This is a genomic window from Streptomyces sp. 1114.5 (genome assembly GCF_003635085.1).
Taxonomy (GTDB): Bacteria; Actinomycetota; Actinomycetes; order Streptomycetales; family Streptomycetaceae; genus Kitasatospora.
Window position 1 is genome coordinate 288,358 of the sequence record NZ_RBXE01000002.1, and the last position, 56,535, is coordinate 344,892.

Consider the following 56,535-nt stretch of genomic DNA (forward strand, 5'->3'; position numbering starts at 1 on the left):
GTCTCGCCGACCTCGGGGTTGGTGTTGCGGATCGAGATCGGCACCAGGTCGGGCTGGATGTCGCCGTTGGCGTACGCCTTGGCGGCCTTCTCCTGGGAGCGCACGGCGTAGGCGTCGCAGCGCTCCTTGGTGATGTGCGGGAACCGGTCGTGCAGGTTCTCCGCGGTCATGCCCATGAACAGGGCGGACTCGTCGACCAGCTTCTCGGAGACGAAGCGCGGGTTCGGGTCGACGCCCTCGCCCATGGGGTGACGGCCCATGTGCTCGACGCCACCGGCCACGACGATGTCGTAGGCGCCGAAGGCGATGCCGCCGGCGGTGGTGGTCACGGCGGTCAGCGCGCCGGCGCACATGCGGTCGATCGCGTAGCCGGGCACGGACTTCGGCAGGCCGGCCAGCAGAGCGGCGGTGCGCCCGATGGTCAGACCCTGGTCGCCGATCTGCGTGGTGGCCGCGACGGCGACCTCGTCGATGCGCTCGACGGGCAGGTTCGGGTTACGGCGCACGAGCTCCCGGATGCACTTGACGACGAGGTCGTCGGCGCGCGTCTCGTGGTAGATGCCCTTCGGGCCGGCCTTGCCGAACGGGGTGCGGACGCCATCGACGAAGACGACGTCCCTCGCGGTACGAGGCACGGGGGCTCTCCTCCCAGGGACCAACATTTCGAGGTGGGCAGGCTGCCGCCGTCGAAGACCCGAGCGGCGCCGCTTCACCGTCATGCTACCGGTCGGTAACCAACCTGCCCAGGCCCCTCGGAGGGTTCCCCCCGTGTGTCCCGCGCCACGTCCGACCAGGAACGCTCCTCCGGGACGACGAAGGGGATGCCGTCCGCACGGACGGCATCCCCTTCGGAGGCCCTGCCGGGTTCGGTCCCGGTCAGCCTGGCATCAGTCCTGGTTCGCGGCCGCGGTCGCGGCCGCAGCGAACGCGGCGGCCAGCACCGGCGCCACCAGGTCCACCTGCCACTGCCGGGCGCCGAGCCGGCGCAGCGCGGCGGCCACGCCTTCGGCGCTCCGGTCCGCCGGCGGCTCCCAGGACACCCGCCGGACCAGGTCCGGGGTGATCAGGTTCTCGGCCGGCAGGTGGTGCCGCTCCGCCAGCTCGCTGACCGCGCTGCGCGCACCGGAGAGCCGGGCGGCGGCCACCGGGTCCTTCTCGGCCCAGGCCCGGGGCGGGGGCGGCCCGTCGTGCGGCGCGGCGGCCGGCGGCAGCTGGTTCTCCGGGATCTCCCGGCCGCGCTGCACGGCCGCCAGCCACTGCTCCAACTGGCGCCGGTGCACCCGCGGGCCGAAGCCCTGGACGGCCTGCAGGGCGGCGGTGTTCAGCGGCATGGCCAGGGCGGCGTTGACGATCGCGGCGTCCGAGAGCACCCGGCCGGGGGAGACGTCGCGCTCCTGCGCCATCCGGTCCCGGGCCAGCCACAGCTCGCGCACCACGGCCAGCTGACGGCGCCGACGGACCTTGTGCAGCTGCGAGGTACGCCGCCACGGGTCGGTGCGCGGGGCCGGCCGGGGCGCGGCCGCGATCGCGGCGAACTCCTCCAGGGCCCAGTCGAGCTTGCCCTGGGCGTCCAGCTCCTGTTCGAGTGCGTCGCGCAGCTCGACCAGCACCTCGACGTCCAGAGCGGCGTAGCGCAGCCAGGGCTCGGGCAGCGGGCGGGTGGACCAGTCGACCGCCGAGTGCTCCTTCGCCAGACTCAGCCCGAGCACGTTCTCGGTCATCGGCCCGAGGCCGACCCGGGCGAAGCCGGCGATCCGCCCGGCCAGCTCGGTGTCGAACAGCCGTCGGGGTCTCATGCCGACCTCGGCCAGGCAGGGCAGGTCCTGGGTGGCTGCGTGCACCACCCATTCGGCGTCCTGGAGGGCGGCGCCGAGAGCGCTCAGGTCGGGGCAGGCGATCGGGTCGATCAGAGCGGAGCCGGAGCCGGCGCGGCGCAGCTGGATCAGGTAGGCGCGCTGCCCGTAGCGGTAGCCGGAGGCCCGCTCGGCGTCGACGGCGACCGGTCCGGTGCCCGCGGCGAAGGCGGCGATCGTCGCGGCCAGCGCCTGCTCGTCCGCCACGACGGGCGGGATCCCCTCCTTCGGCTCAAGGAGCGGGACCGGGGCTGCTTCTTCTGGGATGGCTGCTACGGCGTCGGTCACCCACCAAGGGTACGACGGTCCTCGCGGCCGGGAGTGTTGTCGGACTGGTCAGACAGTCAATCGCCCGCTCGCCTCCGGGGCGCTCTGACCCGGCGCCGACGGTCGTCGCTCCCTCGCTCCGCTCCCTCCCTCCTTCCTTTCGGCACCGGCGCGCCCCTTCGGCTCGGGGCGGGATCGCCCGCTTGCTGCCGGGGCCCGGACGGCGGGCGGCGGCCGAGGAGGAAACGTTCCTCCTCGGCCGCCGCGGCGGTCCGGAGCGCTCGGCTCAGTGGATGATTCCGGTGCGCAGTGCGACGGCGACCATCCCGGCACGGTCGCCGGTGCCCAGCTTGCGGGCGATCCGGGCGAGGTGGCTCTTCACGGTGAGCGCCGACAGTCCCATCGCCACGCCGATCGCCTTGTTCGACTGCCCTTCGGCGACCAGCCGCAGCACCTCGACCTCGCGGCCGGACAGCTCGCGGTAGGCGGTCGGCTGCGGGCCCTGCGCACCGGGGGCACCGGGGGCGCCCGGTGCGCCGGCGGCGCCCGGCATGCCCGGCATCCCGGGGCGGCGCATCCGCCCGGCCAGTCCGCCGGCGCCGATCGGCAGGCCCGGGCGGCCCGGCATCGCCACGTTCGTGCGGGTGCCGGTGACCACGTAGCCCTTGACGCCGCCGGCCAGCGCGCTGCGGACCGCGCCGATGTCGTCGGCGGCGGACAGGGCCAGGCCGTTGGGCCAGCCCGCGGCGCGGGTCTCGGCGAGGATGGTGAGCCCGGAGCCGTCCGGCAGGTGCACGTCGGCGACGCAGATGTCGCGCGGGGTGGAGACCCGGGGACGGGCCTCGGCGATCGAGGACACCTCGATCACGTCCCGGACGCCGAGCGCCCACAGGTGACGGGTGACGGTGTTTCGGACGCGGGGATCGGCGATGACCACCATGGCGGTGGGCTTGGTCGGGCGGTAGGCGACCACGTTTGCGGGGTGCTCAAGAAGGACCGACACCAGGCCTCCTGCGGGGAGTGGCGGACGGAACCCCGATGGGGGCGGTCGGAGTGTTCCGCGTTCGGAAAGGGTCACAGTCTGCTTCGGCAGCAACCGTGCCCGGCTTTAGCGAAAGATCACGATCTAGTGAGTAACAATACGGACAAATCGCGCAAATGATTGATGCGACATGCCTGGTATTCGCACAAAATCGATCAGATCCGACACCAATCGGTCGGTATCGACCGGTTAATTGACGCGGAGCTGGTCCGAAGTCACACTCCGTCAGCCCTGGGGGTGGCGTCCGGCCGTCCGGTGCCGTCGGGCCCGGACGCCACTCGTCAGTGCGACCGGGGGCGTCGCCGTGCGGGCATCGGGACCACTCCACCGAGTGACGGCACCTCGGCGGGCCCCTGCGGGGCCGGAGTGGCCGGCGGCAGGCCGGCGCCGATGCAGAGCAGGTCCGCCCAGGCTGCCAGGTGCCGCTCGAAGCGGCCGTCGGCCGGCGTCCAGGAGGCCCGGATCTCGATCTCGTTCGAGGTCGGGCGGTCCGCCAGGCCGCCGAAGTACTGGGAGGCGCACCGGGTCACCGTGCCGGAGGGCTCCGCGTACCCGGCGCCGTGCGTCTGCAGCGCGTCCAGCAGCCAGGCCCAGCCGACCTCGCAGAGCATCGGGTCGCCGGCCATCTCCGGCTCCAGCTCGGCCCGGGTCATCGTGACCACCCGGAACTCCCCGTTCCAGGCCTCCTGGCCGGCCGGGTCGTACAGCAGCACCAGCCGGCCGTCCGCCAGCTCCTCGCCGTCCACCTCCACCGCGGCGGTCACCGCGAACGCGTACGGAGCGAGCCGGCGCGGCGCCGGTGCGGGGGAGAGCTGCACCTCGGGCCGCAGCCGGGCCCCGTCCAGGGCCGCCACGGCGGCCCGGAACTCGTTCGGCGCCCCCTCGTGACCCGTTCCGCCACCTGCTCCGCCACCCTGCGCGGGGTGCCCTCCGACCGCTGCCATGACCCGAAGACTAGGTCGAAAACCCGGGTTATCGCCGCAACTTCTCTCCCAGCGGCGTGCCGGAACGGCAAACCCGGGCAGATCTTGGAGGAACCCACGAGACCGGCCGGAAAAGCGGCCCGGGGGCACATGCGAAGATTTGAGGCGTGAGCGAGACAACGGCAGACACGACGGCGGCCACCCACGACGGCCCGACCACCCCCGCGCGCCGCGGCGCCGCGTACGACTCCGCGTTCCTGCGCGCCTGCCGGCAGGAGCCGGTACCGCACACCCCCGTGTGGTTCATGCGCCAGGCGGGCCGCTCGCTGCCCGAGTACCTGAAGATCCGCGAGGGCATCCCCATGCTGGATTCCTGCATGCGGCCCGAGCTGGTCAAGGAGATCACGCTCCAGCCGGTGCGCCGGCACAAGGTGGACGCCGCGATCTTCTTCAGCGACATCGTCGTCCCGCTCAAGGCGGTCGGCATCGACGTCGACATCAAGGCCGGCATCGGCCCGGTCATCGCCGACCCGATCCGCACCTTCGAGGACCTCAAGCGGCTGCGTCCGCTGGAGCCGGACGACGTCCCCTACATCACCGAGGCCGTCGGCCTGCTGGTGGACGAGCTCGGCGAGACCCCGCTGATCGGCTTCGCCGGCGCGCCCTACACGCTGGCCAGCTACCTGGTCGAGGGCGGTCCGTCCAAGAACCACGAGAACACCAAGGCCATGATGTACGGGCAGCCCGAGCTGTGGGCCGCCCTGGTGGACCGGCTCGCGGACATCACCTCGGCCTTCCTCAAGGTCCAGATCGAGGCCGGCGCCTCGGCGGTCCAGCTGTTCGACTCCTGGGTCGGTTCGCTCGCGCCGGCGGACTACCGCCGCTCCGTGATGCCGGCCAGCACCAAGGTCTTCGACGCCGTCGCCGGCTACGGCGTGCCGCGGATCCACTTCGGCGTCGGCACCGGCGAACTGCTCGGCCTGATGGGCCAGGCCGGCGCGGACATCGTCGGCGTCGACTGGCGGGTGCCGCTGGACGTGGCCGCCGAGCGGGTCGGCCCGGGCAAGGGCCTGCAGGGCAACCTCGACCCCGCGGTGCTGTTCGCCCCCACCGAGGTCGTCGAGGCCAAGGCCCTCGAGGTGCTGGACGCCGCCCGGGTGCTCGGCGGCAGCGGGCACATCTTCAACCTCGGCCACGGCGTGATGCCGTCCATGGACCCGGACGCGCTCAGCCGCCTCGTCGCCTTCGTCCACGAGGCCAGCGCGCGCTGACGCCCCCCGCGGCGGCGGGCCCTCCGGTCAACGGCGGGCCCGCCACCGTCGCGGTCAGTCCTCGGCGTCGCCGGCCTGCTCGGGCTCGGCCCGGACCGCGGCCGGGCGGCGACGCCTCCGGTAGCGGTACGCCAGGGCCGCCGGCACGCCCAGCAGCAGGAGGAAGGGCGCCGCCGCGGCGAGGGCCACGGCCAGCGCGCGGACGATCGTCACCAGGACGTGCCAGCCGCCGCCGAGCGCCGAGCCGACCGAGTCGCCGAAGCCCTGGTTCCTTTCCCCGGGCGCCGGGGTCGCCGACGGCGTCGCGGCCTCGTGCTGGACCTCCAGGGTGACGGTGGAGTAGGAGGTCCTGGCGGACAGCTCCTTCTGCTGTTTCTGCAGCGACTCCAGGTCGGCCTCGCGGCGGCTCAACTCCGCCTCCAGCGAGGTGATCTCGCTCAACGACGCGGCCTGCGCCATCAGCGCCCGCACCCGGTCCACGCTCGCCTGCTGGGTCTGCACCCGGCTCGCCACGTCAGCGACCTGCTGGGTCAGGTCGTCCGCCTGGCTCTTGCGGGACAGCACCTCGCCCAGGGCGGCGAGCCGGTCCAGGGTCTGCTGGTACCCGGCGGACGGGACTTTGAGCGTCAGCTGCCCGGACTCGCTCCCGGGGCCGCCGTAGACCGACTCGGCACCGACGTAGCCACCCGATGCCGTCGCCAACTCCCGGGCCTTGGCGAACACTTGGGGGACGTCCCGGGAGCGCAGGGTGAGCTGTGCGGTGTACGCGATCAGCCGGCTGTCGGCGACCGGGGTGACCCCGGCCGCCGCCGGGCCGCCGGAGGGCTGGGCCGCCGCGCCGCCCGGTTCGGCCGGGGCCGCCACCGCGTCGTTCTTGGCCGCGCCCGCGCTACTGCCCCCGCCGCCGGCCGCGCTGCAGCCCCCCACCAGCAGCACGGCCGCGGCCACCACCGCCCCCAGTGCGCCGGCTCTCGTTCGTCCACCCCTCATCGGGCCCCTCCCCAAGTCCGTTGACAGTTCTCCCCATTGGACGAGAGGGCCGGCCGAACGGACCCATCCCGGAGATTCCGGGTCGATCACGAGTCGGCGGCGGGCCGGACACGCGTGCCCTACCCGGCGGTGACCTCGATCCCGGCCCGGCGCAGCAGCGCGGCCGTCACGCCGTCGCCCGGGCGCAGCTCACCCGTGAACGTTCCGTCGTACACCTGCCCGCAGCCGCAGGACGGGCTGCGGGCCATCAGCACCGCCCGGCGCGCGCCCGCGGTCTCGGCGGCGGCGAGGGCCGCCCGGGCGCCGGCCAGGAACTCCGCGGTGCAGTCCGCCCCGGTCGCGTCCACCACCCGCGCCCGGCCGTCCAGCACGTCCGCGCCGTCCCCGCCCACGATCTCGGCCGGCGGCCGCGGCGTCGGCAACCCGCCCGCCCCCTCCGGGCACACCACCACGGCCCGCCCCTCCTCGACCAGCCGCACGGCGTCGTCGGAGGTCTTCGCCCGCCCGTCGTACCGACAGGGAATCCCGGCCAGACACGCACTCACCATGATCGGTTCCATGGCACACAGGCTAAGCAGAGGCTCATGGTGCCCCGAAACTCGCTACCTTGGGACTCATGAGCGAGCTGCCGGACTGGATGTACTCGCCCAGAGACGAAGGCTGGTTTGCCGACGACCTCGACCATCTGCCGCAGGCACCGCGTCGTCACGGACCTCGTCTACGCGCTGCGCCGCCAGGCGCCGAAGGGGCACCGGGTCGGCAGGGAGATGTCGATCAAGCTCGACAAGCGGAACCGCCCCGAGCCGGACGTGCTCGTCGTCAGGGCCGAGTTCGAGCCGGATCGCACCCAGTTCACCCCCGAAGAGGTGGCCCTCGTCGTCGAGGTGGTCTCCCCTGAGTCCGCGCACCGCGACCGCACGGTCAAGTTTCGCAAGTACGCCGAGGCAGGTATTTCGCACTACTGGATCGTCGAGGAGGAGGGCGGTCTTCCGGTCGTGCACGTCTTCGAGCTGGAGCCGGCGACTTCCTCCTACGTCTCCGCCGGGATTTTCCGGGGACAGCTCGTACGCCCGGTGCCTTTCCCGATCGAGATCGACCTGGTCGGGCTGGGGCCCGACAGCGGGCGTGCAGCGGATTGAGGCCTTCGGATAAAGACCTGCGAGACTGCGAGGCATGTCGGATGCACAGGTCGTCGTCGTCGGTGGTGGGATCGCGGGGCTGGCTGCGGCCGCCTTCCTGAGTGGGGCGGCCGGGGGGGCGGCGCGGGCCCGGGTGACGTTGCTGGAGGCGTCCGGGCGGGTCGGCGGGAAGCTGTGGGGCGGCGAGGTCGGCGGGGTCCGGGTGGACCTCGGGGCCGAGTCGGTGCTGGCCCGGCGGCCGGAGGCGGTGGAGCTGGCGCGGGCGGTCGGGCTGGGCGGGGAGCTGGAGCCGCCGACCACCGCGAAGGCCGCGATCTGGACCCGCGGGGCGCTGCGGCCGCTGCCGGGCGGGCAGGTGATGGGCGTGCCGGGGGACCTGGCGGCGCTGGAGGCCTCCGGGGTGCTCACCGCCGAGGGGCTGGAGCGGGCCCGGCACGAGGAGCCCACCGAGGTGGGGGAGGACGTCGCGATCGGCCGTTACGTCGCCGACCGGCTGGGCCGGGAGGTGGTGGACCGGCTGGTCGAGCCGCTGCTGGGCGGCGTCTACGCCGGGCGCGCCGACGAGATCTCGCTGCGGGCCGCCGTTCCGCAGCTGCTGGCGGTCGCCCGGGGCGGCGGTTCGCTGGTCGAGGGCGTGCACGAGCTGGCCTCGCGCCCGCAGGTGGTCGGCACCCCGGTGTTCAACGGCCTGCGGGGCGGCCTCGGCACCCTGCCGGAGGCGGTCGCGGCGGCCTGCGTCAAGGCGGGCGTGGACCTGCGCACGGACGCTCCGGTGGACGAGCTGCGCCGAACCCCCGGCGGCTGGCGGGTGGTGACCGGCGGCGAGGTGCTGCACGCGGACGCCGTGGTGCTGGCCGTGCCGGCCCCGGCCGCGGCCCGGCTGCTGCGCGAGGACGCCCCGGCGGCCGCCACCGAGCTGGACGCCGTCGAGTACGCGGGCATGGCGCTGGTGACGCTCGCGTTCCGACGCTCCGACCTGGCCGAACTCCCCACCGGCAGCGGGTTCCTGGTGCCGCCGGTGGACGGGAGGCGGATCAAGGCGTCGACCTTCTCCTCCAACAAGTGGGGCTGGCTGGAGCGCTCCGCGCCGGACGCGTTCCTGCTGCGCACCTCGCTGGGCCGGCACCGCGAGGACGAGGCGCTGGGCCTGCCGGACGAGGAGCTGGTGGCCCGCTCGCTGGCGGACCTGGAGGAGGCGATCGGGCTGACCGCCCGGCCGTACGACACCTTCGTGTCGCGGTTCGCGGCCGGCCTCCCGCAGTACCCGGTGGGCCACCCGGGCCGGGTGGCCCGGGTGCGGGCGGCGGCCGAGCGGGTGGGCGCGCTGGCGCTGTGCGGCGCCGCGTACGACGGGGTGGGCATCCCGGCGTGCATCGCTTCGGCGGCCGCAGCGGTGGCCGCCGTCGACAGACTGTTGACCCCGGCGACCGGGGACGGTTCCACGGAGAGGACAATGGGCGCATGACTGAGACCGTTGAGCGGCAGCCGGAGCAGCAGCCCGAGAAGAAGAAGGCACGCGACCTGAACCAGGTCATCCGCTACACCATGTGGTCGGTGTTCAAGCTCAAGGGCGCCCTGCCCGAGGACCGTGCCGGCCTGGCCGCCGAGGTGGACGCGCTGTTCGAGCAGCTGGCCGAGAAGGACGTGACCGTTCGCGGCACGTACGACGTCTCCGGTCTGCGCGCGGACGCCGACATCCTGGTCTGGTGGCACGCCGGTGACTCGGACGACCTGCAGGAGGCGTACAACCGCTTCCGCCGCACCGGCCTGGGCCGCCAGCTGGAGCCGGTCTGGTCGAACATGGCGCTGCACCGCCCGGCCGAGTTCAACAAGTCGCACATCCCGGCCTTCCTCGCCGACGAGCGCGCGCGCGACTACGTCTGCGTCTACCCGTTCGTGCGCTCCTACGAGTGGTACCTGCTGCCGGACGAGGAGCGGCGCGCGATGCTCGCCGAGCACGGCATGATGGCGCGCGGCTACCCGGACGTGCGGGCCAACACGGTGGCCTCGTTCGCGCTCGGCGACTACGAGTGGCTGCTCGCCTTCGAGGCGGACGAGCTGCACCGGATCGTCGACCTGATGCGCGACCTGCGCCCGTCCCGGGCCCGGCTGCACGTCCGCGAGGAGGTGCCGTTCTTCACCGGCCGCCGCAAGCCGGTCGGCGAGCTGCTGAACGGCCTGGTCTGAACGGCCTGGTCCGAACGACCGCGCGAGCTTCGGAGGCCGGTTCCCCGGGTACGGGGGGCCGGCCTCCGGCGTTGCTGCGACCGCTCCTCCCGGCTCGGCCGCGGTGCGGTCAGCCGCGGTGCGGGCGCAGGGCGGCGCGCAGGCGGGCGTCGGGGAGGACGGCGGGGCCGTTCATGGCGACGGCGGTGAGCAGTTCGCGCTCCTCGTCGTCGGCGAGGCCGCGCTGGCGGGCCGGGCGCACCCCGCGCAGTACCTCCTGGCCGATCGGGGAGGCCCAGCGGGTGTAGGGGTAGACGTCGACCCGGGCCATCAGCAGGGTGCCGGAGGTGAGCACCAGCGGCAGCGAGAACCAGGCGAGCGGGGAGAGGGTGTCACCCCCGGTGAAGCCGCTGACGGCCAGTGAGGCGGCCAGCAGGAGCAGCGACAGCAGCAGCGCGTGCCGGACCTGCCGGACCACCACGACGGTGTTGCGCTGCACCAGGGCCGGGGTGGCCAGGCCGGCCAGGGCGAGCCGGGCGCCGATCTCCAGCACGGTGGGGTGCTCGGCCATCGCCCGGCGCAACTCGTCGGTGCGGCACTGGCCCTCGGGGCCGACGGTGGTGATGACCGCCCGTTCCAGGCGGCTGCGGCCCTTGGGGTCGACCACGGTGGTCCAGCCGGTGTGTGCCAGGTGCAGCCGGCCCCGGCCGGCCATCAGGACCAGGGCCAGCTCGACCACCCGGTCCGGGCCGCCGGCCAGGTAGGCCGTCTCGTACAGCCCGATGCCGACCGCCTCGGGCGGGCGCAGCCCGTCCTGGTCGGCCAGGGCGTCGGCGGTGGCGGTCATCCGGACCAGCCGGAGGCAGGAGAGCACCGCCACGACACAGGCCGGTATCAGGAAGAGCAACCACATGACCTTGTTGTATGCCTGGCCCGATGGCGCGGGGAACGCCTTCCCGGTCCGCGATACCGAACTGTGACGTCAGCCGTGGGGGTGAACCCTTCGCGGGGTGGGCGTCAGGAGCCGCAGCTCGACCCGCAGCTGGAGCCGCAGCTGGAGGACGAGGAGCTGCAGCTGGAAGAGGACGAACCGCAGCTGCTGGAGGACGAGCCGCAGCTGGAGGACGAGGAGCCGCAGCTGCTGGAGGACGAGCCGCAGCCGCTGCTCCCGCCGCAGCCGGAGGACCCGGAGTCGGAGGAGCCGCACCAGGAGGCGGGCGAGGAGGAGCAGGTCGAGGTCGCGCAGCTGGAGGTCGAGGACGAGCCGGAGGACGACGACGAGGACGAGGAGAGGAACGAGGAGGCGCCGGCGGCCTGCCGCACCGCCTCCTCCTCGGCCTCCGCGGCCAGCATCGTGGCCTCCAGCTCCGGGTTGTCCAGTCCGGCGGCGGCCAGCCCGCCGAGGGCGAGCGCGCCCAGCAGTGCGCCGCCGGCCAGCTGGGGCGACACGCCGGAGTGCGGCGTCCACGGCGAGCCGTCCATCAGGGCCAGCTGACGCCGGCCGGCCGGGGTGATCCGGCCCTTGACGGGCCGGGTGGCGAGCAGTGCGAAGACGCCGCCGACCAGCAGGAAGAGCGGGATCCCGAGGTTGGGCCGGTCGTGGCCGTAGGCGCCGTCGTCGAGCAGTACGGCGGCGACGGTGAAGGCCACGACCACGAGCAGTGCGAGCCAGAGCAGTCGGCGGGCATTCCGGGCCCGGTGCAGCCGCTCGGGGCGGCGCAGCAGGCCGCGGTCGGCGAGCCGGTCGCCGATCTCCTGGACGGCGGCGGAGCGCATCACCATGCGGCGCAGCGGGGCGAGTTCGCGGCTCCCGCCGGGGCCGACGGCCTCGTGGATCGCCTGCTCGACCGCGTCGTACGGCTTGCCGCCGGTGAGTGTGACCAGGCCGGAGCGGCTGATCACGGCCTTCTCGCCCAGGTGCATCCGGACCAGGGCGGTGTCGACCACCCGGCTCGGCCCGCCGGCCAGGAAGGCGGCGTCGAGCAGCGGCAGGCCGCGGCCGGGCAGGCCCTTGGCGTACCGGACGTGGCCGATCCGCTGGCGGCTCTGCGCGGCGTAGAGGGCGGCGGCCGCCAGCAGGACGGCCGGGATGAAGAAGAAGCTGTTGTGCCACATGGGCGGTTCCCCCGAGGTGATGACGATGGGTCGCCGGCCGGGCGGGGCCCGGCGGGCGGTGAGGCGGTACGGCCGTCGAGCCGTCGAGCCGTCGCTAGCCGCGCAGGGCCCGGCGCAGGCGGGCGAGCGGGCCGGGCGGCCGTACGGGTGCCGGGTGGAGCCACTGGTCCAGGGCCCGGCGGTGGTCGGCGGCCGGCGGGCCGCCGTCGGTGAGCGCCCACGCGGCGAAGGACCGGGCGTCGGCGCGGTAGCCGCCGGTCTGCGGGTGGGTGCGGGCGTAGTCGAGGAAGAGCGGCCCGTACTGCGCGCCGAGCAGGCGGGGCAGGTCCGGGGCCACCTTCGCGGTGGTGTCGCGCCGTTTGGCGGCGAGGCCGGTGGACTGGGCACGGACCCGGGCCGGGTCGAAGCCGGGCGGGACGGGCCCGCCGGCCACCAGGGCGGCCAGCAGCTCCTCCTGCCGCCGGGCCAGGCGGGCCCGGGCGGCTTCGGTCGCGGACGTGCTTTCCGGGTCCGTCATCACCGGGTGCTCCCCTCCAGCACCCGGCGGATGGCGTCCAGTTCACCGGCCAGCTCGCTGGGCGGCGGGAAGTTCGCGTCCCGCTCCAGCAGGACGCCGGGCGGTGCGACCCGTGCGCACAGCTCGGCCAGCACTTCCAGCACCGGTGCGGTGACGGGGTGGGCGTGCGTGTCGTGCCAGACGCCGTCGACCAGGGTGCCGCCGGCGACGTGCACGTAGGCGAGCGCTTCCAGTGGCAGGCGGTCGAGTTCGGCGGCCGGGTCGACGCCGAGGTTGACCCGGTTGGTGTGCAGGTTGGCGACGTCGATCAGCAGCCGGACGCCGGTCCGGTCGACCAGCTCGGCGAGGAACTGGCCCTCGGTGAACTCGTCGTCCGGCCAGGCGAGTTGGGCGGCGATGTTCTCCAGGGCGAGCGGCACCGGGAGCTGGTCCTGGGCGATCCGGACGTTCTCGGCGATCACCCGCAGCGAGTCGCGGGTGCGGGGGACGGGCAGCAGGTGCCCGGCCTCCAGGCCGCCGGCCCGGACGAAGGCCAGGTGCTCGGTGACCAGCGGGGAGCCGAGCGCCAGCGCGGTGTCGGCGAGCCGGCCGAGGCGGCCGGGGTCGGGCAGGTCGGCGCCGCCGAGGCCGAGGCCGACGCCGTGCGGGACGACGGTGACGCCGCGTCCGCGCAGTGCGGTCAGGGAGTCGGGCAGGTGGTCGGCGCAGATGTTCTCGGCGACCACCTCGACCCAGTCCAGGCCGGGTTGGCGTTCGACCACGGTGTCGATCTCGCTGCGCCAGCCGAGGCCGACGCCCAGGCGGGCGGGGCCGCCGGCGGCCCGGACGGACAGGTCCAGAGCAGGGGAAGTCATCGGTGCGCCCCCTTCGGAGGGCCAGGTGGGAAGGGCCGTCGGGCGGTGCGGGCGTCGTCGCCAGGACCGCGCGGCCGTGTTGCTGAGGATGTCCCCGGCTGGGGTGGCTGCCAAGCCCCGCCCGGTCTTCTCAGAGCATTATTTGAGCTTGCCGCGGTGGGGGTGAGGGACTTTGGTCCCGATCTGCGGGCATTCCCGCAGGTGAAGCACCCTGTCGGCGGGAAATTCGAAGGCGCCGACGGGCGGACACGGCTAGCGTGGGAATCCATGACTTCTTCTGATTCTTCTTTGACGATCCGTGACTTCCGCCCCGAGGACGCCGAGGCCGTCGTTGCGGCCCACCGGGCCGGGCGCGAACACCTGGTGACGACCGTCGAGGCCCAGCTCTGGCTGAACGGCCGGCCGAGCCCCGAGGAGCACTACCGTACCTTCGTGGCCGAACTGGACGGCCGGGTGGTCGGCTCGGTGCGCTGCGGGGTGCGCTGCGGGACGACGACCACCGGGCTCGGCCACGCCAACGGCAGCGTGCTGCCCGAGTTCCGCCGGCGCGGCGCGGCCACCGCGCTGCTGGCCGCGGCCGAACGCCACCTCGCCGAGCACGGGGTGACGGAGCTGCACTCCTGGCTGGACGACGAGCCCGCCGCGCTGGCCTTCGGCGCCGCCCGGGGCTACCGGATCGGGCGCGCCGCGCAGTTCGGCGGACGGGACCTCGCGCTGCCGCTGCCGCAGGCTCCCGTACGGCCGGCCGGCGTCGAGCTGCGCCCGGCCGCCGACTGGGCGGACGACCCGCGCCCGCTGTTCCTGGTCGAGGCGGACGCCATCCGGGACGAGCCCGGCGAGGTGGCGATGGACGCCCTGGACTACGAGGAGTGGCTGCGGTCCGACTGGGCCCGGCCGGACCTCGACAAGGCGCTGACCGTCGTCGCCGTGGTGGACGGCGTGCCGGCCGCGTTCAGCATGGCGACGACGGACGGGGTGGACGGCTACTGGTCCGCCTTCACCGCCTGCCGTCGGGAGTTCCGCGGACGCGGCCTGAGCAAGCTGGCCAAGCTGGAGTCGCTGCGCCTGGCGGCCGCGGCGGGCTACCGGCGCGCGTACACCTCGAACGACGAGACCAATGCGCCCATGCTGGCGATCAACGCCTGGCTGGGGTACGAGCGCTGCGCCGGGGAGCGCAAGGGCATCAAGCGTCTGGCGTAGCGAGGTAGCGGAGTAACCGAGTAGCGCCGGGTGCCGCCGTCCTGACGGCCGGGTGGGGATCGTCACGATCCGACGTGCCGTCAGGATGCCGGGGCGAAGTGTCCACGAGCTGTCCCGAGCAGTGAGATGATTGGTCTCGACCATGCGGAGCGAATCCGGACAGCCCGGGAGGGACCGGGGCACGAACTCCGGTCGGCCGTGCAGGTTTTGCCCCACTCTTGGCCCAACATGGGCATAATCGCGCCCATGACGATCAGCCGCGCGAACGTGAGCGCGATTGCCGAGGACCTGTACGTATGGCTCCCCCCGAAGCGGGGCTGGGGCCTGGCCAACTGCGGGCTGCTGGCCTCCGAGGCGACCGCGCTCTGGATCGACACCCCGTACGACCCCTCGATGGCCGAGGAGTTCCTCGCCGCGAGCCGCCGGCTGCTGCCGACCGGGGTCGAGATCGACCGGGTGGTCGTCACCCACGCCAACGGCGACCACCTGTGGGGCGCCGGGGTGCTGCCGGACGCCGAGGTGATCGCCACCCGGGAGGCGCTGGAGCACATCCACTGGGAGCCCACCCCGCAGCAGCAGCACGCGCTGGTCGCCAACAGCGACCCGGACTCCCCTCTCGGCGGTTACCTCAAGGAGCACTTCGGGCAGTTCGACTGGTCGGCCACCGAGCCGGTGCACCCGGACACCGTCTTCACCGGCGAGCTGGAACTGCGGGTCGGGCGCTACCCCGTGCAGATCACCAGCCTGCCCGCCGCCCACACCGGCGGTGACCTGATCGTCCACCTCCCGCACCAGCGCGCGGTGTTCACCGGCGACGTGATCTTCTCCTCGACGCCCGAACAGCCCGGTGACCACCCCTCGCACTGGGCCGGCCCGCTGGAGAACATCATCGGCGCCTGCGAGCAGGCCCTGGCCACCGGCGCCGAGATCTTCGTCCCCGGCCACGGCCCGGTGCTCGACCGCGACGGCGTCCGCGAGCACATCGGCTACCTCGCCTACGTCCGCGAGCGCGCCCACGCCCTGCACACCGCCGGGATACCCGCGCTGGACGCCGCCCGGCGGGTGATCGCGGAGCAGCGCCACCCCGAACTCGGCCTGCCCGAGCGGCTGGTGCTCACCGTCGCGGCCGAGTACCGGCACCTGGACGGCACGGCGGCGCCCGGCGCCCTGGACGCGATGGGGCAGGTCGCCCTGGTCGCCCGGGAGCTGGCCGGCGACGGCGCACGGATCCCGCGCCCGCGCACCGACCGGGGCTGACCCCGCCCGCCCGGGGCCGGTACTCGTACGGGACCGACCCCCGCCCGGGGGCCGACCCCGTACGGGGCTGACCCCCGACCGGGACCCGCCCGGCCGCCCGCGACCCCACCCGCAAGCACTCCCGAGGACTTCGATGACGCAGATCGCGCTGATCGTCCTGGCGCTGGTCGCCGCGGTGGCCACGGCCGTGCTCGCCCGCGCCCGGGCCGTGGCCCTCGCCCGGGCGACGGCCGCCGAGCGGGCCGCCGGCGAGGCCGAGCACCGCACCGTGGTGGCCGAGCACCGGCTGACCTCCCTGGAGGGGCTGCTGCGCGAATCCGCCGCCGAGGCCGAGGCCCGCCGCCTGGGCACCGAGGAGCGGGCGGAGGCGGCCGAGCAGCGCGCCCGCGCCGCCGAGGACACGGCCCGGCAGGCCGAGGACGCCGTCCGCACCGCCCAGGACGCCACCCGGGAGGCCACCCGGCAGGGCGCCGCCGCGACCGCCCGCGCCGAGGAGGCCGACCGCCGCCTCGCCGCCGCCGAGGAGCACGCCGCCGCGCTGCTCGCCGAGGTCGACCACCTCGCCCGCGAGCGGGTCGCCGCCACCGCCGTCCGGCTCACCCACGCCAACGCGCCGCTGGTCGGCCCGCTGGACCCGCAGGCCGTCGGCCCGGAGGCCGTCCGGGCGCTGCAGTCCGTCCTGGACGCCACCACCGCCGCCCTCGCCGACGAGCGCGAGCGGGTGGACGCCGCCGCCCGCGCCGCCATGCGCGGCGCCACCTCCCGGATCCAGACCCTGCTCTACCAGATCCAGAGCCTGGTCCAGCAGCTCCAGCACGACAACGACGATCCCCGGCTGCTGGAGGTCGACTTCCGCAACGAGGTCGCGCTGCGCCGGATCCAGACCGTCGCCGTGCTCTGCGAGGCCTGGCCGGGCCTGGCCCGCACCGACTCCCCGCTCGCCGAGGTGGTCGTCGGCGCGCTCTCCCGGGTGCCCGGCTACGCCCGGATCAAGGTCGCCAACCACCTGCGCGAGCACCGGCTCGCGGTGGTCGCCCGGGCCGCCGAGCCGATCGCCGTCACCATCGCCGAACTCCTCGCCAACGCCACCGCCTACTCGCACCCGGAGACGGACGTCCCGGTCACCGTCCAGCAGGGCGGACGCGGAGCACTGGTGATCATCGACGACAGCGGCATCGGCATGGAGGAGGACCAGCTGCGCCGCGCCCGCCGGCTGCTGGCCGGGCCACCGGACGTCCTGCTCACCGAACTCGGCAACCCGCCGAAGACCGGCTTCGCGGTGGTCGGCAAGCTCGCCCGCCAGTACGGCTTCTCCTGCCACATCGAGCCCTCGCCGTACGGCGGGATGCGGACCATCCTGCGCATCCCGGCCGCCCTGGTGACCGTCGTGGACGACGAGCAGCCGCTGTCGGTGCTCACCCCGCTGCCGCTGCGGGCCGGCTCCGGCCCCGCCCCTGCGCCCACCGTCGCCGCCGTCCCGCCGATGCGCGACGCCGACCAGCAGGACGGCCCGCGGCTCGCCGACCGGCACAACCAGCCCGGCCCGCACCCGGCACCGGCCATCCACGTCGTGCCCGCGCCGGGCACGGACGGTTCCGACGTCCCGGCGGCTCCGGTTGCCCCGGCTGTCCCGGAAGCCCCGGTTGCCGCGGCTGCCTCGGAAGCCCCGGATTCGCCGGCGGACGACGGCACCGGCCTGCCCACCCGCCGCCGGCGCCGCCCGCTCGCCGCCGGGCAGACGGAGTCTCCCGCCAACGCCGCCGCCAACGCCGCCACCGCCACCGTCACCGCCGCCCCCGACCGGACCCCCGAGCGGGCCGCCGCCCACTGGCAGGCGCTGCAGCAGGGCACCGACTCCGGCCGGGCCGCCGCGGCACGGGCCGCACGGGCCGCACGGGCCGTAAGCGAGGCCGCCGTACCCGAGAACGACACGAGCACCACCACCGCCGACCGCACCACCGGTCCGACGACCCTTCCGACCTCCTTAGAAGGAGCAGAGCAGTGAGCAGCACGCCCAGCCCCGCCACCACCGACGAGATCTCGTGGGTGCTGACCCCGCTGCTGGAGCTGCCGGGGGTGCTGCACGCGGTCATCGCCACCGGGGACGGCCTGGTCGAGGGCGCCTCGGACGGCCTGGGGCGCGCCTCCGCCGAGCGGGTCGCCGCGATGACCGCCACCGTGCACGCCGCCGCCCGCGCCTTCACCGCCGCGTTCACCGACGCGGAGCGGCCCGCGCTGGCCCAGACCGTGGTGGAGTCCGACCTCGGCTACGCCATCGTCGTCCCCGCCGGGGAGAACACCTCACTCGCCGTGTTCACCTCCCCGGACGCCCAACTCGGCAACGTGTCCTACCAGATGCAGCTGCAGGTCGCCGCCCTGGGCCGCGCGCTCGCGAGCCCGTCCCGGCAGCAGGACACCACCACCCGGTCATGACCGCCGTCCCCCGCAGGCGGATGGTGCCCGCCTACCTGGCCACCGGCGGCCGCACCCGCCCCGGCAGCGAGGGCTTCGAGCGGCTGACCGTCCTGTTCGCCGACCGCGCCGAACCGCCGACCGGGCTCGAACCCGAACACCGCCGGCTCTGGGAACTGCTGCGCCCCGGCGCGCTGACCGTGGTGGAGGCCGCCGCGCACCTGCGCCTGCCGGTCAGCGCCACCGTCTTCCTCGCGGCGGACCTGGTCGAGGCGGGCTGCCTGCACGCCCGCGCGCCGATCCCGCGCGCCCACCAGACCGACCGCTCCATCGTCGAGAGGCTCCTCGTTGGACTCCGTGCGCTCCGGTAGCCCGGCCGATCCGCCTGGCCGCGTGGGCTACCTGCCCGACCGGGACCAGACGCTGATGAAACTGGTGGTCGCCGGCCCGTTCGGGGTCGGCAAGACCACGCTCATCCGCACCCTCTCCGAGATCGCCACCCTGCACACCGAGGAGGCGATGACCGAGACCGGCCGGCCGGTGGACGACCTGGCCGGCCTGCCCGAGAAGGCCACCACGACCGTCGCCGTCGACTTCGGGCGGCTCACCCTGCCCGGCAACGTCGTGCTCTACATGTTCGGCACCCCCGGCCAGCGCCGCTTCTTCCCGCTCTGGCAGGACATCGCGCGCGGCGCGCTGGGCGCCCTGGTGCTCGCCGACACCCGTCGGCTGGCCGACTCCTTCGAGATCATGGACATGGTCGAGGAGCAGGGCCTGCCGTACGCCGTCGCCGTCAACCGCTTCCCGGACGCCCCGGACCACCCCGTCGAGGTACTGCGGACCCACCTGGATCTGCACGCCGCCACCCCGCTGCTGCTCTGCGACGCCCGCGAGCGGGAGAGCAGCCTGGACGCGCTGATCGCGCTGGCCGAGCACGTCCTGGACGCCCTGCCCGCCGCCACCGCCCCCCAGGCCGCCACCGCCGCCGAGGCCGCCACCGCCCCCCAGGAGCGCCCGTGACCGTCGAGACCCGCCCGACCCCGATCCACGGCCCGGTCTTCGCCGCCGACCCCCAGCTGGTCTACGAGCGGCTGCGCCGGCACGGCCCGATCGCCCCGGTGGAGATCGCACCCGGCGTCGAGGCACTGCTGGTCACCGACTACCAGGCCGCGCTGGACCTGCTGCGCGACAGCGACACCTTCTCCAAGGACTCCCGCGCCTGGCAGCAGAGCCTCCCGCCGGACTCCCCGCTGCTGCCGGTGCTCGGCTACCGCCCGACCGCGCTGTTCACCGACGGCGAGACGCACGCGCGCTACCGCGCCGTGATCACCGACGCCCTCGCGCTCTTCGAACCGCACCGGCTGCAGCGTCAGGTCACCGAGACCGCCCACCGGCTGATCGACGGCTTCGCGGCGGTCGGCCACGCCGACCTGATCTCCCAGTACGCCCGCCGGCTGACCGCCTTCGTGCTCACCACCTGGTTCGGCGTGCCCGAGGAGCACCGCGACCGGGTGGTCGCCGGGATCACCGGGACGATCGAGTCCACGCCGCAGGCCGTCGCCGCGTACGGGGACCTCGTCGCGGTGGTGAACGCGATGGTCGCCGAACGCCGCGAGCGCCCCCGGCACGACCTCGCCTCCTGGTTCGTCACCCACCCGGTCGGGCTGGACGACGACGAGGCGCTGCGGCAGATCACCCTGACCATGATCGCCGGGCACGAGCCGACCACCAACCTGATCGGCAACGCCCTGCTGCGCCTGCTCACCGACGCCCGCTATGCAGGATCGCTGTTCGGCGGCGCGATGACCGCCCACCAGGCGATCGACGAAGTGCTCTGGCACGAGCCCCCGTTGGCCAACCTCTCCGCCCACTACCCGCGCTACGACATCACCTTCCACGGCCGGGAGATCAAAGCCGGCACCCTCGTCCTGGTCTCCTACGCGGCCGCCAACTCCCAGGCCGCGCCGCCCACCGACGACCGCGAGCTGCGCAGCGGCGAGAGCGCCCACCTGGCCTGGGCGGCCGGCCCGCACGCCTGCCCCGCCCGCGACCCAGCCCTGCTGATCGCGATCACCGCCATCGAGCAGCTGGGCAGCCGCCTCAGCGACCTCGAACTGGCCACCCCCGCCGAGGACTTGCTCTGGCGCCCGGGCCCGTTCCACCGCGCCCTGGTGCACCTCCCGGTCCGCTTCGCCCCGGTCACCCCCTGAGGGGACGTCCGCCACCGCGGAAACGATCAGCAGAACTGAGCGGGCCCGGGCGCACCCACCCGGGCCCGCCCAATTTCCGGGTGCCCAGCCCACTTGCCCGCCGGAGCCAGAACGTGCCTCCTCGCCCTGCGCTTCCTCAGCGTAGGAAGTCGGCGGGGTCGACTTCCTGTGCTTTACGGGTGGGCGGCCTGGGCTTCTTGGGCGGCGTGGCTGCGGCAGCGGTGGAGGGCGTACTTGAGACGGGTGTCGGGGTTGGGGGTAGTGGTGAGGAGTTCGCCGGCCTGGATGAGGGTGGTCCAGTACAGGGTGGGGTTGCCGGTGCGGGGCATGGGGTGGGCGGCAGTGAGGGAGAGGTAGGCGGTGGTGAGGTTGCCGGTGGTGAACCAGCGGTGGAGGCCGTGCTGGTGGCCGGGGCGGATGCCGCCCATGGCGTCGACGGCGACCAGGAAGAGGTCGATGACGGCGAGTTCGGTGGGGGTGAGGGGTTTGGGGACGTCGATGACGCCGAGGGCTTCGAGGAGTTCGCCGGTGTCGGCCTCGCTGTTGGGGCGGGGGTTGGCGAGCAGGGCGTCGTAGCAGTCGTCGAGGCGGCGGGCGGTTTCGGCGGCGGGGATGCCGAGGGCGGTGCAGACGGCGCGGGCGCAGCGCAGGGGTGCGCGGGTGCGGCGGGCGAGGGCGGCGTAGGCCTGGGCGGCGGTGGCGGCGGTGTCGAGGAGGTGTTTGGCGGCGAGGGCGATGCGCATCGGGGTGGGTGCTTTCAGGCGGCGTGGGCGGTTGCGGGGTGGCTGGGCGGGACGAGGGCCCAGATGAACTTGCCGATGCCGCCGGCGCGGGGGCAGCAGCCCCAGCGTTCGGCGAGCTCGTTGACGAGGAACAGGCCGCGCCCGTGCTCGTCCTCCGGCTGGGCGGACCGGACGCAGGGCCGTCCGCTGCCGGCGTCGTGCACCTCGATGCGCAGGCGGGAGTTGGCCATGGCGAAGCGGACCTCGATGAGCCGGTCGTCGGGGGCGTCGCTGTGCTGGACGGCGTTGGCGAACAGCTCGCCGAGGAGGAGTTCGGCGATATCGGCGTAGCGGTCGCCGGCGGGGAGGGCGGCGAGGTAGGCCCGGAGCAAGTGCCGCGCGAGGGGCGTCGATTCCGGGCAGGAGTCGAGGCGCGCGGCGAACATGCGGGGACGGTGGGAAGTGAGCATGAGGTCCTCGAACGGGAGAGGAGGCGGCTGGAACGCCGTCGCGTCTGTCACGCTCGAATCGTGGAGGAATCTGACGAGACGTCATACCGCGTTTTCGGGACGTTAGGGACGTTTGGCTGCTAGACCTTGAAACGTCCCTAACGTGGAAGGCCTGTAGATGAACAGCCCACTCCGTGACGCAATGGCCCGTGCCAACATGACCTCGTCCAGGCTCGCTCGGGTGTGCGGGGTCGATCCCAAGACCGTCGACCGGTGGCTCGCGAACCCCTCGCGCGAGCCCCATGCGAGACACCGCTCAGCGGCCAGCCAGGCCCTCGGTGAGGAGGAAACCGTGCTCTGGCCATCTGCGCAGCAACTGGTGAAGTCGGGGCCGGATCGGGAGCTGGTGCAGATGTATCCGTACCGGTCGGCGGCGCCGGCTTCGCTGTGGCGTCAGCTGATAAGGGGGACAGCCCGGGAGCTGACGTTCGCCGGATACACCAACTACTTCCTGTGGTTGGAGCATGCGAACTTCGGCAGCCTACTGCGCCAGAAAGCGGCGTCGGGCGTACAGGTCCGCTTCATCCTCGGTGAGCCCGGACATCCGGTCACCCGTCAGCGTGAGTTGGAGGAGGGTGTGCCGCTGAGTCTTTCGACCCGGATCGAGGTAACCCTGTCCGAGCTGGCCAAGCTGCGGGACACGTCGATCGAGGCACGGTTCGAGACCGCACACGTCTCACTCAGCGTCTTTCGCTTCGACGACGACATGATCGTTACGCCACTACTGCCAGGTAGGATCGGCCATGACGCTCCGATGATGCATCTCAGGCGGGCCCAGGACGACGGTGTGTTCGATCGCTTCGCGGGCCATGTCGAGGATCTGTGGGCGAAGGGGCGGGACGTATGGGCGATCCCGGCAGCAGAGGTGGTGGATCATGCCCAGACGTGACTATGAGGACGACCCCGACGCTCCGGAGGCGAACTCGCTCGTCCCGGCCGCGTCCGTCGTCGTGGTCGACGATGCGGGCCGTGTTCTCCTCCAGAGGCGCACCGACAACGGGATGTGGGCCTTGCCCGGCGGCAAGATGGAAATCGGTGAGTCGCTTGCCGGTTGCGGTGTCCGCGAGACGCGCGAGGAGACCGGCATCGACATCGAGATCACCGGGATCGTCGGCACCTATACCGACCCCCACCACGTGTTCGCCTACGACGACGGCGAGGTCCGCCAGGAGTTCTCCATCTGCCTCCTCGGACGCCCGCTCGGTGGGAAGTTGCGGGTGTCCGACGAGTCCCACGAGGTGGCGTGGTTCTCCCCGGTCGAGACGGACGGCCTGCCGATGGTGTCGAACATCCGCAAGCGGCTGGCTGACTGGCGTTCCGGGAAGATCCCTGTGGTGCGCTAGCCACCTTTTGAGCGCGCGGATGGAAAGCCCGTCTCCGAGCCTGTGTCCGGACGCCGTGAGGGCGGGGCCGTGGTGGTGTCCACGGCCCCGCCCTCGAAAGATGCGGGGGTTACTCGGCGGGCTTCAGGGTCAGGGAGATGCTGTTGATGCAGTAGCGCTGGTCGGTCGGCGTGCCGTAGCCCTCGCCCTCGAAGACGTGCCCCAGATGCCCGCCGCAGCGCGCGCAGCGCACCTCGACCCGCCGCATGCCGAGGGAGGTGTCCTCGATGTACTGGACGCGGTCCTCCGCCAGCGGCGCGTAGTAGGACGGCCAGCCGCAGTGGCTGTCGAACTTGGTCTCGGAGCTGAACAGTTCGGCCCCGCAGGCCCGGCAGCTGTAGACGCCGACGGTCTTGGTGTCGGTGTACTCGCCGACGAAGGGGCGCTCGGTGCCCGCCTCGCGGAGCACGTGGTACTCCTCGGGGCTGAGCTCTGCGCGCCACTCGGCCTCGGTCTTCTCGATCTCGTAGCTCATCACGGCTCCTGAAAGCGAAGGTCAGACGTTGGAGGCAACGTTCGCGAGGTGCTTGAGAATTTCGGGGCCGAGGTTGGTGACGTCCCCCGCGCCCATGGTGAGCAGCAGGTCGCCGGGGCGGGCGAGGCCGGCCAGCAGGGCAGGGGCGGCGGCGAAGGAGTGCTCGGCGGTGACCTCGGCGCCGGCGCTGCGGGCGGCGTCGATGATGAGTTCGCTGGTGACGCCCGGGATCGGGTCCTCGCGGGCCGGGTAGATGTCCAGGACCACGGAGGCGTCGGCGAGGGCGAGGGCGGCGCCCATCTCCTCGGCGAGCTGCTGGGTGCGGCTGAACAGGTGCGGCTGGAAGACGACGAGGACGCGGCCCTCGGTGGCCTCGCGGATGGCCTCCAGGTCGGCGGTCATCTCGGTGGGGTGGTGGGCGTAGGAGTCGATCACCTGGACGCCGGCGGCCTCGCCCTTGAGCTGCAGGCGGCGGCGCACGCCGGTGTAGGCGCCGAGCGCCTTGGCGAGGTCGGCGGCCGGGACGCCCAGGGCGACGCCGGCGGCGAGCGCGGCGACGGCGTTGTGGGCGTAGTGCCGGCCGGGCACCGAGACGGTGAAGGTCAGCTCGGTGCCGTCCAGGACGACGGTGACCTCGCTGGTCATGCCGCGGGGGGCCACCGAGAGCACCCGGACGTCGGCGTCCTCGGCGGCGCCGACCGTCACCACGTTCAGGCCGTCGCGGCCCGCGACCCGGGAGGTCAGCTCGCGGGCGCCGTCGTGGTCGGCGGAGACCACCAGGGTGCCGCCGGGGACGACCCGGCCGACGAAGGTCTCGAAGGACTCGTAGATCTCGTCGATCGAGGCGTAGTTGGCGTGGTGGTCCAGCTCCACGTTGAGCACGATCGCGACCTCGGGCGCGTACTTGTGGAAGCTGCGGTCGCTCTCGTCGGCCTCGGCGACGAAGATCTCGCCGGTGCCGTGGTGGGCGTTGGAGCCGGGGGCGTCGAGGTCGCCGCCGATCGCGTAGGACGGGTCCAGGCCCAGCTCGCCGAGGGCGACGGCCAGCATGCTGGTGGTGGTGGTCTTGCCGTGCGTGCCGGCGACGGCCAGCGCCCGGCGCCCGCCCATCAGCGCGGCCAGCGCGTCGGAGCGGTGCACCACCGGGATGCCGCGCTCACGGGCCGTGGCCAGCTCCGGGTTGTCGGCGCGGATCGCGCTGGAGACGACCACGCTGCTGGTGCCGTCCGGGACGTGCTCGGCGGCGTGGCCGACGTGCACGGTCGCGCCGAGGGCGCGCAGCGCGAGGACGGTCTCGGACTCCTTGGAGTCGCTGCCGGAGACGCTGGCGCCGCGCACCGCGAGGATCTTCGCCAGGCCGGACATCCCGGCGCCGCCGATGCCGATGAAGTGCGGGGCGTGCAGGTCGTGCGCGGCGTCGTTCAAGGCGTGGCTCCGTACGGGCGGGGGCAGACAGGTCGGGCGGACGGTTCCGTGGCGCGTCGACGCCGGGGTCGTGCGTCGACGCGGGAATCGTCCTCGCGGGCGGACCGCAAGGACGATTCTGCACCACCGGCGCGCGGAGCCCGGGGTCTAGGAGTCGCTGGCGAACAGCCGCAGCACCGGCACCCCCACCTTGTGCCGGGCCTGGGAGGCCCAGTCGCGGTGGAAGAACTCCTCGACGAAGTGCGGTGAGGTGAGCACCACCACCTCGTCCGCCCGGTGCTGCTCCACCACCGCGCGCAGGCGTTCCAGCGGCTTCTCCTCGACCAGCTCGCCCACCGCCTCGGCCCCGGCCGCGCGCAGGTGGCGCAGGCTGTGTTCGAGCGACTCGGTGGCCACGGTGGGTCCGCTCTCGGACTCGTCGTGCTCGCGCACCACCTTGTCGAGGTGGCCGAGGGCGACGTCGTCCAGCGCCCGCAGCAGCTCGTCCTGCTTGCCGCGCGGTTGCATCAGGACGACGAAGGAGACCTTCTCCTCGCTGTGGAGCGTGGTGACGAGTTCCACGTCCGCGTCGGAGAGAGCCTTTTCGATCATCAGTACCGTCTTGAACACGTGAGTCCCTTCCAGTGGCCGGCCCCCGGGCCCCGGCATCGCATAACGGGATCACGATCGGGGGGTCACGGGGTCATTCCGAACCCAGGTGACGCAGGTAACGGGTGAAGAGGAATCCTTTCTGCTCGATCAATGAGACCAGTCGCATCCGCTGCACGTCCGGCATTTCCGCATCGTGGAGGATGCGCGGCGCGTCGCCTCCGGTGAGCAGCGGGGCCAGGGAAAGGCACAGCTCGTCCACCAGGTCGGCCGCCGCGAGCTGGCCCAGCAGGCGCGGGCCGCCCTCGGACAGCAACCGGGTCCAGCCCCGCTCGGCCAGCGCGGCCACGGCCACCCGCAGGTCCACCGTGCCGGTGCCGGCGAGCACCACGTCCGCCACCTCGGCGACGGCCCGGCGGCGCTCCTCGGACGCGTCCTCGGTGGTGATCACCACCGTCCTGACCAGCGGTTCCGTGAACAGCGGCGCGGTCAGGTCCAGCTGCAATGACCGGGTCACGACGGCGATCGCCGGAGCCGGTGCCTGGCCGGCCACCGTCCGGGCCGCGGCGAACTCCTTGCGGGCCCGGGCCGGCCGGTAGCCCTCCGCGCGGACGGTCTCCGCGCCCACCAGCACCACGTCCGCCAGCGCGCGCAGCACCCCGAAGATCCGCTTGTCGGCGTCGCTGGAGAGTCCTTCGGACAGACCGTCCAGCCTCGCCCCGCCGTCCAGGCCCGTCACCATGTTGGCGCGCAGCCAGGGACGGCCCCGATTCACCTGTTCGGGGTACGCGTACAGGGTGGCGAGTGAGTCGAGTGCGGCCGGATCGGCGACCGGCTCACCCAGCGGGCTGATCAACAGTTGCATGCCCTCAGTGTTCCACCGCGGGCCGCCGGGAGACGGCCGGAGGCGGTTCGGTAGGCGGTTCGGGAGGCCGCCGGGAGACGGTTCGGAGAGGGGCCGGGAGGCGGTTCGGCGCAGGCCGGGACCAGGCGTACCCTCTACTACCGTGCCCGCAGCCTCCCGCCCCGACACCGCGACCGAGTCCATAGCCGACGCGAGCGCGGCCGGCTCCCCGATCGCGCTCACCGACCGCCGCCCCGTCGTGCCCGCCGAGCGGCTGGTCGCCGAGATGGTCCCGCCGCCCCGGTTCGCCGGCGTGAGCTTCGGGTCGTACATCCCGGACCAGAGCCAGCCCAGCCAGTACGAGGCCGTCCAGGTCCTGGAGCAGTTCGCGGCCACCCTCGCCGGAGGAAACGGTTCGGCGCCCAAGCGCAGCTGGTTCCGCCGCTCCGCCCCCGCGCCCACCGGCCCGGCCGGGGTCTACCTCGACGGCGGCTACGGCGTCGGCAAGACCCACCTGCTCGCCTCGCTCTGGCACGCCGCCCCCGGCCCCAAGGCCTTCGGCACCTTCGTCGAGCTGACCAACCTGGTCGGCGCGCTCGGCTTCCAGCAGGCCGTGCAGACCCTCTCCGGGCACACGTTGCTCTGCATCGACGAGTTCGAGCTGGACGACCCGGGCGACACCGTACTGGTCTCCACCCTGCTCGGCCGCCTGGTCGAGGCCGGCGTCAAGCTCTGCGCCACCTCGAACACCCTCCCCGAGAAGCTCGGCGAGGGCCGCTTCGCCGCCGCCGACTTCCTGCGCGAGATCCAGGGCCTGTCCGCGCACTTCCGCCCGCTGCGGATCGACGGCCAGGACTACCGCCACCGCGGCCTGCCCGACGCCCCGCCGCCGTACGCCGACGAGGCCGTCGAAGCCGCCGCCGCCCGCACCCCCGGCGCCTCCCTGGACGACTTCGACGCCCTGCTCGCCCACCTCGCCGCCGTCCACCCCAGCCGCTACGGCGCCATGCTGGACGACGTCACCGCCGTCTGCCTGCGCGGCGTCCGCCAGGTCGAGGACCAGTCCACCGCCCTGCGCCTGGTCGTCCTCGCCGACCGGATGTACGACCGCGAGCTCCCCATCACCGCCTCCGGCCTGCCCTTCGACCAGGTCTTCCCCGAGGACATGCTCCGCGGCGGCTACCGCAAGAAGTACCTGCGCGCGATCTCCCGCCTGGTGGCCCTGGCCCGCGACAGCGCCAAGAGCTGAGCCCGTAACCTCCGCCCCGGTCAGGCGTTGCTCCCTTGCGGAGCATGAGGGGGACGTATGGCCGGTGGCGAGCCCGGAACGGGTTACTCGATCGAGATCGAACCCGAGGTACGCGAGTGGCTGCAGCAATGCGGATGGCGCTGGCCGAGGCCGTGTACACGCGCCGCGCCGCCCTCGGCTGGACGCCCGCCGAGCTTGCGGAGCGGGCCGGGCTGAGCGAGGAGACGGTCGAGAGCATCGAGGAGAGCGATGTCGATCCGACGCTGCCGCTGATCGAGCGGCTGGCTGCCGCCTTCGACTCGACGGTCCGTATCGACCCCGCCCGGGAGCCCGCCATGAGGTTCGAGGCACACGCGGCCTGAGGGAAGCGGCACCGGTTGTCAGTGGTGGGTCGTACGGTGGAGTCGTGCGTCCCATCACGAGTATTGAGCGGTCCGTGGCGCCCTTCGAGGTCGTCAGTCCCTTCCAGCCGAACGGCGACCAGCCGGCGGCGATCGCCGAGTTGGAGCGGCGGATCAGGGGAGGGGAGAAGGACGTCGTGCTGCTCGGTGCCACCGGCACCGGCAAGTCGGCCACCACGGCCTGGATGATCGAGAAGCTGCAGCGGCCCACCCTGGTGATGGCGCCGAACAAGACGCTGGCCGCGCAGTTGGCGAACGAGTTCCGCGAGCTGCTGCCGAACAACGCGGTCGAGTACTTCGTCTCGTACTACGACTACTACCAGCCGGAGGCGTACGTCCCGCAGACGGACACCTACATCGAGAAGGACTCCTCGATCAACGAGGAGGTCGAGCGGCTGCGCCACTCGGCGACCAACTCGCTGCTCACCCGCCGGGACGTGATCGTGGTCGCCTCGGTCTCCTGCATCTACGGCCTCGGCACCCCGCAGGAGTACGTGGACCGGATGGTGCAGCTCAAGGTCGGCGAGGAGATCGACCGGGACGTGCTGCTGCGCCGCTTCGTGGACATCCAGTACGCCCGCAACGACGTCGCCTTCACCCGCGGCACCTTCCGGGTCCGCGGCGACACCATCGAGATCTTCCCGGTCTACGAGGAGCTGGCCGTCCGGATCGAGATGTTCGGCGACGAGATCGAGGCCCTGTACACCCTGCACCCGCTCACCGGCGAGATCATCAGCCAGGACGACTCCGTCTACGTCTTCCCCGCCTCCCACTACGTGGCCGGCCCCGAGCGCATGGAGCGGGCGATCGGCGGCATCGAGCAGGAGCTGGAGTCCACGCTCGCCAGGCTGGAGAAGCAGGGCAAGCTGCTGGAGGCCCAGCGGCTGCGGATGCGCACCACCTACGACATCGAGATGCTGCGCCAGATCGGCACCTGCTCGGGCGTCGAGAACTACTCGATGCACTTCGACGGCCGCGAGCCCGGCTCCCCGCCGAACACCCTGCTGGACTACTTCCCGGAGGACTTCCTCCTGGTCATCGACGAGTCGCACGTCACCGTCCCGCAGATCGGCGCGATGTACGAGGGCGACGCCTCGCGCAAGCGCACGCTGGTCGAGCACGGGTTCCGGCTGCCGTCCGCGATGGACAACCGCCCGCTGAAGTGGGAGGAGTTCCTGGAGCGGATCGGTCAGACGGTGTACCTCTCGGCGACGCCGGGCCCGTACGAGCTGTCGCGCGGGGACGGCCAGGTCGAGCAGATCATCCGCCCGACCGGTCTGATCGACCCCGAGGTGATCGTCAAGCCGACCGAGGGCCAGATCGACGACCTGGTGCACGAGGTCCGCAAGCGGGTCGAGCGGGACGAGCGCGTGCTGGTCACGACGCTGACCAAGAAGATGGCCGAGGACCTGACCGACTACATGCTCGGCCTGGACATCCGGGTCCGGTACCTGCACAGCGACGTGGACACCCTGCGCCGGGTCGAGCTGCTGCGCGAGCTGCGGGCGGGCAGGTACGACGTGCTGGTCGGCATCAACCTGCTGCGCGAGGGTCTGGACCTGCCCGAGGTGTCCCTGGTGGCGATCCTGGACGCGGACAAGGAGGGCTTCCTGCGCTCCGGCACCTCGCTCATCCAGACGATCGGCCGCGCGGCCCGCAACGTCTCCGGCCAGGTGCACATGTACGCGGACCGGATCACCCCCTCGATGGAGAAGGCGATCGAGGAGACCAACCGCCGTCGGGCCGTGCAGCAGGCCTACAACAAGGAGCACGGGATCGACCCGCAGCCGCTGCGGAAGAAGATCGGCGACATCCTGGACACCCTCGCCCGCGAGGACGTGGACACCGACGAGCTGCTCTCCACCGGCTACCGCGGCCAGGGCAAGGGCAAGGCCCCGGTGCCCGCGCTGGGCGCGGGCCGCAAGCCCGCCAAGTCCCTGCCGGCGGCGGAGCTGGCGGAGCTGATCCAGGAGATGACCGACCGGATGCACACGGCCGCCGCCGACCTGCAGTTCGAGGTCGCGGCCCGGCTGCGCGACGAGGTCAAGGAGCTGAAGAAGGAGCTGCGGCAGATGCGCGAGGCCGGGGTGGCCTGATCGAGCCGCCGGATGACACCGGTCAAGGCCTGAGGTGTCTCAGCCTTGCCACAAAGCGGGTAACCCGGAGGAGTCGGAGGTGCCGCAGGGCCTAGGCTGGCCTGCGGCATCGTGCCCTCGGGACGGGGTGGCGGGCCGTACGCAGAGGGGGCCTCAGCCGGGGGACGGCGACGGGGTGTTCCACCGGGGAGCCGGGCGGCAGCGACCGCGCGGCCGGCAGAGAGGACAACGTCGTGTCGGTCAACCTTGCCAAGGGGCAGCGGGTCAGCCTCCAGAAGGGGCCGGGCAGCGCCCTGACGGTGGTCCGGATGGGCCTCGGCTGGCAGGCCGCCCCCAGGCGGGGCCTGTTCGGCAGCCGCACCAGGACGATCGACCTGGACGCCTCGGCGCTGCTGTACGCCGAGCGGACCCCGTCCGACGTGGTGTTCTTCCAGCACCTGGAGAGCAACGACGGCTCGGTCCGGCACACCGGGGACAACCTGGAGGGCGGCTCGGGGCACGAGGACGACGAGGCGATCCTGGTCGACCTGGTGCACGTGCCGGCGCACATCACCCAGGTGGTGTTCACGGTGAGCTCGTACACCGGGCAGACCTTCGCCGAGGTGCAGCGGGCGCACTGCCGGCTGGTGGACGAGACGACCGGGCTGGAGCTGGCCCGCTACGAGCTGGCGGGCGGCGGGCCGCACACCGGGCAGATCATGGCCAAGGTGGTCAGGGACGGCGACGGCGGCTGGGAGATGCAGGCGATCGGCGCTCCGGCCAAGGGCCGTACCTTCCAGGACCTGCTGCCGGCGATCGAGCCGTTCCTCTGACAGTCGAACCCTGACGGCCCTTTACCTTCTTTACCTTTCTTTGCCTTCCCTGTTACTCTCGATGGCAGCGGAGGGGAGTATTCCTCGACAGCCGACCCCGTCATCACGGGTGCCCGTCGCGGCACCCCGGGGCGCTGGCCCGATGGGCGGAAGAGACCTCCGGCAGTGACGACCTGTCTCGCCTAGCTGCCGGAGGAGCAGTAATGGACGTTTCCGTAACCATGTGGGCCACCACGATCGGTGTGCTGATCGCACTGATCGTGGCGGACTTCTTCATCGGTGGCCGCAAGCCGCACGAGGTCTCGATCAAGGAGGCCGGGATCTGGACGGCCGTCTGGGTCGCGCTCGCGGTGCTCTTCGGCGGGTTCCTCTGGTGGCACTCCGGCGGGCAGCCGGCGGGCGAGTTCTTCGCCGGCTACATCACCGAGAAGTCGCTCAGCGTCGACAACCTCTTCGTCTTCATCCTGATCATGGGCAAGTTCGCGGTGCCCAGGATCTACCAGCAGCGCGTGCTGATGTTCGGTGTGATCATCGCGCTGGTGCTCCGGGCGGGCTTCATCGCCGGCGGCGCGGCGCTGGTGGCGCAGTTCTCCTGGGTGTTCTTCCTCTTCGGCGCCTTCCTGATCTGGACCGCCTGGAAGCTGATCAAGGAGGCCCGGGAGGACGGGGAGGATGAGGAGTTCGAGGAGAACCGTCTGCTCAAGTCGATCACCCGGCGCTTCCCGGCCACCGAGGACTACCGCGGCACCAAGCTGCTCGTCCGCGAGCACGGCCGCCGGCTGATCACCCCGATGCTGATCGTCATGCTGGCTATCGGCACCACCGACGTCCTGTTCGCCCTGGACTCGATCCCGGCCATCTTCGGCCTCACCCAGGACCCGTACGTCGTCTTCACCGCCAACGCCTTCGCCCTGATGGGCCTGCGCCAGCTGTACTTCCTGATCGGCGGCCTGCTGAAGAAGCTGGTCCACCTGAGCTACGGCCTGTCGGTGATCCTCGGCTTTATCGGCGTGAAGCTGGTGCTGCACGCCGCCCACGAGGCCGGCGCGAGCTGGGCCCCGGAGATCGGCATCCCGGTCTCCCTCGGCTTCATCGTGGTGGTGCTGGCCGTCACCACCTTCACCAGCCTGCGGGCCTCCAAGAAGGCCGCGGAGGCCGACCGCGAGGCGGAGCCGCAGAAGCTCGACGCCTGAGCCGTGCAGCACGACGGGGCCCCCGTGACCGACCGGTCGCGGGGGCTCCGTCGTGCTGCGGGCGGGCGGGAGCTACCAGCCGCGTTCGCGCCATTCGTCGAGGTGGGGGCGTTCGGCGCCGAGGGTGGTGTCGTTGCCGTGGCCGGGGTAGACCCAGGCCTCGTCGGGGAGGGCGTCGAAGATCTTCTCGTTGACGTCCCGGAAGAGCGTCCGGAAGGCCTCCGGGTCGCCCCAGGTGTTGCCGACGCCGCCGGGGAAGAGGCAGTCGCCGGTGAATACGTGCGGGTGGCCCTGCGGGTCGTCGTAGACCAGCACGATGGCGCCCGGGGTGTGGCCGACCAGGTGCCGGACGGTGAGCTCGACGTCGCCGACCCGGAGCTTGTCGCCGTCCGCGAGCCGCAGCTCGGTGGGGACGTCGATGCCCTCGGCGTCGTGCTCGCCGGCGGCGGTGCGGGCGCCCGTCACCGCGACCACCTCGGCGAGCGCGCCCCAGTGGTCGTGGTGCCGGTGGGTGGTGACCACGGTTTCGAGGTCGTCGCCGACGGTCTCCAGCAGCACCGGGGCGTCCGCGGCGGCGTCGATCAGCAGCTGCTCGTCGGTGGCCCGGCAGCGCAGCAGGTAGGCGTTGTTGTCGTACGGGCCGACGGCCACCTTGGTGATGATCAGGTGGGCCAGCTCCCGCACGTCCGGCGGCCCGCCGACCTTGACCGCTCCGTGGTACGTCATCCGTGCGCTCCTCGTCCGGTGAAGGGGTTCAGGATCATCGTCCCGCCGTCAGCCCATGGGGGGAAGCTGGGGGAGGGCGGCGTCGGGCGTGCGGCGCAGGTCGGTGCCGTCGGAGCGTCCGGAGAGCCAGGCGGTGAGGGCGCGGACGGGGCCGGTGACGGTCAGCGCCGGGGCGCCCGAGCCGATGACGGCGCGGTCCTCGGTGTCCTCGGCGACCAGTTCGGCGGCGGGCAGGTCGGCGCCGGCCAGGTTCGCGGCGAGCTTGCGGAACTGGGCGACGGCGAAGTCCTGCGGCCACTGCGCGGGGGAGTGGCCGGCGTCCAGGTCGACGTGGTGGTACTCCAGCTCCAGCAGGCGCTTGTGCGGGATGTCGTGGGCCGGGAAGAGGTAGCCGGTGCGGTGCCGGATCTCGGCCGTCCAGCTCTCGTCCGCCAGCAGCGCGGCGGCCTCGGCGAAGCGCTGGTGGGACGCGTGCAGGTCGGCGAGGTGGACCTCCAGCGGGCGGGGCGCGTCGCGGTCGATCTCGGCGTCGCGGGCCTCGTTGCTGGCGTACTGCGGGATGTCGGTGCCGGTGCGGGCGCCGGTCAGCAGGTTGACCAGGGAGTCGGCGTTGCGGGCGAGGTGGGCCAGGACGTGGCCACGGGTCCAGCCGGGGAGGGCGGAGGGCTCGGCGACGGCCTCGGGCTTCAGCCCGGAGACGGTGTCCAGCAGGCGTCGGGTGCTCTCCTCGACCTGGCCCAGCCAGGAGGCGGCGGCGGTGGCGGCGGACTGCGGGTCGGTCATCGAATCTGCCTTCGGTGGGAGTCGGCGCGTTGCCCGCACGGGGCCCCGCTCGTTGACCTGACGACGCTATCGCCGAATCCGGGCGCTGAGCAGGGTGTTTTCGGTACGCGCACGGTACGGGCACGGACGGTCCCGGGGCGGGCCTCACTCGTTCGGGTGGTCCCCGCTGGACAGAGTCGATATTCGAACGTCTGAGCTATAGGCTGGCTGCCGCATCCTGGAAGAAGTACAGAATCTCCCCGCAAGCCCTCTCGCCCCGGAGAAAGGCGCCAGAAGCAGTGGCCGACCGCCTCATCGTCCGCGGTGCTCGCGAGCACAACCTCAAGAACGTCTCGCTCGACCTGCCCCGCGACTCCCTCATCGTCTTCACGGGCCTCTCCGGCTCCGGCAAGTCCTCGCTCGCCTTCGACACGATCTTCGCCGAGGGCCAGCGCCGCTACGTCGAGTCGCTGTCCTCCTACGCCCGCCAGTTCCTCGGGCAGATGGACAAGCCCGACGTGGACTTCATCGAGGGCCTCTCCCCGGCCGTCTCGATCGACCAGAAGTCCACCAACCGCAACCCCCGTTCGACCGTCGGCACCATCACCGAGGTCTACGACTACCTGCGCCTGCTGTTCGCCCGGATCGGCAAGCCGCACTGCCCGCACTGCGGCCGCCCGATCGCCAAGCAGTCGCCGCAGGCGATCGTGGACAAGGTGCTGGAGCTCGCCGAGGGCACCCGTTTCCAGGTGCTCAGCCCCGTGGTCCGGGAGCGCAAGGGCGAGTTCGTCGACCTCTTCGCCGACCTCCAGTCCAAGGGCTACTCCCGCGCCCGGGTGGACGGCGAGACGATCCAGCTCGCCGAGCCGCCGAAGCTCAAGAAGCAGGAGAAGCACACCGTCGAGGTGGTCATCGACCGCCTGACCGTCAAGGAGAGCGCCAAGCGGCGGCTCACCGACTCGGTGGAGACGGCCCTGCGGCTGTCCGGCGGCATGGTCGTGCTCGACTTCGTCGACCTCCCCGAGGACGACCCGGAGCGCGAGCGGATGTACTCCGAGCACCTCTACTGCCCGTACGACGACGTGTCGTTCGAGGAGCTGGAGCCGCGCTCGTTCTCCTTCAACTCGCCGTTCGGCGCCTGCCCGGACTGCTCGGGCCTGGGCAACCGGATGGAGGTCGACCCGGAGCTGGTCGTGCCGGACCAGGAGCGCTCGCTGGACGAGGGCGCGATCCACCCGTGGTCGGCCGGGCACGCCAAGGAGTACTTCCAGCGCCTGATCGACGCGCTCGCCGAGGAGCTCGGCTTCCGCACCGACATCCCCTGGGCCGGGCTGCCCGCCCGCGCCAAGAAGGCGCTGCTGTACGGGCACAAGCACCAGGTGCAGGTCCGCTACCGCAACCGCTTCGGCCGCGAGCGCTCGTACAGCACCGGCTTCGAGGGCGCCGTCCCGTTCATCCAGCGCCGGCACACCGAGGCGGAGAGCGACAGCAGCCGCGAGCGCTTCGAGGGCTACATGCGCGAGGTGCCCTGCCCGACGTGCCAGGGCACCCGGCTCAAGCCGGTGGTGCTCGCGGTCACCGTCCAGGACAAGTCGATCGCCGACGTCTCCTCGATGTCGATCAGCGACTGCGCCGAGTTCCTGGGTGCGATGAAGCTCAACGCCCGGGACAAGCAGATCGCCGAGCGGGTCCTCAAGGAGGTCAACGAGCGGCTGCGCTTCCTGGTCGACGTCGGCCTGGACTACCTCTCGCTGGACCGCGCGGCCGGCACCCTGTCCGGCGGCGAGGCCCAGCGCATCCGGCTGGCCACCCAGATCGGCTCCGGCCTGGTCGGCGTGCTGTACGTGCTGGACGAGCCGTCCATCGGCCTGCACCAGCGGGACAACCACCGGCTGATCGAGACGCTGGTGCGGCTGCGCGACATCGGCAACACCCTGATCGTGGTCGAGCACGACGAGGACACCATCAAGACCGCGGACTGGGTGGTCGACATCGGCCCGGGCGCCGGCGAGCACGGCGGCAAGGTGGTGCACTCCGGCTCGCTGAAGCAGCTGCTCGGCAACAAGGAGTCGCTGACCGGCCAGTACCTCTCCGGCAAGCGCTCCATCCCGATCCCGGCCGGCCGCCGCGAGCGGGACAAGAAGCGCCAGCTGACCGTCCACGGCGCCCGCGAGCACAACCTCAAGGACGTCACGGTCGGCTTCCCGCTCGGCACCTTCACCGCGATCACCGGCGTCTCCGGCTCCGGCAAGTCGACGCTGGTCAACGACATCCTCTACACCCACCTCGCCCGGGAGCTGAACGGCGCCCGAAGCGTGCCCGGCCGGCACACCCGGATCACCGGCACCGACCTGGTGGACAAGGTGGTGCACGTCGACCAGTCGCCGATCGGCCGCACCCCGCGCTCCAACCCGGCCACCTACACCGGGGTGTTCGACCACGTCCGCCGGCTCTTCGCCGAGACGCAGGAGGCCAAGGTCCGCGGCTACCTGCCCGGCCGGTTCTCCTTCAACGTCAAGGGCGGCCGCTGCGAGAACTGCTCGGGCGACGGCACCATCAAGATCGAGATGAACTTCCTGCCGGACGTCTACGTGCCGTGCGAGGTCTGCCACGGCGCCCGGTACAACCGGGAGACGCTGGAGGTGCACTACAAGGGCAAGTCCATCGCCGAGGTGCTGGACATGCCGATCGAGGAGGCGCTGGCCTTCTTCGAGGCCGTCCCGGCGATCGCCCGGCACCTCAGGACGCTCAACGACGTCGGCCTCGGCTACGTCCGGCTCGGCCAGTCCGCGCCGACGCTCTCCGGCGGCGAGGCGCAGCGCGTCAAGCTCGCCTCGGAGCTGCAGAAGCGCTCCACCGGGCGGACGGTCTACGTCCTGGACGAGCCGACCACCGGTCTGCACTTCGAGGACATCAGCAAGCTGATCAAGGTGCTCAGCGGGCTGGTCGACAAGGGGAACACGGTGATCGTCATCGAGCACAACCTCGATGTGATCAAGACCGCCGACTGGGTCGTCGACATGGGCCCCGAAGGCGGTTCCGGCGGCGGCACGGTGGTCGCCGAGGGCACCCCGGAGCAGATCGCCGCCGTCCCGGAGAGCCACACCGGCAAGTTCCTGCGGGACATCCTGCCGACCGACTTCGCGGACGCCCCGGCCGTCGCCCCGGCGAAGAAGGCGGCACCGCGCAAGCGCGCCGCCGCGGCGAAGAAGTAGAAGAAGCCGCCGAGCCGGCAGCCGCCCGCCCCGCCGCTCCCGCCGCTCCCGATCTCCGGGAGCCCCGGGAGCGGCGCGGCGCGTGCGGCATAGAATTCCGTGGTCCCTCGCAGCAGCAGACCCGTAGGAGCGCACCGATGTCCGAGGCCCCCGAGACCAGCCCCACCGCCTCCCGCCGCACCCTGCTCTGCGGCGCCGCGGCCGTCCTGGCGGCCGGCGGCACCGTGGCGGTCACCGGCTGCAGCTCCTCCGCCTCGTCCTCCGGCAGCAGCAGCGCCGCCAAGGGCCCGGTCGACCTCGGCCCGGCCTCGGCCGTGCCGGAGGGCGGCGGCAAGGTCTTCCGCGAGCAGAAGATCGTGGTGACCCAGCCGACCGCCGGGCAGTACAAGGCGTTCAGCGCCAAGTGCACGCACGCGGGCTGCATCGTCGACCAGGTGAAGAACCAGCAGATCCAGTGCCCGTGCCACGGCAGCAAGTTCGCGATCGCCGACGGCGCGGTGGCGGACGGCCCGGCCCCCTCGCCGCTGCCCGCCTACACCGTCACGGTCGAGGGCGGGAACCTCAAGGTGACCCCGAGCTGAAGCAGTTGATCGCCTTCCCGTTGATCTTGCCCCCGGGGCGTCGGCCCGAGTGGGTACGGTGGACCCATGGCTGACCCGAGCACCTACCGCCCGGCCCCGGGCGCGATCCCGATCTCCCCGGGCGTCTACAGGTTCCGCGACGCCCACGGCCGGGTCATCTACGTCGGCAAGGCCAAGAGCCTGCGGCCGCGCCTGTCGTCCTACTTCCAGGATCTGGCCGGCCTGCACCCGCGCACCGCGACCATGGTCACCACCGCCGCCTCCGTGGAGTGGACGGTGGTCGGCACCGAGGTCGAGGCGCTCCAGCTGGAGTACTCCTGGATCAAGGAGTTCGACCCCCGGTTCAACGTCAAGTACCGCGACGACAAGAGCTATCCGGAACTCGCCGTCACCCTGAACGAGGAGTACCCGCGGGTCCAGGTGATGCGCGGGGCGCACAAGAAGGGCGTGCGCTACTTCGGCCCCTACGGGCACGCCTGGGCGATCCGCGAGACGGTCGACCTGCTGCTGCGCGTCTTCCCCGTCCGCACCTGCTCCAACGGCGTCTTCAAGCGCGCCCGCCAGGTCGGCCGGCCCTGCCTGCTCGGCTACATCGGCAAGTGCGCCGCCCCCTGCGTCGGCAAGGTCTCGGCGCAGGAACACCGGGAGCTGGCCGAGGACTTCTGCGACTTCATGGCCGGGCGCACCGGCAACTACCTGCGCCGGCTGGAAGAGGAGATGCAGGAGGCCGCGGCCGAGCTGGAGTACGAGAAGGCGGCCCGGCTGCGGGACGACATCGGCGCCCTCAAGCGCGCGATGGAGAAGAACGCCATCGTCCTCGCCGACGCCACCGACGCCGACCTGCTGGCCGTCGCCGAGGACGAACTGGAGGCCGCCGTACAGATCTTCCACGTCCGCGGCGGCCGGGTCCGCGGCCAGCGCGGCTGGGTCACCGACAAGGTCGAGGACGTGGACACCGCCGGCCTGGTCGAGCACGCCCTCCAGCAGCTCTACGGCGGCGGCGAGTCCGTCCCGCGCGAGGTGCTCGTCCCCGCCCTGCCCGAGCCGGTCGAGCCGGTCCGGGAGTGGCTGGGCGGCCTGCGCGGCAGCCAGGTCGACCTGCGCATCCCGCAGCGCGGCGACAAGAAGGACCTGATGGCCACCGTGCAGCGCAACGCCCAGCAGGCGCTCGCACTGCACAAGACCAAGCGCGCCTCCGACCTCACCACCCGCAGCCGCGCCCTCCAGGAGATCGCCGACGCGCTGGAATTGGACTCCGTCCCGCTGCGCATCGAGTGCTACGACATCTCCCACCTCCAGGGCGAGGACGTGGTCGCCTCCATGGTCGTCTTCGAGGACGGCCTGGCCCGCAAGAGCGAGTACCGGCGCTTCCAGATCAAGGGCTTCGAGGGCCAGGACGACGTCCGCTCGATGCACGAGGTGATCGGCCGCCGCTTCCGCCGCTACCTCCGGGAACGCGAGCAGACCGGCGAGTGGGCCGTCCCCGAGGAGGACGAGCCCGGCCCGGCCGGCGCCGCCCGGGACGAGGACGGCCGCCCCAAGCGCTTCGCCTACCCGCCCCAACTGCTCGTGGTCGACGGCGGACAGCCGCAGGTCGCCGCCGCCAAGCGCGCCCTGGACGAACTCGGCATCGACGACGTCGCGCTGTGCGGCCTGGCCAAGCGCCTGGAGGAGGTCTGGCTGCCCGGCGAGGACGACCCGGTGGTGCTGCCCCGCTCCAGCGAGGGCCTCTACCTGCTCCAGCGGGTGCGCGACGAGGCGCACCGCTTCGCGATCGGCTACCAGCGCACCAAGCGTTCCAAGCGACTCACCGCCGGGGAACTGGACTCCGTCCCGGGGCTCGGCGAGACTCGCCGCCAGGCGCTGCTCAAGCACTTCGGCTCGCTGAAGAAGCTCCGGGCCGCCACCGTGGACGAGCTCTGCGCGGTACCCGGCATCGGACGCCGCACCGCGGAGACTGTTGCGGCGGCGTTGTCGTCCCGTACACCCGCCGCACCCGCGGTCAACACCGCGACCGGCGAGATCATCGAGGACGGGGCCGACGAGGCCACCGAGCCGGTGGCAGCAGCACCCCAGACCGCACCATCCCAGGAGACGCCATGACGGCCGACGCCGCCCGTCAGCCGGTGCGCCCCGGCCCCGCCCGCCTGCCCGGGCCGGGGAAGGGCGGCCGTGCCCTGCGCGTTCTCCCCAGCAGAAAGACCGAGAGCGGGGAACCGAAGTGACCGTGTCAGACGTGGCCGAGAACGCGCCGGAGCTGGTGATCATCTCCGGCATGTCCGGAGCCGGCCGCTCCACCGCCGCCAAGTGCCTGGAGGACCTCGGCTGGTTCGTGGTGGACAACCTGCCGCCGGCCCTCATCCCGACCATGGTCGACCTGGGCGCCCGCTCCCAGGGCAACGTCGCCCGGATCGGCGTGGTCGTGGACGTCCGCGGCCGCCAGTTCTTCGACGACCTGCTCACCTCGCTGGACGAGCTGGAGAAGCGCGGCGTCCGGCTGCGGGTGGTCTTCCTGGACTCCTCCGACGAGGCGCTGGTGCGCCGCTTCGAGAGCGTGCGCCGCCCGCACCCGCTGCAGGCCGACGGCCGGATCGTGGACGGCATCGCCCAGGAGCGCGACCTGCTGCGCGACCTGCGCGGCGAGGCCGACCTGGTGATCGACACCTCCAACCTCAACGTGCACCAGCTGCGCGCCAAGCTGGACGCCCAGTTCGCCGACCACGACGAACCCGAGCTGCGCGCCACCGTGATGTCCTTCGGCTTCAAGTACGGCCTGCCGGTCGACGCCGACCTCGTGGTGGACTGCCGCTTCCTGCCCAACCCGCACTGGGTGCCCGAGCTGCGGGCCCGCACCGGCACCGATGCGGACGTCGCCGGATACGTGTTCCAGCAGCCCGGAGCCAACGAGTTCCTGGACGGCTACGCAGAACTGCTCCGGATCGTTACCGAGGGCTACCGGCGGGAGGGGAAGCGCTACATGACGCTTGCCGTAGGCTGCACCGGTGGCAAGCACCGCAGCGTCGCCATGTCCGAGCGTCTGACCAAGCGTCTCATCGCCGACGGAGTCGAGACGGTGCTCGTCCACCGTGACATGGGACGGGAGTAACCGCCGCATTCCCTGCCGGGCCCGCCGGCGGAGCGAGCGGCGGGCCGGAGGAACGCGAGGTGAGTGTGGCGGGATACGTGCCCGGGCGGCAGCCGCAGAACAGGACCGGTGACCGGGCGGGCAGCCCGGCCCGGCCCCTGGCGCCGAGCCGTCCGCGCAGCGGTCCCGCCCGGTCGAACCCGGCCCCGCGGATCACCGCCCTCGGCGGCGGCCAGGGCCTGTCCGCCTCGCTGTCCGCGCTGCGCAGGCTCACCAGCGACGTCACCGCGGTGGTCACCGTCGCCGACGACGGCGGCTCCAGCGGACGGCTGCGCACCGAACTGGGCGTGCTGCCCCCGGGCGACCTGCGCAAGGCGCTGGCCGCGCTGTGCGGGGACGACGACTGGGGCCGCACCTGGTCCGAGGTGATCCAGCAGCGCTTCACCGGCAACGGCGAGCTCGGCGGCCACGCCGTCGGCAACCTGCTGATCGTCGCCCTCTGGGAGAAGCTGGGTGACCCGGTGGCGGCCCTGGAGTGGGTCGGCCGGCTGCTCAACGTCCAGGGCCGGGTGCTGCCGATGTCGGCGGTGCCGCTGGACATCGAGGCGACCGTCCGCGGCCACGACCCGGCACACCCCGCCGAGGTGTCGGCGGTCCGCGGCCAGGCCAACGTCGCGGTGACCCCGGGCACCGTGCAGTCGATCCGTCTGCTGCCGGACGAGCCGCCGGCCGTCCCGGAGGCGGTCGCCGCCGTCCGGGAGGCGGACTGGGTGGTGCTCGGCCCCGGCTCCTGGTTCACCAGCGTGCTGCCGCATCTGCTGGTGCCCGAACTGGCCAAGGCGCTCACCGAGACCCGCGCCCGCCGCCTGCTCACCCTGAACCTGGCCCCCCAGCCCGGCGAGACCGAGGGCTTCACCCCGCAGCGTCACCTGGAGGTCATCGCCGACCACGCCCCGGAGCTCGCGGTGGATGCGATCCTGGTGGACGAGCGCGCCGTCACCGGCGGCGCCTTCGGTCAGGCGGACCTCGACGGGCTGGAGAAGGCAGCCGAGCGGATGGGCGCCGCCCTGGTGCTCGGCTCGGTGGCCCGCACCGACGGCACGCCGCGACACGACCCCGAGCTGTTGGCAGCAGCGTACGACCGGATTTTCCGGACACATGGAAGGATCGGGCCATGGCGATGACTCCAGCGGTGAAGGACGAGATCAGCCGGCTCCCGGTCACCAGGGCCTGCTGTCGCAAGGCGGAGGTGTCGGCGATCCTGCGGTTCGCGGGCGGACTGCACATCGTGAGCGGCCGCATCGTGATCGAGGCCGAGCTGGACACCGGGGCGGCGGCACGGCGGCTGCGCAAGGACCTCCTGGAGATCTTCGGGCACTCCTCCGACCTCGTGGTCATGGCCCCCGGCGGGCTGCGCCGCGGCAGCCGCTTCGTGGTCCGGGTCGTCAAGGACGGCGAGCTGCTCGCCCGCCAGACCGGCCTGGTCGACGGGCGGGGCCGCCCGATCCGCGGCCTGCCCCCGGCGGTCGTCTCCGGCGCCACCTGCGACGCCGAGGCGGCCTGGCGCGGCGCCTTCCTGGCGCACGGCTCGCTCACCGAGCCGGGCCGCTCCTCCTCCCTGGAGATCACCTGCCCCGGCTCCGAGGCGGCGCTGGCCCTGGTCGGCGCGGCTCGTCGGCTCGGCATCCCGGCCAAGGCCCGCGAGGTGCGCGGGGTGGACCGGGTCGTCATCCGCGACGGTGACGCGATCGGCGCGCTGCTGACCCGCCTGGGCGCGCACGAGTCGGTGCTCGCCTGGGAGGAGCGCCGGATGCGGCGCGAGGTGCGGGCCACCGCCAACCGGCTCGCCAACTTCGACGACGCCAACCTGCGCCGCTCGGCCCGCGCCGCGGTGGCGGCCGGCGCCCGGGTGCAGCGCGCGCTGGAGATCCTCGGCGACGAGGTGCCCGAGCACCTGGCCGCGGCCGGCCAGCTGCGGATGCAGCACAAGCAGGCCTCGCTGGAGGAGCTGGGCGCGCTCGCCGACCCGCCGCTGACCAAGGACGCGGTGGCCGGCCGGATCCGCCGCCTGCTGGCGATGGCCGACAAGCGCGCCTCCGAGCTCGGCCTGCCGAGCACCGAGGCCAGCCTGACCGATGAGATGGCGATGAACTGACGCTCACGGTCCGTGATCGAGACACGGCCGGCACCCGGGTTTCCGGGCGCCGGCCGCCGTCGTTTCCGGACGGGGGTCCGAAGGCTCCGGAAAGACCGAATTGGTAGAGACCATTGGGCCCGGGGTCAACTGCCTGCCGAACCGGGGGAGGACGGCCTGAAACGGGGTTCCGGGCACGCCACGCCACGTCTCACGAGGTGGCGCGATGTGCCCCAAAAGGCCCCGGAGGGGTAGGGTCATAGGCGGTCGGGGACTTCCCAAATCTCACCCCCGTCGGGCTCCGGCCCGGCGTACCTAACGAGGAGATCGGTTCGTGACGATCCGGGTAGGCATCAACGGCTTCGGCCGCATCGGCCGCAACTTCTTCCGGGCGGTCAAGGCCCAGGGCGCGGACATCGAGATCGTCGGTGTCAACGACCTCACCGACACGAAGACCCTGGCTCACCTGCTCAAGTACGACACCACCCTGGGTACCTTCCCGGGCGAGGTCTCGCACACCGAGGACAGCATCACCGTCGACGGCCACACCTTCAAGGTGACCGCCGAGCGTGACCCGGCCAACCTCCCGTGGGCCGCCCTGGGCGCCGACATCGTCGTCGAGTCCACCGGCATCTTCACCAAGGCCGAGGCTGCGAAGAAGCACCTCGCCGCCGGTGCGAAGAAGGTCATCATCTCGGCGCCCGCCACCGACGAGGACGTCACCATCGTCCTGGGTGTCAACGACGACAAGTACGACGCCGCCAAGCACGACATCATCTCCAACGCCTCCTGCACCACCAACTGCGTGGCGCCGATGGCGAAGGTGCTGAACGAGGCGTTCGGCATCGTCAAGGGCCTGATGACCACCGTCCACGCGTTCACCAACGACCAGGTCACCCTGGACTTCCCGCACAAGGACCTGCGCCGTGCTCGTGCGGCGAGCCAGAACATCATCCCGACCTCGACCGGTGCCGCCAAGGCGACCGCCCTGGTCCTGCCGGAGCTGAAGGGCAAGCTGGACGGCACCTCGCTGCGCGTCCCGGTCCCGACCGGCTCCATCACGGACCTGGTCGTCACCCTGGAGCGCGAGGTCACCAAGGACGAGGTCAACGCGGCCTTCCAGAAGGCCGCCCAGGAGGGCCCCCTCAAGGGCATCCTGGCCTACACCGAGGACCCGATCGTCTCCTCGGACATCGTCAACGACCCGGCGTCCTGCATCTTCGACAGCCAGCTCACCATGGTCCAGGGCAACCAGGTCAAGGTGCTCGGCTGGTACGACAACGAGTGGGGCTACTCGAACCGCGTCGTGGACCTGGTCACCCTCGTCGGTGGGCAGCTCTGACGCAGTGGGAGCTGACGTGATGTAGGGGCGAGGGCCCGGACGGCGCACCATGCCGACCGGGCCCTCGTTCCGCGCTTCCAGTACTTTCCAGGCGGCCCCTGCGCCGTGCCGCCTCTGCGCATCAACCATCTCCCCAGGAGAACCGAATCCCCGTGAAGACCATCGAAGAGCTCATCGAAGCCGGTGTCGAGGGCAAGCGCGTGTTCGTGCGCGCCGACCTGAACGTGCCGCTGGAGGGCACCACGATCACCGACGACGGCCGGATCCGCGCCGTCGCCCCGACCATCGCCAAGCTGGCCGCGGCCGGCGCGAAGGTCGTCGTGGCCTCGCACCTCGGCCGCCCCAAGGGCGAGCCGGACCCGAAGTTCTCGCTCGCCCCGGCGGCCGTGCGGCTCGGCGAGATCCTCGGTAAGGACGTCGCCTTCGCCACCGACACCGTCGGCGACAGCGCCGGGGCCACCGTCGCCGCGCTGGCGGACGGCGAGGTCGCGCTGCTGGAGAACCTGCGCTTCAACACCGGCGAGACCAGCAAGGACGACGCCGAGCGCAAGGCCTTCGCCGAGCAGCTGGCCACCCTGGCCGACCTGTACGTCGGCGACGGCTTCGGTGCCGTGCACCGCAAGCACGCCTCGGTCTACGACCTGCCCGGCCTGCTGCCGCACGCCGCGGGCGACCTGATCGCCACCGAGGTCGGCGTCCTGAAGAAGCTCACCGAGGACGTGGCGCGTCCGTACGTGGTGGTGCTCGGCGGCGCCAAGGTCTCCGACAAGCTCGGTGTGATCGACAACCTGCTGAAGAAGGCCGACCGGATCCTGATCGGCGGCGGCATGGCGTACACCTTCCTCAAGGCCAAGGGCCACGAGGTCGGCATCTCCCTGCTGCAGGCCGACCAGATCCCGACCTGCCTGGAGTACCTGGCCGAGGCCGAGAAGCGCGGCGTCGAGTTCGTGCTGCCGGTCGACGTCCTGGTCTCCGCCGAGTTCCCGGACCTCAAGGGCAAGACCCCGGCGAACCCCGAGCTCGTCGCCTCCGACGCCATCCCGGCGGACCAGGAGGGCCTGGACATCGGCCCGAAGACCCGCGAGCTGTACGCGGCCAAGCTGGCCGACGCCGGCACGGTGTTCTGGAACGGCCCGATGGGCGTCTTCGAGCACCCGGACTACGCGAACGGCACCAAGGCCGTCGCGCAGGGCCTGCTGGACAGCGACGCGTTCACCGTCGTCGGCGGCGGGGACTCCGCCGCGGCCGTCCGCATCCTGGGCTTCGACGAGAACGCCTTTGGACACATCTCGACCGGCGGTGGCGCGAGCCTTGAGTACCTGGAGGGCAAGACCCTTCCCGGTCTCGCCGCCCTGGAAGGCTGAAAGCATGACTGAGCGTCTCCCGCTGATGGCGGGCAACTGGAAGATGAACCTCAACCACCTTGAGGCCATCCAGCACACCCAGAAGCTGGCCTTCGCGCTGGCCGACAAGGACTACGAGGCCGTCGAGGTCGCCGTCCTGGTGCCGTTCACCGACCTGCGGTCGGTGCAGACCCTGGTCGACGGCGACAAGCTGAAGATCAAGTACGGCTCGCAGGACATCTCGCAGCACGACTCCGGTGCCTACACCGGCGAGGTCTCCGGCCCGATGCTGGCCAAGCTGAAGTGCACCTACGCGGTGATCGGCCACTCGGAGCGCCGCCAGTACCACGGCGAGGACGAGGCGATCGTCAACGCCAAGGTGAAGGCCGCCTACCGGGCCGGGATCACCCCGATCCTGTGCATCGGCGAGCCGCTGGACATCCGCAAGGCCGGCACCCACGTCGAGTACACCCTGGCCCAGCTGGACGGCGCCCTGGCGGACGTCCCGGCCGGCCAGGCCGAGTCGATCGTGGTCGCCTACGAGCCGGTCTGGGCGATCGGCACCGGCGAGGTGGCCACCCCGGAGGACGCGCAGGAGGTCTGCGCCGCCATCCGCCGGCGGATCGCCGAGCTGTACGACGCCGAGCTGGCGGACAAGGTCCGCGTGCTGTACGGCGGTTCGGTCAAGTCGTCGAGCGCGGCCGGCCTGATGGCCAAGCCCGACATCGACGGCGGCCTGATCGGCGGTGCCTCGCTGGACGCCGACGAGTTCGTCAAGATCGTGCGCTACCGTGAGCAGGCAGTAGGCTAACGCCGCCGCAGCAACGTAGGCTTTGGGGCCGGACCGCCGTACGCGGGCCCGGCCCCTTCGCCGAAGATACGAGAGAGTTGGTCCCGTCGTGGTTCTCGGGTTCTCGATTGCCCTGATCATCTTCAGTCTGCTGATGATCCTGCTGGTGCTGCTGCACAAGGGGAAGGGCGGCGGCCTGTCGGACATGTTCGGCGGTGGCGCGATGTCCACCGGCGGCGGCTCCGCGGTGGCCGAGCGCAACCTGGACCGCATCACCATCGTGGTCGGCCTGGGCTGGTTCGCCTGCATCATCGTGCTCGGCCTGCTGCTCAAGTACAAGGGCTGACACAGGCCTGACGCCCCGTCGCCCGAGCGCCTATCCTGGGACGGTCGGGGGCGGAGGCGATGGTGGCGGATCCTTAACTCCTGCTTACACTAGGACGACTTTCGCCACCGACGCGCACCGCGGCGGGTCGGCGCACCAGTACGCAGGGAGTCAGACCGTGGCAAGTGGCAACGCCATCCGTGGCAGCAGGGTCGGGGCCGGCCCGATGGGCGAGGCGGAGCGCGGCGAGTCCGCCCCGCGCAACCGGATCTCCTTCTGGTGCGCCAACAAGCACGAGACCCGGCCCAGCTTCGCCGCCGAAGCGGCGATCCCGGACACCTGGGACTGCCCGCGCTGCGGCTTCCCGGCCGGTCAGGACCAGCACAACCCGCCCGCGCCCTCGCGCAACGAGCCCTACAAGACGCACCTCGCCTACGTCCGTGAGCGGCGCACCGACGCCGACGGCGAGGCGATCCTGGCCGAGGCGCTGGCCAAGCTGCGCGGCGAGATCTGACCGTACAGGCCGAAGGGGCGCCACCGTCATCGACGGTGGCGCCCCTTCGGCGTGCCCGTTACGCCGAGGCCGGCGGGTAGAGCTGCGGCGGGATCCGCTCGGCGGCGGCGCGGTCCAGCAGCCACAGGGTGCGGCTGCGGCCGTACGCGCCGGAGGCGGGGGCCTGGAGCTCGCCGGGGCCGGACAGGGCAAGCGCGACCGCGCCCGCCTTGTCCTCGCCGGCGGCCAGCAGCCAGACCTCGCGGGCCGCCCGGATCGCCGGGAGGGTGAGCGAGATCCGGGTCGGCGGGGGCTTGGGGGCCCCGCGCACGCCGACCACGGTCCGCTCGGTCTCCCGCACGCCCGGGTGCTCGGGGAAGAGCGAGGCCACGTGGGTGTCCGGGCCGACCCCGAGCAGCAGCACGTCGAAGGCCGGGACGCCGAGCCGGTCGCCCGGCCCGGCCGCCTTCGCCAGCTCCTCGGCGTAGCGGGCCGCGGCGGCCTCCACGTCCGAGCCGTCCACGCCGTCCGAGGCGGGCATCTCGTGCACCCGCGCCGGGTCGAGCGGGACGGCGTCCAGCAGCTCGCCGCGGGCCTGGACGGCGTTGCGGTCCGGGTCGGCGGCGGGCACGAAGCGCTCGTCGCCCCACCAGAGGTCCAGGCGCGTCCAGTCGACCGCGTCGCGCGCCGGGGAGGCGGCGATCGCGGCCAGCAGGGCGTTGCCGTTGCGGCCGCCGGTGAGCACCACCGAGGCGGTGCCGCGGGCGGCCTGGGCGTCCACGATCCGGGTGATCAGCCGGGCCGCGGCCGCCTGGGCCATCAGCTCCTTGTCCCGGTGGACGACCAGCTGCGGCGTCGCGTTGGTCATGCGCCTTCCTTGCTGGTGCGCTTGCCGGCGGCCTTCTTGGCGGGCTTCTTCTCCGCGGCGTCGGCGGCGGTGGCGTCGGCGGTGACCCCGGCGCTCACCTGCTCCGGGTCGGCCACGGCCGCCGCGGTGACCTCGGCGACCTCGTGGGCGATCCGCTCGGCCGCCGCCGTCTCGGCGTTGGCCGGCTCGTGCAGCCGCTCGACGGGCGTGCGCACGGCCGTCGCGTAGATGTCATCCGGGTCCAGGCGGCGCAGCTCCTCGGCGATCAGCTCCGAGGTCTCGCGCCGCTTGAGCGCCACCTGGCGGTCCGGCGAGCCGGGCATGGAGAGCGTGCCCATCAGGCCGTCCGGGCGGTCCAGGGTGACGTCCCCGTCCTTGGTGCGCAGGTGCACCGCGGTGATGCCGGGGCCGCCGGTGACGACCCGCTCGACCGGCACGTGCAGCCGGTTGGTCAGCCAGAGGCCGAGCAGCTCGACGCTGGGGTTGTAGGACTCGCCCTCGACCACCGCGGAGACGATGGCGGACGGCCGCTGGTCCAGCGCGGCGGCGAGCATCGAGCGCCAGCCGGTGATCCGGGTCCAGGCCAGGTCGGTGTCGCCCGGGGTGTAGCTCTGGGCCCGCTGGGCGAGCTGGCCGACCGGGGACTCGGCGGTGACGGCGTCGGTGATCCGGCGCTGGGCGAGCGAGCCCAGCGGGTCCTGCGCCGGGTGCAGCGGCGCGTTGTCCGGCCACCAGACGACGACCGGGGCGTCCGGCAGCAGCAGCGGCAGGACCACCGACTGGGCGTGCGCGACGAGTTCGCCGTGCATGCGCAGGATGACCGTTTCGCCGGAGCCGGCGTCCGAGCCGACCAGGATCTCCGCGTCCAGGCGGGTCTCGGCGCGGGCCCGCGGCGAGCGACCGGCGCGCTTGATCACCGCGAGGGTGCGCATCGGGTGCTCGCGGGAGGCGTCGTTGGCGGCCTTGAGGGCGTCGTAGGCGCTGCCCTCGTCGGTCACGATCACCAGGGTGAGCACCATGCCGGCGGCGGTGGAGCCACTGGCCCGGCGCGCCTCCATGAGCGCGGCGTTGATCTTGCTGGACGTGGTTTTGGTGAGGTCGATCTTCATGGCCGGCGCCAGCTCCTGCCGTCTCGTGCGAGCATCTCGTCCGCCTCGACCGGGCCCCAGGTCCCCGCCGCGTACTGGGCGGGCTTGCCGTGGGCGTCCCAGTACTTCTCGATCGGGTCGAGGATCTGCCAGGAGAGCTCGACCTCCTGGTGGCGCGGGAACAGGTTGGCGTCGCCGAGCAGCACGTCGAGGATGAGCCGCTCGTACGCCTCCGGGCTGGACTCGGTGAAGGACTCGCCGTAGGCGAAGTCCATCGTGACGTCCCGGACCTCGAAGGAGGTGCCCGGCACCTTGGAGCCGAACCGCACCGTCACGCCCTCGTCCGGCTGGACCCGGATGACCAGGGCGTTCTGCCCCAGCTCCTCGGTCGCGTAGGAGTCGAAGGGCAGGTACGGGGCGCGCTGGAAGACGACCGCGATCTCGGTGACCCGGCGGCCCAGGCGCTTGCCGGTGCGCAGGTAGAACGGGACCCCCGCCCAGCGGCGGTTGTTGATCTCCAGCTTGATGGCCGCGTAGGTGTCGGTCTTGGAGTCGGGGTTGATCCCCTCCTCGTCCAGGTAGCCGGCGACCTCCTCGCCGCCCTGCCAGCCGGCCGCGTACTGGCCGCGCACGGTGTGCTTGCCGAGGTCGGTCGGGAGCTTGACGGCGCTGAGCACCTTGAGCTTCTCGGCCACCAGCGCCTTCGGGTGGAAGGACGCCGGCTCCTCGATGGCGGTGAGCGCCATCAGCTGCAGCAGGTGGTTCTGGATGACGTCACGGGCGGAGCCGATGCCGTCGTAGTAGCCGGCCCGGCCGCCGATGCCGATGTCCTCGGCCATGGTGATCTGCACGTGGTCGACGTACGACCGGTTCCAGATCGGCTCGAACATCTGGTTGGCGAAGCGCAGCGCCAGGATGTTCTGGACCGTCTCCTTGCCCAGGTAGTGGTCGATCCGGAAGACCTCGTCCCGGGGGAAGACCTCGTGGACGACCTTGTTGAGCTCCTGCGCGCTCTCCAGGTCGTGGCCGAAGGGCTTCTCGATGACGGCGCGGCGCCAGGAGCCCTGCGGCGGGTCGGCCAGGCCGTGCTTCTTGAGCTGCTGGACGACCGTCGGGAAGAACTTCGGCGGGACGGACAGGTAGAAGGCGAAGTTGCCGCCGGTGCCCTGGGCCTTGTCCAGCTCCACGATGGTCTCGCGCAGCTTGTCGAAGGCCTCGTCGTCGTCGAAGGTGCCGTGGATGAAGCGCATGCCCTTGGCGAGCTGCTGCCACACCTCCTCCCGGAACGGGGTGCGGGCGTGGTCCCGGACGGCGTCGTGGACCTCCTTGGCGAAGTCCTCGTCGTCCCACTCGCGGCGGGCGAAGCCGACGAGGGAGAAGCCCGGCGGAAGCAGACCGCGGTTGGCCAGGTCGTAGATGGCCGGCATCAGCTTCTTGCGGGACAGGTCGCCGGTGACCCCGAAGATGACCAGACCGGACGGCCCCGCGATGCGCGGGAGCCGTCGGTCGGAGGGGTCACGAAGCGGGTTGACGGGGGTGGGCGGGAGGTCGTCCGCGTCCGAATCCGATGTCAACTCGGGGAAATCAGTGCTCACTTGATGGGCTCCGCTTTCGTGCGCTGGCTGTGAGCAGGGGTCACTTCTCGTCGGCGAAGGTGGCGAGCGAGGCGGTGACGGTGTCGAGCAGCTCGTTCCAGGACTGCTCGAACTTCTCGACGCCCTCGTCCTCCAGGACCTGGACGACGTCGTCGTAGTCCACGCCGGCGGCGGCGATCGCGTCCAGCACGGCCTTGGCGTCGGCGTAGTTGGGGACGATGGTGTTGCCGGTCACCACGCCGTGGTCGCCGGTGGCGTCCAGGGTCGCCTCGGGCATGGTGTTGACGGTGCCGGGGGCGACCAGCTCGGTGACGTACAGGGTGTCCGGCAGGGCCGGGTCCTTTACGCCGGTGGAGGCCCACAGCGGGCGCTGCGGCTTGGCGCCGGCGGCCTCCAGGGAGAGCCAACGGGCACTGCCGGCGGTCTTGCCGTCGACGCTGCCGAAGACCTCCTCGTACGCCTGGTAGGCGAGGCGGGCGTTGGCCAGGGCGGCCTTGGAGCGGAGGTTCTTGGCGTCGCCGCCGATCTTGTCCAGGCGCTTGTCGATCTCGGTGTCCACGCGGGAGACGAAGAAGGAGGCGACCGACTCGATCTGGGAGAGGTCCAGGCCCTTGGCCTTGGCGGTCTCCAGGCCGGTCAGGTAGGCGTCGATGACGGCCTTGTAGCGCTCCAGCGAGAAGATCAGCGTGACGTTGACGCTGATGCCCTTGCCGATGACCTCGCTGATCGCGGGCAGGCCGGCCTTGGTGGCGGGGATCTTGATGAAGACGTTCGGGCGGTCGACCAGCCACCACAGCTGCTTGGCCTCGGCCACGGTGGCGGCGGTCTCGTGCGCCAAGCGCGGGTCGACCTCGATGGAGACCCGGCCGTCGCGGCCGTTGGAGGCGTCGTAGACCGGGCGCAGCACGTCGGCCGCGTCGCGCACGTCGGAGGTGGTGATCATGCGGATCGCCTCGTCGGTGGTGACCTTGCGGACGGCGAGGTCGCGCAGCTGGCCGTCGTAGGAGTCGTCGCCGCTGCCGGCGATCGCCTTCTGGAAGATGGTCGGGTTGGTGGTGACGCCCACCACGTGCTTGTTCTGCACCAGTTCGGCCAGGTTGCCGGAGTTCAGCCGCTTGCGGCTGAGGTCGTCCAGCCAGATCGCAACGCCTTCGTCGCTGAGGCGCTTCAGTGCGTCAGTCATGGTGCTTCAGTCCCTTGCTCTTCTGCTTCGTGGGGTAGTCAGAGGGGCCGCGTACCCGCGTGCGGGCGAGTACGCGGCCCTGGGGTGCTAGCGGTTGACGGCTTCGAGGGAGCGCAGGGCGTTGTGGGCCTCTGCCACCACGCGCTCGGCGGTGATGCCGAACTCCTCGAAGAGCACCTTGTAGTCGGCGGAGGCACCGAAGTGCTCCAGCGAGACGATCCGGCCGTGGTCGCCGACCAGCTCGCGCCAGCCCTGGGCGATGCCGGCCTCGACCGAGACGCGGGCCTTGACCGACGGCGGCAGCACGCTGTCGCGGTAGGCCTGGTCCTGCTCCTGGAACCACTCGAAGGACGGCAGCGAGACCACGCGGGTCGCGATGCCCTCGGCCTCCAGCACCTCGCGGGCCTTGACGGCCAGCTGGACCTCGGAACCGGTGCCGAGCAGGATCACCTGCGGGTCGCCGGTGGAGGCCTCGGCCAGGACGTAGCCGCCCTTCGCGGTGCCCTCGGCGGAGCCGAAGACCTCGCGGTCGAAGGTCGGGACGCCCTGGCGGGTCAGGGCCAGGCCGACCGGGCCGGGGTGGCTGGTGTGGCGCTCGACGATGGTGCGCCAGGCGACGGCCGTCTCGTTGGCGTCGGCCGGGCGGACCATGGCCAGGCCCGGGATGGCGCGCAGCGAGGCCAGGTGCTCGACCGGCTGGTGGGTCGGGCCGTCCTCGCCGAGACCGATCGAGTCGTGCGTCCAGACGTAGGTGACCGGCAGCTTCATCAGCGCGGCCAGGCGGACGGCCGGGCGCATGTAGTCGGCGAAGACCAGGAAGGTGCCGCCGTACACGCGGGTCCTGCCGTGCAGGGCGATGCCGTTCATGGTCGAGCCCATGGCGTGCTCGCGGATGCCGAAGTGGATCGTGCGGCCGTACGGGGAGGCCGTCTTCAGCGGGTTGCCGTCGGGGAGGAAGGAGCTTTCCTCGTCGATGGTGGTGAGGTTGGACTCGGCGAGGTCGGCCGAGCCGCCCCACAGCTCCGGGATCACCGCGCCGATCGCCTTGAGGGTGTCGCCGGAGGCCTTGCGGGTGGCGACGTCCTTGCCGGCCGGGAAGGAGGGGATGGCCTTCTTCCAGCCCTCGGGCAGCTCGCCGGCCTCGATGCGGTCGAAGTCGGCGGCGCGCTGCGGGTTGGCGGCGCGCCAGGCGTCGAAGGACTGCTGCCACTGGTCGCGGGCGGCCTTGCCGCGCTTGATGACCAGGCGGGCGTGCTCGATGACCTGGTCGCTGACCTCGAAGGTCTTCTCCGGGTCGAAGCCCAGGACCTTCTTGGTGGCGGCGATCTCGGCGGCGCCGAGCGCGGAGCCGTGCGCCTTCGCGGTGTTCTGGGCGTCCGGGGCCGGCCAGGCGATGATCGTCCGCATCGCGATCATCGACGGGCGGGAGGTCTCGGCCTTGGCCGCGGCCAGCGCCTCGGCCAGGGCGGCCACGTCGATGTCGCCGTTGGACTTCGGGGTGACGCGCTGGACGTGCCAGCCGTACGCCTCGTAGCGCTTGAGGACGTCCTCGGAGAAGGCCGTCTCGGTGTCGCCCTCGATCGAGATGTGGTTGTCGTCGTAGAGGGCGACCAGGTTGCCCAGCTGCTGGTGCCCGGCCAGCGACGAGGCCTCGGCGGAGATGCCCTCCTCCAGGTCGCCGTCGGAGACGATGGCCCAGATGGTGTGGTCGAACGGGGACTCGCCGGCCGGGGCCTCCGGGTCGAACAGGCCGCGCTCGTAGCGGGCGGCCATCGCCATGCCCACCGCGTTGGCGATGCCCTGGCCGAGCGGGCCGGTGGTGGTCTCGACCCCGGCGGTGTGGCCGTGCTCAGGGTGACCGGGGGTGCGGCTGCCGGCGACGCGGAAGGCCTTGAGGTCGTCCAGCTCCAGGCCGTAACCCGAGAGGTACAGCTGGGTGTAGAGGGTCAGGCTGGTGTGCCCGGGGGAGAGGACGAAGCGGTCGCGGCCGACCCAGGACGGGTCGGTCGGGTCGTGGCGCAGGAAACGCTGGAAGATCAGGTACGCGGCGGGGGCCAGCGACATGGCCGTCCCCGGGTGTCCGTTGCCGACCTTCTGGACTGCGTCCATCGCAAGGACGCGCGCGGTGTCAACCGTGCGCTCGTCCAGATCGGTCCACTCGAATGCGTTCGTCGGCGCAGTGCTCACCCTGTCTCAGGGCTCCTTCCGTATTGAAGAGTGACCCCGTGAATGGGGACCGGGTCGGCCACGGCGCTGTGGGCCCGACGCTGGGTGGTGCCGGTCACGGAGGGTAGATCCCGCTTCTGCGTGCGAGCCTACCGTCCGGGCCGGGGCTCACCCTCCGTGCTGAGACAACCGGGATTTCCGCATGGTGATTCCCACTAGGCCGGTATGACTGCTTTTGTCCCAGACTCTCCTGGTTCGCGACCGCCCGCCGCCGGGGTGGTCAGGACGGGCTAGCGGGGCCCGCCGGAGACGGTTCGTGGCTTCACCCAGCCGGTTCACCCGGGGGTGTGCGGTTCCGCCCCGCCGGGGGACCCCGGAGCCGGAAGGGATATATGGAGCGTCTATGGTGTCGTGGTACGCGCAGAGCGGACGATTTCGGGACCCTTCGTTCCTGTGGACGCCTGCGAAGATTCATCTTCAGTTGGGGTGTTAGTGACCGCCGTCGAAACCCGTCCCGCCGGGGTCACCGGGGCGACTCCTGCGCACCGGCCGCTCGGGGCCCGTGTCGGCGCGTTCGTCGCACTGACCAAGCCGCGGATCATCGAGCTGCTGCTGATGAGCACCGTGCCGGTGATGTTCCTGGCCCAGCAGGGCGTTCCGAACATGCTGCTGGTACTGAAGGTCGTGGTCGGCGGCTACCTCTCGGCGGGCGGCGCCAACGCCCTCAACATGTACATCGACCGCGACATCGACGCAGTCATGTCGCGCACCGAGCGGCGGCCGATCGTCACCGGGATGGTGTCGCCGCGCGAGGCCCTGGTGTTCGGCATCGTGCTCGCCGTCGTGTCGACGGTGCTGCTGGGCGTCGGCGTCAACTGGCTCTCCGCCGGGCTGGCGCTGGGCGCGCTGCTGTTCTACGTGTTCGTCTACACGCTGGGGCTCAAGCGGCGCACCTCGCAGAACATCGTCTGGGGCGGCATCGCCGGCTGCATGCCGGTGCTGGTCGGCTGGTCTTCCGTCACCAACTCGGTGTCCTGGGCGGCCGTCGTGCTGTTCCTGGTGGTGTTCTTCTGGACTCCGCCGCACACCTGGGTGCTGTCGATGAAGGTGCGCGACGACTACCTGCGGGCCGGGGTGCCGATGCTGCCGGTCATCAAGGGCAACGTGGCGGTCGGCAAGCAGGTCGTCGCCTACTCCTGGGTGATGGTCGCCGTCTCGCTGGCGCTCTGGCCGCTCGGGCACATGAGCTGGCTGTACCCGGTCGCCGCGGTGCTGCTGGGCGGGGCCTGGCTGCGAGAGGCGCACGCGCTGTACGGGCGGGCCAAGGCCGGGGTCGTGGGCGCCAAGCTCAAGGAGATGCGGCTGTTCCACTGGTCGATCACCTACCTGTCGCTGCTGATGGTGGTGTGCGCGGTCGACCCGTTCGTGAAGTAGAGGCTTCGCGGAGTAGAGGCTTTCGAAACGGAAGAGCCCCGGTCCTTTTGGGCCGGGGCTCTTCCGTTTCACCGTGTTCGCCGTGTTCGCCGTGTTCATCGGGTCGGTAGCTCGGAGGGGCCGACGTGGCCGTCCAGCCAGTCCCGCAGGGGCTGGGAGGCGTGCAGGAAGGCGGTGATCCGGGTGTAGGCGGCGCGGGTGCCCAGCCACTTCGCGGGCTCCCACTCCTGCCAGGCCACCAGGCCCTTGTGGCGCAGCAGCTCGATCCTGGGGTGGTCCTTGGGGTAGCCGCGCGGGGCCGACTTCAGGGAGTCCCGGCCGAAGACCTGCGGGCCGTCCTTCTCCACCCGGGCGATCACCCGCTCCAACTCGGCGCCGGCGACGTCCTCGGCGACGGCGACGCGGTAACGCTCCAGCTGGTCGGGCGCGAGGACGTACATGCCGTTGCCGCAGGCCAGGCCGTCCGCGGAGAGCTGGATGTAGCCGCCGCCCTCCAGGTGGGCGCCGATGTGCGTCTTGTACGGGGACTTGTCGGCGCTGAAGCGGACGTCGCGGTTGGGGCGGAAGATCTTCCCCGGCCCGAACTCGGGCTCCAGGTCGGCGAGCAGCTGCTCCATGGGGGCGCGTACGGCTTCGTCGTACTGCTCCTTGTGGGCCTGCCAGAAGGTCTTGGAGTTGTCGGCTTCGAGGTGCTCGTAGAAGTCCAGCGCCTCGGTCGGCCAGCCTTTGAAGGTCACCCTTCCAGTATGTGGCCCGGTGCACAGGGTGCTCCCGTCGCCAGCGGCACTACCGGTGGGTAGCATGCGGGCATGAGCAGCGCAGAGACCGCCACCGCCGCCGCGTCGGACGCCCGCACCGAGCGTCGCGCCAAGCGCATCGCCAAGAACCTCACCAGCTTCGCCCGGCAGCACGGGGGCAGCGCCGAAGCGGTCGTCGAGTACGTCGGCGCCGTGGCCACCCGCATCGTCGTGGTCGGCGCGGACGGCGCCTGGGGCGACCAGGTCGCCCCCAGCTACGCCGTCGGCCGCCGGGCCGCGGAGCTGGCCGGGCTGACCCTGCACGACGACTTCGAGGGCGAGCTGGGCCTCAAGGTCAAGACCGGCCCGTACGAGTGGAAGCGGATGGCCGGGATCCAGCTCGGCGGCTGACCGCTTCGGCGCGTACGGCGAACGGCCCGGCTCCCGCGTGGGGAGCGGGGCCGTCGGCTTCAGATGGGCAGGTTCCAGCCCGGGCCGTCCTCGTGGCCGATCCAGACGCGTTGCCCCGATCCGGAGACGGTGATCCCGAAGCCGTCCTGGTGCGGTTCGCCGGCCTGCCGCCAGGCTTCGACGGCGTTCTCCACCTGATCCCAGAGCCGGAGCGGGCCGCGCTGGATGACGGTCCACCCGCCTTTGGGGTTGGGCGTGGTCCGGGCCTGTGAGCCGGTGGCCACGTCCGAGAGGATCTGCTGCCCGCCGGCTCCCATCCGTTCGGCCGAGGGCGCCGCGAGCTGC

General features: G+C 72.2%; 53 protein-coding genes and 2 pseudogenes (2 of these 55 cut by a window edge). 31 read left to right on the forward strand and 24 right to left on the reverse strand.

Annotated elements, in window-relative coordinates:
• From BX285_RS24685 to BX285_RS24700, 4 genes are all read right to left on the reverse strand, one after another.
• Positions 1-635: the 5' portion of an acetyl-CoA C-acyltransferase gene (locus BX285_RS24685; protein WP_097235885.1), read on the reverse strand. 583 nt of this gene lie to the left of the window's left edge; 635 of the gene's 1,218 nt are visible here — the first part of the coding sequence; it begins with the start codon at positions 633-635; the stop codon falls past the left edge of the window.
• Positions 636-887: 252 nt separating this feature from the next.
• Entirely contained in the window at positions 888-2,141 is a 1,254-nt protein-coding gene (locus tag BX285_RS24690) for a ribonuclease D (RefSeq protein WP_097235884.1), read from the reverse strand.
• Between the two features lie 265 nt (positions 2,142-2,406).
• Positions 2,407-3,123, reverse strand: coding sequence for a response regulator transcription factor (locus tag BX285_RS24695; RefSeq protein ID WP_030056011.1), 717 nt, complete (start codon positions 3,121-3,123; stop codon positions 2,407-2,409).
• Between the two features lie 320 nt (positions 3,124-3,443).
• Positions 3,444-4,106, reverse strand: coding sequence for a DUF3000 domain-containing protein (locus tag BX285_RS24700; protein ID WP_097235883.1), 663 nt, complete (start codon positions 4,104-4,106; stop codon positions 3,444-3,446).
• A gap of 146 nt (positions 4,107-4,252) precedes the next feature.
• On the opposite strand from BX285_RS24700, the gene hemE reads away from it, so the two are divergent.
• Positions 4,253-5,356 (forward strand): uroporphyrinogen decarboxylase, encoded by a 1,104-nt coding sequence (hemE, locus tag BX285_RS24705; RefSeq protein ID WP_121178132.1) that lies wholly within the window; start codon positions 4,253-4,255, stop codon positions 5,354-5,356.
• Positions 5,357-5,410: 54 nt separating this feature from the next.
• On the opposite strand, the gene BX285_RS24710 is transcribed toward hemE, so the two are convergent.
• Together BX285_RS24710 and BX285_RS24715 are read right to left on the reverse strand one after the other, a co-directional pair.
• Positions 5,411-6,346: a DUF4349 domain-containing protein gene (locus BX285_RS24710; RefSeq protein WP_121178135.1), complete on the reverse strand. Its 936-nt coding sequence runs from the start codon at positions 6,344-6,346 to the stop codon at positions 5,411-5,413.
• 119 nt (positions 6,347-6,465) lie between these two features.
• Positions 6,466-6,906: a DUF523 domain-containing protein gene (locus BX285_RS24715; protein ID WP_097235880.1), complete on the reverse strand. Its 441-nt coding sequence runs from the start codon at positions 6,904-6,906 to the stop codon at positions 6,466-6,468.
• Positions 6,907-6,962: 56 nt separating this feature from the next.
• Here BX285_RS24715 and BX285_RS24720 point away from each other — a divergent pair.
• The 3 genes and pseudogenes from BX285_RS24720 to hemQ all read left to right on the forward strand — a co-directional run bounded on the left by BX285_RS24720 (position 6,963) and on the right by hemQ (position 9,672).
• Positions 6,963-7,485: pseudogene (locus BX285_RS24720) on the forward strand (Uma2 family endonuclease).
• A gap of 34 nt (positions 7,486-7,519) precedes the next feature.
• Positions 7,520-8,950 (forward strand): protoporphyrinogen oxidase, encoded by a 1,431-nt coding sequence (gene hemG / locus BX285_RS24725; protein ID WP_121178137.1) that lies wholly within the window; start codon positions 7,520-7,522, stop codon positions 8,948-8,950.
• Positions 8,947-9,672, forward strand: a complete 726-nt coding sequence (hemQ, locus tag BX285_RS24730; RefSeq protein WP_097235879.1) for a hydrogen peroxide-dependent heme synthase — start codon at positions 8,947-8,949, stop codon at positions 9,670-9,672. Before hemG ends, hemQ begins: the two co-directional genes overlap by 4 nt.
• A gap of 109 nt (positions 9,673-9,781) precedes the next feature.
• Here the strand turns inward: hemQ and BX285_RS24735 are convergent, their stop codons facing one another.
• From BX285_RS24735 to BX285_RS24745, 3 genes and pseudogenes are all read right to left on the reverse strand, one after another.
• The gene (locus BX285_RS24735; RefSeq protein WP_097235878.1) at positions 9,782-10,564 is read right to left on the reverse strand and encodes a TIGR04222 domain-containing membrane protein; all 783 of its coding nucleotides are present in this window, start codon (positions 10,562-10,564) and stop codon (positions 9,782-9,784) included.
• A gap of 104 nt (positions 10,565-10,668) precedes the next feature.
• Entirely contained in the window at positions 10,669-11,766 is a 1,098-nt protein-coding gene (locus tag BX285_RS24740) for a TIGR04222 domain-containing membrane protein (RefSeq protein ID WP_121178140.1), read from the reverse strand.
• Positions 11,767-11,860: 94 nt separating this feature from the next.
• Positions 11,861-13,137: pseudogene (locus tag BX285_RS24745) on the reverse strand (DUF692 domain-containing protein).
• Positions 13,138-13,425: 288 nt separating this feature from the next.
• Here BX285_RS24745 and BX285_RS24750 point away from each other — a divergent pair.
• The 7 genes from BX285_RS24750 (at position 13,426) to BX285_RS24780 (ending at position 20,216) form a co-directional block, all read left to right on the forward strand.
• Complete coding sequence (locus BX285_RS24750; RefSeq protein ID WP_259470771.1) at positions 13,426-14,337, forward strand: GNAT family N-acetyltransferase; 912 nt, start codon at positions 13,426-13,428, stop codon at positions 14,335-14,337.
• A gap of 246 nt (positions 14,338-14,583) precedes the next feature.
• Complete coding sequence (locus BX285_RS24755; RefSeq protein ID WP_121178142.1) at positions 14,584-15,594, forward strand: MBL fold metallo-hydrolase; 1,011 nt, start codon at positions 14,584-14,586, stop codon at positions 15,592-15,594.
• Positions 15,595-15,727: 133 nt separating this feature from the next.
• A complete protein-coding gene (locus BX285_RS24760) occupies positions 15,728-17,599 on the forward strand; it encodes an ATP-binding protein (protein WP_121178145.1) in 1,872 nt (623 codons plus the stop codon).
• Positions 17,596-18,027, forward strand: coding sequence for a roadblock/LC7 domain-containing protein (locus BX285_RS24765; RefSeq protein ID WP_097235875.1), 432 nt, complete (start codon positions 17,596-17,598; stop codon positions 18,025-18,027). Before BX285_RS24760 ends, BX285_RS24765 begins: the two co-directional genes overlap by 4 nt.
• Positions 18,024-18,377, forward strand: coding sequence for a DUF742 domain-containing protein (locus BX285_RS24770; RefSeq protein ID WP_097235874.1), 354 nt, complete (start codon positions 18,024-18,026; stop codon positions 18,375-18,377). Before BX285_RS24765 ends, BX285_RS24770 begins: the two co-directional genes overlap by 4 nt.
• A gap of 55 nt (positions 18,378-18,432) precedes the next feature.
• Positions 18,433-19,026, forward strand: coding sequence for an ATP/GTP-binding protein (locus BX285_RS24775; RefSeq protein WP_097239940.1), 594 nt, complete (start codon positions 18,433-18,435; stop codon positions 19,024-19,026).
• On the forward strand, positions 19,023-20,216 hold the full coding sequence (locus BX285_RS24780; RefSeq protein ID WP_097235873.1) for a cytochrome P450: 1,194 nt from the start codon (positions 19,023-19,025) through the stop codon (positions 20,214-20,216). The genes BX285_RS24775 and BX285_RS24780 overlap by 4 nt, the downstream gene beginning before the upstream one ends.
• A gap of 173 nt (positions 20,217-20,389) precedes the next feature.
• Here the strand turns inward: BX285_RS24780 and BX285_RS24785 are convergent, their stop codons facing one another.
• Positions 20,390-20,959 (reverse strand): hypothetical protein, encoded by a 570-nt coding sequence (locus BX285_RS24785; protein WP_121178147.1) that lies wholly within the window; start codon positions 20,957-20,959, stop codon positions 20,390-20,392.
• Positions 20,960-20,973: 14 nt separating this feature from the next.
• The gene (locus BX285_RS24790; RefSeq protein WP_179852728.1) at positions 20,974-21,384 is read right to left on the reverse strand and encodes an ATP-binding protein; all 411 of its coding nucleotides are present in this window, start codon (positions 21,382-21,384) and stop codon (positions 20,974-20,976) included.
• Between the two features lie 181 nt (positions 21,385-21,565).
• Between BX285_RS24790 and BX285_RS24795 the strand changes: the two genes are divergently transcribed.
• Both BX285_RS24795 and BX285_RS24800 read left to right on the forward strand, forming a co-directional pair.
• On the forward strand, positions 21,566-22,336 hold the full coding sequence (locus BX285_RS24795) for a transcriptional regulator (RefSeq protein ID WP_097235870.1): 771 nt from the start codon (positions 21,566-21,568) through the stop codon (positions 22,334-22,336).
• The gene (locus BX285_RS24800) at positions 22,323-22,790 is read left to right on the forward strand and encodes an NUDIX domain-containing protein (RefSeq protein WP_097235869.1); all 468 of its coding nucleotides are present in this window, start codon (positions 22,323-22,325) and stop codon (positions 22,788-22,790) included. The genes BX285_RS24795 and BX285_RS24800 overlap by 14 nt, the downstream gene beginning before the upstream one ends.
• Positions 22,791-22,899: 109 nt before the next feature.
• Here BX285_RS24800 and msrB read toward each other — a convergent pair whose 3' ends face one another.
• From msrB to BX285_RS24820, 4 genes are all read right to left on the reverse strand, one after another.
• Positions 22,900-23,304, reverse strand: coding sequence for a peptide-methionine (R)-S-oxide reductase MsrB (gene msrB / locus BX285_RS24805; RefSeq protein ID WP_097235868.1), 405 nt, complete (start codon positions 23,302-23,304; stop codon positions 22,900-22,902).
• A gap of 21 nt (positions 23,305-23,325) precedes the next feature.
• The gene (gene murC / locus BX285_RS24810) at positions 23,326-24,708 is read right to left on the reverse strand and encodes a UDP-N-acetylmuramate--L-alanine ligase (protein WP_121178997.1); all 1,383 of its coding nucleotides are present in this window, start codon (positions 24,706-24,708) and stop codon (positions 23,326-23,328) included.
• A 168-nt stretch (positions 24,709-24,876) separates the two neighbouring features.
• On the reverse strand, positions 24,877-25,338 hold the full coding sequence (locus BX285_RS24815) for an indole-3-glycerol phosphate synthase (protein WP_097235867.1): 462 nt from the start codon (positions 25,336-25,338) through the stop codon (positions 24,877-24,879).
• Positions 25,339-25,411: 73 nt separating this feature from the next.
• The gene (locus BX285_RS24820) at positions 25,412-26,182 is read right to left on the reverse strand and encodes a pyrimidine reductase family protein (RefSeq protein WP_097235866.1); all 771 of its coding nucleotides are present in this window, start codon (positions 26,180-26,182) and stop codon (positions 25,412-25,414) included.
• Between the two features lie 181 nt (positions 26,183-26,363).
• Between BX285_RS24820 and zapE the strand changes: the two genes are divergently transcribed.
• The 5 genes from zapE to BX285_RS24845 all read left to right on the forward strand — a co-directional run bounded on the left by zapE (position 26,364) and on the right by BX285_RS24845 (position 31,912).
• A complete protein-coding gene (gene zapE, locus BX285_RS24825) occupies positions 26,364-27,410 on the forward strand; it encodes a cell division protein ZapE (protein ID WP_259470877.1) in 1,047 nt (348 codons plus the stop codon).
• A 116-nt stretch (positions 27,411-27,526) separates the two neighbouring features.
• Positions 27,527-27,772: a helix-turn-helix transcriptional regulator gene (locus BX285_RS24830; protein WP_179852727.1), complete on the forward strand. Its 246-nt coding sequence runs from the start codon at positions 27,527-27,529 to the stop codon at positions 27,770-27,772.
• Between the two features lie 44 nt (positions 27,773-27,816).
• Entirely contained in the window at positions 27,817-29,907 is a 2,091-nt protein-coding gene (gene uvrB / locus BX285_RS24835) for an excinuclease ABC subunit UvrB (protein WP_121178155.1), read from the forward strand.
• 233 nt (positions 29,908-30,140) lie between these two features.
• Positions 30,141-30,719 (forward strand): TerD family protein, encoded by a 579-nt coding sequence (locus tag BX285_RS24840; protein WP_097235862.1) that lies wholly within the window; start codon positions 30,141-30,143, stop codon positions 30,717-30,719.
• Between the two features lie 203 nt (positions 30,720-30,922).
• Positions 30,923-31,912, forward strand: coding sequence for a TerC family protein (locus BX285_RS24845; protein ID WP_121178158.1), 990 nt, complete (start codon positions 30,923-30,925; stop codon positions 31,910-31,912).
• Between the two features lie 72 nt (positions 31,913-31,984).
• Here BX285_RS24845 and BX285_RS24850 read toward each other — a convergent pair whose 3' ends face one another.
• Both BX285_RS24850 and BX285_RS24855 read right to left on the reverse strand, forming a co-directional pair.
• On the reverse strand, positions 31,985-32,638 hold the full coding sequence (locus BX285_RS24850; protein WP_097235860.1) for an MBL fold metallo-hydrolase: 654 nt from the start codon (positions 32,636-32,638) through the stop codon (positions 31,985-31,987).
• 48 nt (positions 32,639-32,686) lie between these two features.
• Positions 32,687-33,421, reverse strand: a complete 735-nt coding sequence (locus BX285_RS24855) for a maleylpyruvate isomerase family mycothiol-dependent enzyme (protein WP_097235859.1) — start codon at positions 33,419-33,421, stop codon at positions 32,687-32,689.
• Between the two features lie 278 nt (positions 33,422-33,699).
• Between BX285_RS24855 and uvrA the strand changes: the two genes are divergently transcribed.
• The 11 genes from uvrA to BX285_RS24910 all read left to right on the forward strand — a co-directional run bounded on the left by uvrA (position 33,700) and on the right by BX285_RS24910 (position 46,729).
• Positions 33,700-36,615, forward strand: coding sequence for an excinuclease ABC subunit UvrA (uvrA, locus tag BX285_RS24860; RefSeq protein ID WP_121178161.1), 2,916 nt, complete (start codon positions 33,700-33,702; stop codon positions 36,613-36,615).
• 137 nt (positions 36,616-36,752) lie between these two features.
• Positions 36,753-37,196 (forward strand): Rieske (2Fe-2S) protein, encoded by a 444-nt coding sequence (locus BX285_RS24865; RefSeq protein WP_121178163.1) that lies wholly within the window; start codon positions 36,753-36,755, stop codon positions 37,194-37,196.
• Between the two features lie 66 nt (positions 37,197-37,262).
• Positions 37,263-39,299 (forward strand): excinuclease ABC subunit UvrC, encoded by a 2,037-nt coding sequence (uvrC, locus tag BX285_RS24870; protein WP_097235856.1) that lies wholly within the window; start codon positions 37,263-37,265, stop codon positions 39,297-39,299.
• 118 nt (positions 39,300-39,417) lie between these two features.
• Positions 39,418-40,302, forward strand: coding sequence for an RNase adapter RapZ (gene rapZ, locus BX285_RS24875; protein ID WP_257032367.1), 885 nt, complete (start codon positions 39,418-39,420; stop codon positions 40,300-40,302).
• A 65-nt stretch (positions 40,303-40,367) separates the two neighbouring features.
• A complete protein-coding gene (yvcK, locus tag BX285_RS24880; RefSeq protein WP_183107265.1) occupies positions 40,368-41,465 on the forward strand; it encodes a uridine diphosphate-N-acetylglucosamine-binding protein YvcK in 1,098 nt (365 codons plus the stop codon).
• Positions 41,456-42,436, forward strand: a complete 981-nt coding sequence (gene whiA / locus BX285_RS24885; protein WP_097235854.1) for a DNA-binding protein WhiA — start codon at positions 41,456-41,458, stop codon at positions 42,434-42,436. The genes yvcK and whiA overlap by 10 nt, the downstream gene beginning before the upstream one ends.
• Before the next feature lie 313 nt (positions 42,437-42,749).
• A complete protein-coding gene (gene gap / locus BX285_RS24890) occupies positions 42,750-43,757 on the forward strand; it encodes a type I glyceraldehyde-3-phosphate dehydrogenase (protein ID WP_097235853.1) in 1,008 nt (335 codons plus the stop codon).
• Between the two features lie 152 nt (positions 43,758-43,909).
• Positions 43,910-45,121, forward strand: coding sequence for a phosphoglycerate kinase (locus tag BX285_RS24895; protein WP_097235852.1), 1,212 nt, complete (start codon positions 43,910-43,912; stop codon positions 45,119-45,121).
• A 4-nt stretch (positions 45,122-45,125) separates the two neighbouring features.
• Entirely contained in the window at positions 45,126-45,911 is a 786-nt protein-coding gene (tpiA, locus tag BX285_RS24900; RefSeq protein WP_097235851.1) for a triose-phosphate isomerase, read from the forward strand.
• Positions 45,912-45,999: 88 nt separating this feature from the next.
• Complete coding sequence (gene secG / locus BX285_RS24905; RefSeq protein WP_030055964.1) at positions 46,000-46,236, forward strand: preprotein translocase subunit SecG; 237 nt, start codon at positions 46,000-46,002, stop codon at positions 46,234-46,236.
• A 205-nt stretch (positions 46,237-46,441) separates the two neighbouring features.
• Positions 46,442-46,729, forward strand: coding sequence for an RNA polymerase-binding protein RbpA (locus BX285_RS24910; protein ID WP_030238413.1), 288 nt, complete (start codon positions 46,442-46,444; stop codon positions 46,727-46,729).
• Between the two features lie 58 nt (positions 46,730-46,787).
• Here the strand turns inward: BX285_RS24910 and pgl are convergent, their stop codons facing one another.
• The 5 genes from pgl to tkt form a co-directional block, all read right to left on the reverse strand.
• Positions 46,788-47,576 carry a 6-phosphogluconolactonase gene (gene pgl / locus BX285_RS24915; RefSeq protein WP_121178168.1) on the reverse strand — a complete coding sequence of 263 codons (789 nt, stop codon included), beginning with the start codon at positions 47,574-47,576 and terminating at the stop codon, positions 46,788-46,790.
• Positions 47,573-48,685 (reverse strand): glucose-6-phosphate dehydrogenase assembly protein OpcA, encoded by a 1,113-nt coding sequence (gene opcA, locus BX285_RS24920; RefSeq protein ID WP_097235849.1) that lies wholly within the window; start codon positions 48,683-48,685, stop codon positions 47,573-47,575. Before opcA ends, pgl begins: the two co-directional genes overlap by 4 nt.
• Positions 48,682-50,238, reverse strand: coding sequence for a glucose-6-phosphate dehydrogenase (gene zwf / locus BX285_RS24925; RefSeq protein ID WP_097235848.1), 1,557 nt, complete (start codon positions 50,236-50,238; stop codon positions 48,682-48,684). Before zwf ends, opcA begins: the two co-directional genes overlap by 4 nt.
• A 61-nt stretch (positions 50,239-50,299) precedes the next feature.
• A complete protein-coding gene (tal, locus tag BX285_RS24930; protein ID WP_097235847.1) occupies positions 50,300-51,442 on the reverse strand; it encodes a transaldolase in 1,143 nt (380 codons plus the stop codon).
• An 87-nt stretch (positions 51,443-51,529) separates the two neighbouring features.
• A complete protein-coding gene (gene tkt, locus BX285_RS24935) occupies positions 51,530-53,629 on the reverse strand; it encodes a transketolase (RefSeq protein ID WP_097235846.1) in 2,100 nt (699 codons plus the stop codon).
• Between the two features lie 465 nt (positions 53,630-54,094).
• Here tkt and BX285_RS24940 point away from each other — a divergent pair, with 465 nt between their 5' ends.
• The gene (locus BX285_RS24940; protein WP_097235845.1) at positions 54,095-55,042 is read left to right on the forward strand and encodes a heme o synthase; all 948 of its coding nucleotides are present in this window, start codon (positions 54,095-54,097) and stop codon (positions 55,040-55,042) included.
• Between the two features lie 95 nt (positions 55,043-55,137).
• Here BX285_RS24940 and BX285_RS24945 read toward each other — a convergent pair whose 3' ends face one another.
• A complete protein-coding gene (locus BX285_RS24945; protein ID WP_259470775.1) occupies positions 55,138-55,779 on the reverse strand; it encodes a DUF2461 domain-containing protein in 642 nt (213 codons plus the stop codon).
• A 72-nt stretch (positions 55,780-55,851) separates the two neighbouring features.
• Between BX285_RS24945 and BX285_RS24950 the strand changes: the two genes are divergently transcribed.
• Positions 55,852-56,190: a hypothetical protein gene (locus tag BX285_RS24950; protein ID WP_097235843.1), complete on the forward strand. Its 339-nt coding sequence runs from the start codon at positions 55,852-55,854 to the stop codon at positions 56,188-56,190.
• 59 nt (positions 56,191-56,249) lie between these two features.
• Here the strand turns inward: BX285_RS24950 and tgmC are convergent, their stop codons facing one another.
• Positions 56,250-56,535 carry the 3' end of an ATP-grasp peptide maturase system methyltransferase gene (tgmC, locus tag BX285_RS24955; RefSeq protein WP_121178173.1) on the reverse strand. Its footprint extends 857 nt past the window's final position, so 286 of the gene's 1,143 nt are visible here — the last part of the coding sequence; its start codon lies beyond the right edge, outside the window; the stop codon is at positions 56,250-56,252.

Excerpts from the sequence above, each read along its gene's own strand:
- BX285_RS24700 (WP_097235883.1), bottom strand. The coding sequence starts at position 4,106 with ATGGCAGCGGTCGGAGGGCACCCCGCGCAGGGTGGCGGAGCAGGTGGC.
- BX285_RS24710 (WP_121178135.1), bottom strand. The coding sequence starts at position 6,346 with ATGAGGGGTGGACGAACGAGAGCCGGCGCACTGGGGGCGGTGGTGGCC.
- BX285_RS24715 (WP_097235880.1), bottom strand. The coding sequence starts at position 6,906 with ATGGAACCGATCATGGTGAGTGCGTGTCTGGCCGGGATTCCCTGTCGG.
- hemG (WP_121178137.1), top strand. The coding sequence starts at position 7,520 with ATGTCGGATGCACAGGTCGTCGTCGTCGGTGGTGGGATCGCGGGGCTG.
- hemQ (WP_097235879.1), top strand. The coding sequence starts at position 8,947 with ATGACTGAGACCGTTGAGCGGCAGCCGGAGCAGCAGCCCGAGAAGAAG.
- BX285_RS24735 (WP_097235878.1), bottom strand. The coding sequence starts at position 10,564 with ATGTGGTTGCTCTTCCTGATACCGGCCTGTGTCGTGGCGGTGCTCTCC.
- BX285_RS24740 (WP_121178140.1), bottom strand. The coding sequence starts at position 11,766 with ATGTGGCACAACAGCTTCTTCTTCATCCCGGCCGTCCTGCTGGCGGCC.
- BX285_RS24755 (WP_121178142.1), top strand. The coding sequence starts at position 14,584 with ATGACGATCAGCCGCGCGAACGTGAGCGCGATTGCCGAGGACCTGTAC.
- BX285_RS24760 (WP_121178145.1), top strand. The coding sequence starts at position 15,728 with ATGACGCAGATCGCGCTGATCGTCCTGGCGCTGGTCGCCGCGGTGGCC.
- BX285_RS24770 (WP_097235874.1), top strand. The coding sequence starts at position 18,024 with ATGACCGCCGTCCCCCGCAGGCGGATGGTGCCCGCCTACCTGGCCACC.
- BX285_RS24775 (WP_097239940.1), top strand. The coding sequence starts at position 18,433 with ATGAAACTGGTGGTCGCCGGCCCGTTCGGGGTCGGCAAGACCACGCTC.
- BX285_RS24785 (WP_121178147.1), bottom strand. The coding sequence starts at position 20,959 with ATGCGCATCGCCCTCGCCGCCAAACACCTCCTCGACACCGCCGCCACC.
- BX285_RS24790 (WP_179852728.1), bottom strand. The coding sequence starts at position 21,384 with ATGTTCGCCGCGCGCCTCGACTCCTGCCCGGAATCGACGCCCCTCGCG.
- BX285_RS24795 (WP_097235870.1), top strand. The coding sequence starts at position 21,566 with ATGAACAGCCCACTCCGTGACGCAATGGCCCGTGCCAACATGACCTCG.
- BX285_RS24800 (WP_097235869.1), top strand. The coding sequence starts at position 22,323 with ATGCCCAGACGTGACTATGAGGACGACCCCGACGCTCCGGAGGCGAAC.
- msrB (WP_097235868.1), bottom strand. The coding sequence starts at position 23,304 with ATGAGCTACGAGATCGAGAAGACCGAGGCCGAGTGGCGCGCAGAGCTC.
- BX285_RS24820 (WP_097235866.1), bottom strand. The coding sequence starts at position 26,182 with ATGCAACTGTTGATCAGCCCGCTGGGTGAGCCGGTCGCCGATCCGGCC.
- BX285_RS24845 (WP_121178158.1), top strand. The coding sequence starts at position 30,923 with ATGGACGTTTCCGTAACCATGTGGGCCACCACGATCGGTGTGCTGATC.
- BX285_RS24850 (WP_097235860.1), bottom strand. The coding sequence starts at position 32,638 with ATGACGTACCACGGAGCGGTCAAGGTCGGCGGGCCGCCGGACGTGCGG.
- BX285_RS24855 (WP_097235859.1), bottom strand. The coding sequence starts at position 33,421 with ATGACCGACCCGCAGTCCGCCGCCACCGCCGCCGCCTCCTGGCTGGGC.
- BX285_RS24865 (WP_121178163.1), top strand. The coding sequence starts at position 36,753 with ATGTCCGAGGCCCCCGAGACCAGCCCCACCGCCTCCCGCCGCACCCTG.
- uvrC (WP_097235856.1), top strand. The coding sequence starts at position 37,263 with ATGGCTGACCCGAGCACCTACCGCCCGGCCCCGGGCGCGATCCCGATC.
- whiA (WP_097235854.1), top strand. The coding sequence starts at position 41,456 with ATGGCGATGACTCCAGCGGTGAAGGACGAGATCAGCCGGCTCCCGGTC.
- tpiA (WP_097235851.1), top strand. The coding sequence starts at position 45,126 with ATGACTGAGCGTCTCCCGCTGATGGCGGGCAACTGGAAGATGAACCTC.
- BX285_RS24910 (WP_030238413.1), top strand. The coding sequence starts at position 46,442 with ATGGGCGAGGCGGAGCGCGGCGAGTCCGCCCCGCGCAACCGGATCTCC.
- pgl (WP_121178168.1), bottom strand. The coding sequence starts at position 47,576 with ATGACCAACGCGACGCCGCAGCTGGTCGTCCACCGGGACAAGGAGCTG.
- opcA (WP_097235849.1), bottom strand. The coding sequence starts at position 48,685 with ATGAAGATCGACCTCACCAAAACCACGTCCAGCAAGATCAACGCCGCG.
- tal (WP_097235847.1), bottom strand. The coding sequence starts at position 51,442 with ATGACTGACGCACTGAAGCGCCTCAGCGACGAAGGCGTTGCGATCTGG.
- BX285_RS24950 (WP_097235843.1), top strand. The coding sequence starts at position 55,852 with ATGAGCAGCGCAGAGACCGCCACCGCCGCCGCGTCGGACGCCCGCACC.